A 57,671-nucleotide genomic window follows, 5' to 3' on the forward strand; every position below is an offset into this window, starting at 1 on the left:
GCAGATTTTCTGGGAGTTACCTTTGCTATGGCTAAACAAACTAAAGGTAATCAATTTATTACTTTGCCTCCACCTAAATCGAATTTAGCCCGGATCAAGGGGGTTGATTTTGCTAATGTTAAAAATTTAGATGAGCAGCAACTTCGATATATTTGTACCTATGGTGGACTTCATCCTAGATGTTTGTGACACTATTTTAGAGTAGGGAGTAGGGAATAGGGAGTAGGGAGTAGGGAGTCGGGAGTAGGGAGTAGGGAGTAGGGAGTAGGGAATAGGGAATAGGGAACAGGGAATAGGGAATAGGGAGTAGGGAGTAGGGAGTAGGGAGTAGGAATAAAATCATGTTTACCTGATAACTATGAGAAACGCTATAAAGTTTTAATCATATAAATTGACCACGAAAAAAATCAGCCTACTTGATTTTTTTCTATTGTCAAAAAATTAGCGATGCTCTGAAAGAGCCGCTACGCGAACGCATAAATTCAAAAGCTACTGAGTCGATTCAGTATATTCGAGTTGACTTGAGTTGAAAACCCCCTTAACCAGAATAGATTGCTTAATGGATTGCGTTGATTTAAAGTTAACTATCAACAGTTAACAAAACATCAACCTGTATATAGCGGTTTCTATTATAATCAAATAATTTTTACTTTCTTGCCTGTTCCCTGTTCCCTATTCCCTGTTCCCTATTCCCTGTTCCCTATTCCCTGTTCCCTGTTCCCTTTGCTATATTAGTTTCACCGCAGCAATTAAGCTAATATGAGCGAGAAAGCAGCCATCATTAGAATTAGGATTGAGGAGTTGAGGAAATGGGTAATGCTATTGGTTTATTGTCCACACTAGGAACGCTGGTGCTGGGGAGTCTGGCTAGTTTAATGATTAAGTCGCAACCAGCATTTGCTCAAGCTGCCTACGGAAGTTATGTGGGAATCGGTCCTACCTTTGGTATTACAAAGGATGATGATGGAGAAGGTCAGCAAATTGGTGGATTAATTGCGTTTCGCTACAAATTCCTAGAAATCCCGATTTCCTTCCGGACACAAGCCCTGATTGGTGCTGGCACTGCTATTGTGCCAACAATTAGTTACGATTTCCCCCTTAATTGGCAAACCGATGCTTACGTGGGAGCAGGGGCTGTATTTGCTAGCGGTCACTCTCCCTCACCAGTAGGAGATAAAACGAGTTTTGCTATACAACCTGGTATTGATTTTATGATCCCTAATAGCCAAACGGTTTTGTTTGGTAATGCGATTATTGCTTTTGATGCCTATCGGGAGGGTGGCGGCGTGGCTGCTTCTGTTCAAGGTGGATTTGGTTTAAGATTTTAGTTTGAATCGTCGGGAGTCGGGAGTCGGGAGTCGGGAGTCGGGAATAGGGAGTAGGGAGTAGGGAGTAGGGAATATGGCATCAAAAATTCTCACAATTCCGACACGGATTGCTATATTACTTTATAATCACCTGGCGTTAGCGATGGTGTAGTCTTGACCATGCCAGGCTTTTGCCTTGATCAAGGATAGTTTGGATTGGGAAAATGCGTTCGCGTAGCGGCTCTTTCAGAGCATCGCTCTTTTCGTTTTGCTCTTTTCGTTTTGCTCAGAAGTCCTGAATCGAGTAATATAGCAACTCTCATAGTCATAAAGTACACAGGATTTTTTCCGTTCTCCCTGCTCCGAAGTCCCTGCTCCGAAGTCCCTCCCCTCTCCCCAAACTCTTCGCCCTGTTTGCTTCAATTCAAAATAGCCCCGTCCGGTATAGTTTCCTGTTTCATTGCCCAAAACTTGCTCAGTACATGAATTTGCTTTAATCCCACTATTAAATTTAAGCCAGGTATAAAAATCCACCACACTACCAGAGGTTCTGTCATTCCTTCTCGTCGATACAGTTCGTTTACTGTGCGATAAAGCCTAAACTGCACAATGTAAATCCAAACTATACCGACCAGGGAAAACCAACCAAACCAGCCAGGAACATCGGGATCTAATATCCATAAGGCTTGTGGAACGGCGACACCTAAAACGAAAGGTAGTAAGCACAGGGTACCGGACCAACCATAACTGTTATAGTGTCGCAACTCTTCCTGAATGATCCACTTGTACCAACCGTAGTACAACATTAATGTGGCTACCGATAGCAGCATCACTTTTACCAGAGGACGGGGTTTACCAAGAGGTTGGTCAGACATAAGCCAAAACTATTGCATCGGAACATCAGTCTGTATTGTAAAATCCCTTAACAAAAATTAATACAATTGGTAAAATAACAAAGCGTTGGACTGAGGCACAGCAAGCACAAACACCATGGTAAAAGCACAAATTGGGATTATTGGCGGTAGCGGACTTTACAAAATGGCTGCTCTCAAGGATGTGCAGGAGGTACCGATTGACACCCCCTTTGGTCCTCCGTCCGATGCGTTGATGGTGGGAACCTTAGAAGGAACTACTGTAGCTTTCCTAGCTCGTCATGGTCGCAATCATCATTTGATGCCTTCGGAGTTACCCTTCCGAGCCAATATCTATGCCATGAAGCAGTTAGGCGTGGAGTATATCATTTCTGCCTCAGCAGTAGGTTCTCTCCAGGAAGAGGTCAAACCCTTAGATATGCTGGTACCGGATCAGTTTATTGACCGCACGAAGAATCGGGTTTCGACCTTTTTCGGGGAAGGGATTGTGGCTCATATTGGGTTTGGACACCCGGTGTGCAACCAACTGGCGGGAATTTTAGTGGATGCGATCGCAAGTTTGGAGTTACCAGAGGTGACCGTACATAACGGTGGGACTTATCTGTGCATGGAAGGGCCAGCATTTTCCACGATGGCGGAATCTAATCTCTACCGGAGTTGGGGCGCAAAAGTAATTGGCATGACCAATTTGCCAGAGGCCAAGTTAGCACGGGAGGCGGAAATTGCCTATGCTACCCTCGCCCTAGTCACGGATTATGATTGCTGGCATGAGGATCATGACCATGTCACCGTGAATATGATACTTGATAATCTACAGCGCAATGCGATTAATGCTCAGAAGGTGATTCAAGAGACAGTGCGCCGGTTAGTTGAAAATCCACCCGTTTCTAAAGCCCATTCCGCCTTGAAGCATGCTATTTTCACTCCCTTAGATCAGGCTCCAGAAGCAACTAAGGAGAAGTTGGAGTTGATATTGCGGAAGTATTTGTAAAATCGCAAATATCGAAAGGTGGCGCAGGATATATATAGCAATTTTCTTTCCCATGAGGTACAAAGGGATCCCCCTAAATCCCCCTTAAAAAGGGGGACTTTGAGGTTGATAATTGTACCTCATACATGCAATAAACGCTATATATAGCGTTTTTATCAAGGGAGCAGGGAGCAGGGACTTCTGAGAAAAATAGGTACAAGGGAATAGGGAACAGGGAAAAGTAGGAAAGAGCTTGGATAATTTTTTCCCACTCCCCACCCTCCCCAAACTTCCCACCCTCCCCGCGCCCCCGCCCCACACTCTCCCTACTCCCTACTCCCTACTCCCTACTCCCTAAAACCCAAAAATTAATACCTCACCCCAATAATAATTGCTATTAAAAATGAGAAATGATCTACAGCAATCCCTAAATCGAAGTTATATAGACCCCTCGAATCTGAGTATTTTCCAAAGAATTCTCTTAACGACAGATGGCACAGTAACCGATATGTTGGAAGCCTATCTGTTTGAACAGATTCGTCTAGTTAAGTTGTCGGAAGAATTGGTAACGACAACTGATGATATAGATCCAATGCAATTAAATAAAGGAAGCTCAGTACTTGATAGGAAAATACTATTACAGGGTAAAATAAGTCGCAAGAATTATATCTATGCTGAGTCAATTATTGTTATTGATCGTCTAGATGAGTACTTTCAAAAAGATTTACTTAAAACTAAAACCCCCATTGGCAAAATCTGGCGAGAGCAGAGATTCGAGACCTTTAAAGAAATTGTGGATACTGGAAAAAAGCCAGCTAAGGAATTAGCTGATTATTTCGATATTGAACCGGAAGCAAATTTACTGTTTCGTACCTATTGCGTCTTTTCTAATCGCCAATCGGTGATGATGATTAGTGAATATTTTCCTGAAAGCTATTTTTTGAATAGAGTATAGGGAGTAGGGAGTAGGGAGTAGGGAGTAGGGAGTCGGGAGTAGGGAGCATGTCAACTTTGTAATTAGGTACATAGATCCCCCCTAACCCCCCTTAAAAAAGGGGGGAATTAGATTGAAAAGTCCCCCTTATTAAGGGGGATAATGGGGGATCTGAATCAGGGATTAACAAAACTGACATGCACCCGTAGGGAGTCGGGAGTCGGGAGTCGGGAATCGGGAGTAGGGAGTCGGGAGTCGGGAGTAGGCAGTCGGTATAATCAAAGTTATAATTTTAATTTATGATTGCTGAATAATTAAACTGAACTATGAAACTAACCGGACAGCAATATAAACAATTAACCAATGCTTTAGTTGATGCTTTCCGTTCAAAACAAGAACTTGCTCAATTAGTTACATTTGAGTTCAGCAAAAAGCTAAATGAAATAGCAATGGGTGATAATTTAAGAGCAATAGTTTTTAATTTAATTCAAACCGCAGAAGCAGAAGGATGGGTTGATGAATTAATTGAAGGTGCCCGTAAATCAAATCCAGGTAACCCAGCTTTATTGGCCTTTGCCGAAGAGTTTAATCTTGCTACTCCTATGCCGCAACCGGATTCGGGCGCTGGGACGGGCAGGAGCACCCATATCCTCCACCTCTCGGACCTCCATATCACCACCCCTGAGCAAGCTACCCTATGGTCAAACCAACTCGCCGACGACCTCAGCTACGAACTTAAAATCCCTCACCTTGATGCTTTGATCCTATCCGGTGATATCGCTAATTATTCCACCGCCGAAGAATACGACGCTGCACAACAGTTTCTCGACAACCTCCGCCAAGACTTCCCCCTAGACCCAGAGAAAATTGTTCTAGTTCCGGGTAACCATGACCTAAACTGGACACTAGCAGAAGAGGCTTATGATTTACACGATCGCGAAAAATACCAAGGTAAACTCAAACAGGGTCACCAGATCAAACGTGAAGAGCTGATCCCACTCAGAGACAAAGCCAAATGCCAACAACGCTTTGCCCACTTCAGCCAATTCTATGAAACTATCAAAGATCAACCCTATCCCCTGGAGTATGACCAGCAAGCCATTATCGACCATCTCCCAAAGCAAAACTTGCTGATCCTAGGACTAAACTCAGCTTGGGAACTGGATAAGTACTTGAGAGCTCCTGCTAGCATCCACCGAATTGCTCTGACCAATGCCCTAAACCAGATTCGCCGTAACCCAGACTACCTAAACTGCCCATTGAAAATAGCGGTTTGGCACCATCCCCTCAATAGTGACGGAAGCGATCGCATTACTGACCAAGGATTCATCCAACGATTGGCCGTTGCTGGATTCCGCTTCTTCCTCCACGGGCACATCCATAAAGCCGAAACCAACCTTTTCCGTTACGACCTCAGTCCAGGTGGACGCAAACTCGACGGAATTTGTGCTGGCACCTTTGGGGCACGGACCGTTGAACTACGATCCGCTTATCCCTGGCAATATAATCTACTGAAAATTAACGATAAACAGCTCACTGTCCACACTCGCCGTCGCGAAGAACCCAATGGTGCTTGGAAACCTGATTCACGCTGGAGTCAGGGTCCGGGACAAGGTAATTTGGATTATTATTCTATTGAGTTCTAATCAGTTTTGGCACATCTATCCCTTAAACTATTGAAGTAATCGTAAATGAATGGTGGAAATCCCCCTGGTCAGATCCTCAAGCAGATACGGTTAGCACTGTGTCGTGCTTTCCCTAATAAACCTAAATTAGCAATGATGCTACGAGATCAATTTAATATAAATCTGGAAGACATAGCTCTTGGTGACAATTTGAATGAAATTGTTGACAAAGTAGTACAAGATTTTAAGATTAGGAATAGGCTAGGAAACTTACTTGATGGAGCACTTAACGAAAATCCAGGTAATTCTGAATTAAAAAAACTATATTCTCAAGAATTTAAAATTCCGCCTAGTTTACTAACCATCTTATTTCCTTTACCAAACAATATTATCGAACCAATCCAACAGGCTTATAAAGCTTGTTGTCCTAATCATTTCGATGATTGGGAATATGAACCCCTGGAAAGTTTAGCTAAAATTCTAGAAAATTTGCATGAGATAGCTCAAGGAACTGATAATGAAAAACCTATTGTACAATTTGTTGCTCGTTTATTAGAAACTGGAGATATTCCCGAGCCAACTGCTGAGAAACTCAAGCAATGGATAAGAGAAAATGCTAATAACCCTTCTGATTTATTACCTGAGAGTAGGAGTGACTCTCAAAATCATCAGCAACAAAATTTAGATGCACAACCTTATCTGCTTGTAAAGCTAGAATCCAGTAACCAATATCACCAACAACGTCAACCTAATTATTTAGTCTCAGCTTGGTTTATTTCTGACACAAGTAATTATGATTATTTACGAAATCATCAACACTGTAAATTTTTAGAGACTCCACCAGATGATGGAGAATCTGAACAAGATGTCTTCTCTCTTGAATACTTGCCCAAGTTAATAGAATTTTTTATAAATCAGTTAATTCACTATTCTAGGGAATATTACCGTCAACCAATTCTTGTATTTTTCTTACCTTATCAACTTCTGAACCATGAACTTGAAAGAATTGAAATTCAAGATGATGATGATTTGCCAATTCCAATTGGTAGTGAGTATTGCGTGATTTTTCGATCTGTAAAACGTTTACAAAAGTATCGTCATCAAGGCAAATGGTTAAATAAATGGACACAAATCCAAGATAATTGTGAAACATGCTTAACTAAATTTGCTTTTAGTAATTTTGATTATTGGAAGGAATTGTATGCTTATGTAGAACAAAAAGAGGCGATAGGTTTAAGATTACATCAACCTCCATGTGAGCAGATATTTAAAGTTATTGACCGGACGGCAATACCAGTTGTTTTATGGCTGAGGAAGAATGATTTTAAAACTATTAATTGTCAACAGGCTCTCGATCAATTACTCAATTGTCAAATAAATCAGCTTCGTGAAAAGGTAAAAGAACAACGGTTACAAGCTTTTCCCAAAGGCAATAAACAAGAACATATCGGACACCATCTTGCTCTTTTGTGGGAAGACCCCGATCTACTACCACCCCAGATTGACTATACAACCTTATGACTAATAACTCTTGGAAAATCTTTCGCGGAACTCCCGAACAACCCCACAAGGGCATTGAACGCCTTCCTGAGCCTCCTAGTTGGCGGAAATTTGACAAAAAAGGACGGGGTACAACCTATCAGACCAGGCCAGAGGAAATAGAGTTAGTCAATGCAGCGTTGTATCTGCGTCGTCCTTTATTAGTAACCGGAAAGCCAGGCACAGGAAAAACATCTTTGGCCTATGCAGTTGCTCAAGAGTTAGAATTAGGAAAGGTCTTACGCTGGAATATTACCACTCGCTCCCATTTACAGCAAGGACTTTATAGTTATGATGCCATTGGTAGATTACAAGATGCTCAAGGCAGCGGCAAGGATAATTTAAGGGAAATTGGTAAGTATATTCAATTGGGTCCCTTGGGAACAGCGTTACTATCCTCAACTAAGCCCAGGGTATTATTAATTGATGAAATGGATAAAAGCGATATTGATTTACCCAATGATTTATTGACTATTTTTGAAGAAGGAGAATTTGAAATCCAGGAATTAACACGAATCAGTGACCAGTTTCCAGACATTGTTGTCAAAACCTGGGATAATCAAACCACAACCATCCCCAGGGGAAAGGTAACCTGTGATGCCTTTCCCTTTGTAGTTCTGACCAGTAACGGAGAGAGGGAATTTCCCCCAGCTTTTTTACGACGCTGTTTACGATTAGATTTACGGGAACCAACTCCCAAGGAATTAGAAGCAATTGTCAAAGCTCACTTAGGGGATAGTCTTGAAGAAGCTGAACCGATTATTGAAACCTTTCTCAAGCGACGGCAGAAAGGAGACTTGGCTACAGACCAATTGCTCAACGCCATTTATATATTAACTAACACAGTTAATACAGAGGATGCTCCCATGGGTGACTCTCAAGACGAAGACGAAGACCAGAAAAAAGAAACGTTAATTGACCGATTGCTCCAGTACCTCAGTAGTACCTAAGGGATATGCTTCAAGAAGCGATCGCTATTCTACAACAAGCAGGATTTGATTTAACTGCTCGGGAAATAGCAGAAATTTTCTGGTTGGCTGTTCATCTAGACCAGCCCATAGACGAGTCAGAGGAACCACAGCCGCAATTACAAGCATCAACGGTATCCCAAGAGGAATTACAGCAACCCCCAAACCCAACTCCAGATATCTCAGAAGAATCGTCACCTGAAGACACAGAACCTCCTGCTGAGGTTGATCTTGCCTCTTCCAAACCTAAAAAGACTAAAGAAAGTGGAGAAGCAATTCCGATTAAAGTTCCAGCAGCCGTAGCATTGAGAAATACTCTGGCGTTGGGACGGGCACTTCGTCCGTTAATGCGGAAAGTCCCATCTGCTATAGAAACGATATTGGATGAAGAAGCTACTGTTTATCAAATTGCCGAATCAAACATTTGGCTACCAGTTCTGAAACCTGCTTCCGAACGATGGTTAGAGTTAGCGTTGGTGGTTGAAAAAACTAGTTCAACGGCGGTTTGGAAACAGACAATCATTGAACTGCAACATTTAGTAAAGCATCATGGTGCGTTTCGGGATGTACGCACGTGGGAATTAACAATTACTGAAACGGAAGAAATCAATAAACCCAAAGTAGACTTATTTCCTCAAACTAGCACGGGGGGGTATGATTCCACTCCCTATCCTCCCCAGGTATTAATTGATCCGAAGAAACAACGTTTAATTTTATTGATAAGTGATTGTATTTCTGTGGCTTGGCGCAGACAATTAATTCATCCAGTGCTAGAGTTGTGGGGACGCAATGGTTTACTTACTATCCTTCAGCTACTCCCTGAACGGCTTTGGGAACGCACGGCTTTAGGTTCAGAAACACCAGTGCAACTGCATTCTCTTAGTCCTGGAGTTGTCAATTCTCAGTTGATTGTTAAATCTTGGGATGAAGATGACATTGAACTTTTTTCAGAAGTCGAGAACAGGGAAGAAGAAACAGGGAACAGTAGTCAGAATAAATCCTCTATAAATGTTCCCGTGGTTACCTTAGAACCCTACCCGCTACTGGCCTGGTCACAGGTAATAGCTGGTCAGGGGAATGTTACCACAGTGGGGTTTAAATTTTATGTATCCGAAAACTCCCAAGCAGAGAGAAGAGAGCTAGATGGTAAACCCAGTCAACCCCAACTCACAGCAGAAGCATTAGTTAGTCGATTTCGTGCTACGGCTTCTCCTATGGCGCGTCGGTTAGCTGGATTAATGGCAGCTGCTCCCGTTAGTTTACCTGTAGTGCAACTAATTCAGCAAACCCTGCTACCAAAATCCGCACAAATTCATGTAGCGGAAGTGTTTATGAGTGGACTCCTCCAATCTATAACCCCTGTAGACCAAGATTCAAATCCCGATTATATTGAGTACGAATTTAAGCCAGGGCTAAAGGAGTTATTAGTAGATTCTGTACCCATTAGTAAAACCCTTTCAGTTCTTGATACAGTATCTGAGTTTGTTGCTGATCACTTAGGGTTATCAGTAAAGGACTTTGAAGCCCGTTTACTGACACCGGCAACTGCAAGTAATGATGGGTTAGAAGAAAAAATTCGTCCCTTTGCACACCTCAAGGCTCAAGTCTTAGGGCGATTAGGAGGGGAGTATGCTCGTTTGGCTGAACAACTGCTCAAAAATGAAGAGTTAGTAGAAGATACCAATAGTACAGAAGATGCCAATAGTGAGGATAATCGAACGGCTCCTAGCATATCAGAAATCCCTACTCCAGATCATCCTTCATCCCAAGACTATCTGCAATTCTTAGAGCAAGTATTGCAAGCAACCGTAGACAGCAAAGGGAACCCCAAAGTCGTCTACCCACTCCTGGAAGCAAACCTCAACAAACTCGATGATAACTTTCTCGATATCCTGCAAACCTGGGCAAGTGATAGATTCTCAGAATTGGAACCAGAAACAACAGAAGCTATTGCTAGAGTTATTGGGGAATTCAGCAGCCTGATCAGGGATTTTCCACTCGGTAATAAAGCCAGTAACATGGAAATCGCCATTGCTGGTTACCAAACAATTATAACAGTTTTTACCCGTGAGAGTAAATCGGAAACTTGGGCAACGATTCAAAACAACCTGGGCAATGCCTACCGTGACAGAATCCGTGGTGAGAGGGCATTGAATCTCGAAAAAGCGATTGCCCAATACCAACTAGCATTGTCAGTTTACACCAAACAAAACTTCCCGATCCAGTGGGCAGGGACTCAAAACAACCTGGGCAATGCCTACCGTGACAGAATCCGTGGTGAGAGGGCATTGAATCTCGAACGTGCTATTGAAGCATACCAACTAGCCTTGTCAGTTCGCACCAAATCAGACTTCCCCTATCATTGGGCACAAACTCAAAACAACCTGGGCTTAGCCTACAGAAACAGAATCCGCGACGACAGGGCATTGAATCTCGAACTAGCGATTGAAGCATACCAACGAGCCTTGTCAGTTTACACCAAATCAAACTTCCCTTACGATTGGGCACAGACTCAAAACAACCTGGGCATAGCCTACAGAAACAGAATTCGCAGCGACAGGGCATTGAATCTCGAACGTGCTATTGAAGCATACCAACTAGCCTTGTCAGTTTACACCAAATCAGACTTCCCCATCGATTGGGCAAGGACTCAAAACAACCTGGGCATAGCCTACAGAAACAGAATCCGCGACAACAGGGCATTGAATCTAGAACTAGCGATTGAAGCATACCAACTAGCCTTGTCAGTTTACACCAAATCAGACTTCCCCATCGATTGGGCAAGGACTCAAAACAACCTGGGCAATGCTTACCTTTACAGAATCTATCAGGATAGGGCTGATAATCTCGAAAATGCCATTGCCGCATACCAACAAGCTTTGACAGTTCGCACCAAATCAGACTTCCCCATCAATTGGGCAGTAACTCAAAACAACCTAGGCATAGCCTATCGTTACAGAATCCGTGGTGATAGGCAAGAGAATCTGAAACAAGCGATTGTTGCATACCAACTAGCATTGGAAGTTCACACCAAAGAAGCAAATCCCATTGAATGTCTCCGAACTTCCCGCAACTTACGCCACCTTCACTTTAAGCAAGGTAACTGGCAAACCGCTATTGATGCCTACCAACAAGCCATTGCTGCATTGCAACTCAGTCGCAGTTGGGCAATGAATGATCAACGCCGTCAAGAGATTATGGCAGAGGCAATAGCAGTTTATCAAAAACTGGTGCAAGCCTATATCAATATAGAACAATCGGATAAAGCGATAGAAACAGTCGAACGCAGCAAAGACCGCAACCTAGTGGAACTCCTCACCAACCGCGACCTTTATCCTAAAGGCAACGTTCCCCAAGAGATAATTACCGAGTTAGATCGACTGCGTCGAGAGATTCCATGGTAGTGATCAACATGTAGTGATGGCATAATCTAACCCAACAAACATTTATTGTAGTTATGAGCAAAATCCCAAATAGCTCTTAGGTGATTTTCCCGGTTTTTTGGCAATGCTTAGGTTTTTATAACTATATAATTTATCAAATAGGTGAGGTAGAGAACTTTGGTATTTTAGGGAATAGGAAATCTCTATTTTATGCACGCAGCGCTCTGCATACTTGCTCACTAGTAACCGCTAACTGATTTCCTAACCCTGGATTCTAAGTTGCTTTAGTCTAAAAAGCTAAAGGCATTGGCTAACCACTAAACCAGGTAGTGACAATGAGTATAACGATATGATTGTACAAGTTAATTTTACCATTTTCTAAAATCGCTCCATCCCGACTCCCTACTCCCTCAAATCCAAGACTTCATACCTCACCAAATTAGAACTCCTCTAACTATACCAATAAAAAAAAATCGGTCAAGTTGTGGTTAACCCCAATCCTTGACCGATTTCTATTGTGTAAGCCACCACAAATACAGCGGAGCTCAAATCTAGATACTGTTGATCAACGAATAAATTCCTCAGTGGTCAGTGGTCAGCTTTGTGGCACAGGCTTCCAGCCTGTGACCTAACCCATAAGCTGATAGCTGATAACTGATAACTGATCGCTTCAAAATAACCTCCACAATTCCTAGTCGCCAGGGCGTCAAAACCCTGGCAAAACCCTATCCTAGTCTACATAAAAATATCGAATCAAAAAGGTCATAACCTCACCAGGCTTTTCAGTAGGTTCTGGAGTGCTCCACTCGTCGGGATAGGCGTATTTAAGGGCATAGATGGCATTAATCGTATTCCGAACTTGTTCAGGAGAACCGATCAAAACGTACTTGACTTTCTTAGGTTTACGACCAGGGTTTTCAGGAGTTTGATTGTCATCGGAGTTAGGCGGAATGTTTTTTGTCATGATCAACAGTATCCTTAAATGGTGTACATTATTAATATATAAATAAATTAATCCAATGTCAAGGGGTTTAGGAATTTTTTTTATTACGAAATTTAAAATTGCTATAATAGTAAATAGGACATAAATAAGAGATTTATGTGGTTAGTATGGGGAGGGTATTTAGTGTGGTAATTTTGGTAAAAATATTAGAATTTTAGCCCAATTACAAACGCAATTGCTCCTACTCCCTACTCCCTGCTCCCTTCTCCCTGCTCCCTGCTCCCTACTCCCTATTCCCTACTCCCGACTCCCTACTCCCTATCCCCTAAACTAAAACTGTAGATGGAGGATTTTAAGCATGGCTAATTTAACGGTCAAAGATTTAGAAACGCTGCAAGCACAGCATCCTGATTATCAGATAGAATTAATAGGGGGAGAAATTATTTTTATGAGTCCTTCAGGGTTAGAATCCGATGAAGTAGCCATAGAAATCGCTGCTCAACTTCGTAACTGGGTAAGACCCCGCAAATTAGGAAGAGTTTCTGGTTCTAGTGGTGGTTTTCGCTTACCGAATAAAGATGGGGATGTTCGTGCCCCGGATGCGTCTTTTATCTTAGCTGAACGTCTACCTCGCACTACGGAAGATTACGCCGAATTAGTCCCTGATTTGACATTTGAGGTAAAATCTAAAAGCGATAGCCTACCAAAATTGCGCCAGAAGATACAGCAATTTCTGGAATTGGGAACTACAGTTGGGGTGTTAGTAGATCCGAGAACTCGCACGATGGAAGTTTATCGCCTCAATCAGGATAAAGTTGTGCTGGGGGATGGGGATGTGCTGCAAGTACCAGAATTGCTTCCTGGTTGGGAATTACCTATTGTTGAAGTGTGGGCACCGGAGTTTGATTGAGTATAGACAAGGGAACAGGGAATAGGGAATAGGGAAGAGGCAATAGGCAATAGGCAATAGGCAATAGGCAATAGGCAAGAGTGAGATTATAAAGTAGGGTGGGCAAAGTAATATAATCATTAATACTCAACAAAACCAAACTGTTTTTGCCCACCCTACTACTCTCCCCGATTCCCTGTTCCCTATTCCCTGTTCCCTATATAAACCTGTAAAACCATGAGATTCATCAGCCCGAAAACTGACTTTGCTTTCAAGAAAATCTTTGGCTCAGATCAGAGTAAGGATATTCTGATTTCCTTCCTCAATGCCATGATATACTCTGGTAATTCCGTCATCCAGGATTTAGAAATTATTGATTCCTATAGTGACGAGTATTTGGTAAATTTCAAAGATACTTATCTGGATGTTAAGGCAGTATTAGAGGATGAAACGACTGTCCTGATTGAAGTGCAAATCTGGAATGTAAAGGATTTCGAGAAGCGAGTGGTTTATAACTTGTGCCAAACCTATGGAAATCAACTTAAATCGGGAAAGATATATTTCGATATCAATCCAGTCATTGCTTTAACCATAACCGATTTTAAGTTATTCCCCTCAACCGAAAAAGTCATTAGCTGTTTTTACTTTCAAGAAGAAGAAGACCACTTGCCTTATCAGGAAAATGAATTAAAGTTGGTGTTTGTGGAACTCCCTAAATTTACTAAGCAACTGGAAGACTTGGAAAGTGTGATCGATAAGTGGATCTTTTTTATCAAAGAAGCACCCAACTTAGAAATCATTCCTGACCAGCTCAAAGAAATCCCACAGCTAGAACAAGCTTTAACAATAGCGAATCAAGCGGGGTTTAGTGAGTCAGAATTGGAAAAGATTTGGAAACAGGAAATGGCCTTGTGGGACTGGCGAGGTGCATTGAATTTTGCGAAAAGGGAAGGACGAGAAGAAGGACGAGAAGAAATAAGGCTAGAAGGACGAGAACAAGGTAGACTTGAAGGAAAATACCAGATTGCTAAACAGATGAAGGCCGCTGGGTTACCCCTGAGTGATATTGCTCAATATACGGGGTTGACTATCGATGAAATTAATCAGTTGTCCTAAGAGAGAAAGAAAAAGTTCAAAAAAATACCAATTAACGTAGGGTGGGCAAAATAGCAGGGCTATTTCATTCTAAATATAAACAAGATATGGTATAATTGAGCGCAAATTTAGTCTAATCCATCTACTCTTGTGTCTCAAATCGCAATTATAGAAGCCTTTGCAGAGCTCGAAGACCCTCGTCCATGCCGCCAGATTGTTCCGACCCCGTTGGCATGCTCCTTTAACCAACCAAAAATGAGAAATATTGTGGAAAACAAGTCCAATCACTTTAGCTTCGTTGGTTTTCCTGATTTAGATGCGATTGCCCTGGGGTAAGAAGGCATTTGCTGTCACTTCATTGAATAAGATTGTATTAGTTTCAGTAGCAGCAATTAAATAGTAATTCAAAGCCTAATAGAGATGGTTTAGAGCTTTTTGTTGTGAGGGTGAAGCCGCTTCATAGAGGGGGGTACCGTACAGCAGTGAAAGCTCAGGTTCACCCCAGTAATAATCGCTATTGCTGCTATAGTCGAAGTTTTTATACAACTGCTCTATTTTTTCGGTGTAATCCGACTCAGTGTTACGCCGATAATTAACATCCATCAGCTTAAGATTCTTGCGACCATGGACAACTTTTTCTGATGGAGTTGAAAATTGACTTCCTTTTTCTGGTGCTTTATGGGTTTTTAGCATACTATTATCCTTAGGACAAAATTTACGTAATCTACGTAATCTATAAGTTAGATGGTCTCCAGTACCCTGCAGTAGTGTTCATAGTAAACGTGGCAATTGGTAATGGGTAATGGATCAATAGTAATTACAATTACCAATTACTAATTACCAATTACTAAGCTTGACAATATCAATAATTAAAAATTACCAATTTAGGAAAGAGGAACTGGGCGATACTGACTGTAGTAATCTGGCATTTGGAGTCCTTGAATTTTCAAACTTTGTATTCGGTGTAAAAATGCAGCCCCATTCATGATGTGGTGAGCCACATCAACCACACTGCGATTATTTGGAGCAGCGAGGTAAGACCCTTGCACCCAGTTATTAAAGCTGCCCATTGCAGGTCCGCACCAAATCTGATAATCGATTTCTCTGCCTTTCTCCCCTGACTTCGACCAACGCGATGACAATCCTAGGTACCAGCGAAAAATCAGAGCCATTTTTACCTTAGGATTATTGGCAGCTTGTTTTATTTTATCAGGATTTCGTTGGGATATATAAGCTATTGTATCCTCCCAGATAGCTTCGATTTTTCTCTTGAAAATTTGTTTTTCCAGTTTTTCTCTTTCCTGGATAGGAATCGCTTCAATCGAGTCATAGCTTCTATATAACTCAAAGAGTTTCTGCGCCCGTAGGGGGAAGAGGGTACCTTTTTTGAGGACTTGAAGTTTTACCCCCATTTCAAACATATCTGCTGCTGGAGCCATGGTGACATCAGTCATATCAGCTTTAGCCAACACTTCCTTAGTATGTTGAGAGGTTCCAGCTTCAAGGCAAGACTGATTAATAGAGCCAGTCACAACATAAGCCGCACCCATCATAAAAGCAGCTAAGGCTGATTGTGGCGTACCAATCCCACCAGCAGCTCCAACTCTAATGGGGTTTTCATAACCATATTTTTCCTGAATTTCATCCCTCAAGTCCAAGATAGAAGGTAACAGACAAACCAAAGATCGATTATCTGTATGACCACCTGAATCAGCTTCTACGGTGATATCGTCTGCCATGGGAACTTTTTCTGCCAAAGTTGCCTGTAACTCACTGATTAATCCCTGTTCAACGAGTTTTTTAAGAATTTGTCTTGGAGCAGGTTGGAGAAATTTGGCAGCAACTTCTCTTCTGGAGATTTTAGCAATAACTTTATTTTTGATTTCGATTTGATTAGCTGTATTGAGTCCCAATCCAGCAGCTCGATAATAAACAATGTTGGGAGTTAAATCTAGAAATGCAGAGGCTTCTACAGTTTTAACACCATAATTGAGGAATAGATCAACAGCATGGCGTTCAATCGCAGGTTCACTGGGACTATGAATTAAATTAAAGGCGTAGGGACCTTGGGGTAAGGCCTGTTGAATACGCTTAATAGCTGCTTCCAGGCGGGAAGGACTTAATCCGCCAGCACCAAATGAACTCAAAATTTTCTCTTTGCCGAGAGCAATGACCATCTCCTCAGATGCAATTCCACCAGCCATCGCTCCAGTAACATAGGCAGATTTCACCCCATGAAAGGATAAAAAACTGGGATCGCCTAACTGTTGAATTTGTATTGGTGGAACTGCCATCAGCAGTTCTACTTGAGAGCTCTTGCCATTTTCCGAAGGATACCAGTAGCCTTCTTGGGTTATGCCAATCTGTCCTTGGGATCTAACGATATAACAGGACTTCTCTAAATCTAGCAGTTTAGCCTTAATTCCTCGATCATCAAATGCTATCTCATCCAAAGACCCTTTCCAACCTTGATTTTGACCATAAAAACAATTAAAAAATCCGATTTTATGATCCTTTTGATTATTATTTTTGCTTAGAGGTTTATCTAAACAAATGAATGCTTTAGAGCTAGTTTTAGTCATTATAATACAGCTTTTTTCAATTAATTATTAGAAGTCCATTACAGTTACCTGTCAAAACTTTGGTAATATCAAGTCCGATAGCTTATTTTAATTGGGTTTTAACGCTACCAGACTTGATATCAAATCAGGCTAGTTCAGGACTTACGTAAAGACACCAGATATGGAGTATAGTATGATCAGGCTAAATTCATAACTAAAGAAGGTTTTTGAAGTTCTTTAGTTAAATATGAAGATAAACTTTGGTGCTTAATTTTATAAACTGTACATTGATTCAAGTAAGCTAGTTTTTTCATAAAATTCCACACCAAAATGGCACAAGCAATATGGTTTCTTTGGATTCGAGATTTACGACACTGACAAGATTGTATGCCAGTCAATTGTTTAAGTTCCCGGTGAAACTCCTCTATTTTCCAACGATAAGAACAAGTTTATTTTACCTGTTCAATATCTGAGGCAGTTAATTCATTTGTGGCAATGTATTCCGTTCTATTGGTAGAAATAGTAACCCGAAATAACTTCACCTTTTTCTGGGAAGGAAACTTTTTTATTTTGAGCAATTTTCCTTGTTTAACATCTAAATCACTCCACTCCAATGAGTCAATTCTTTTGTATTTTTCTTTACCTCCTGTTTCATCCACCAATCGATTCTTTTTTAAAGGACAGTAGTAGATTTTTTTCCAGTTATCAATTAACGCCATTAGTCTTTGAGTGGCATACCAACTATCCATTAATACCCTTTTAAAGGGGAGTTTCTTATGAAACACAACATTTCTGAGTATATCTTCTACATGGTCTAGTTTAGTTTTTCCATCCTCTTCTGGAGCATATATACGGTAATCTATTACCCAAAATTTCCCAGTTTTAATATTAACATATATACAAGTTACTACTCCTATTCCTCGAACCACACTATGAGTATTACCACTGTATTGTTTTCGCACCAATTCTATTTTATTTGAAGGGTTTTTATCCAACACTGTATCGTCAAATACTAGATAGCCGTCGTCATCTAATTCAATAGATTCTTTGACATTTAACCACAAGGTTTTGGGAGTAATTTTTTCGGTTTTTAAATATCGGTTAATTTGAGCATGACTTAGTTTGGGAAGATGCTCTGCCAAATTAGTTATGGTGTAATTGTTTTGGCTACTCAACAAATATTGACAGTAATCTAGCTTGTCCAATCTTTATTACCATTATTTTTTTAGTTGGTTTCTCCCTTGATCTTATCATTTACTTTATCTGTTTTTACCGTTTAGGGATTGATTTTCTTTTTTATCGGCTTTACACGCTATATATAGCGTGCTTGCGTAAGTCCTGTAGTTAAAAGAGCCCACTGGTCCATGGTATTTAACTCAGGGACGCCCCTTGGACAGGAGTCGGAACTGTCCGTATTATGATTCAGAATCAAGCAACTGCTTTGAAAACGTTACTTGGTGCTGAATAATGTCGCCAATTTGCTTCAATGATTCTTGTTGATTCCTTAAAAAAGCAGCATGGTTTTTGGTGATGTGAGATGTATTATAACTCAGTTTTTTATACTGATTTTTGTATAATTCGCTGAAGTTTACTCCCAGCATCAAATTGTTACTGTTTTGGGCTAACTCTAGACTGTGATTATTCTCCAGCGGTATTTTAAGAGGCGGCTGACCAGAGTTAATTTCTTCGGAGGTTATAACGCTGTAATTTAAAGAAATATTAGCACTATTTTCAGGGTTGATGAGAGTCTTTTTAAGAGTTGGTGAAGTTACAGGTTTAGATGGTTTAAAATTGAGCAAAGTTTGTGGATGTTCCGAAGTCTGATGAATCAGGACTTTTGATGATAGAGCTTCGGCTATTTCCTGGTTAGTATTGGTCAAAATGGTGGACTTAATCGGGCTCCCACCCAAGGTTATAGTTTTAACCATTGAGCGCTGTTTCCCGGAATTTTCTGGTTCCTGAGTATACAGTGGCGACAAATCCAGAGAGACGTGATGACTAACTAGTTTTGCCAAGGCTTTGACAATAGAGGTATGGTCGTTTGAACCTCTTTTATTGAGGGAAACTGTGACATGTTCCTGATCCTTGAGGTTTTCACCAATCCATCTAGAACAAGTACTGCCAGCGCCTACCTCCACAAAGATCTTGGCTCCATTCTCGTAGACTTGGTTAATTAGCCGACGAAAATCGAGGGGCTGACAAAGACCCTTGGCGATCGCGTGACCAATAGCATGACTCTCAAGGGTAATGGGTTTGTAGTCGGCTGCGGAATAAAAAATAGTATCTGGTTGACTGGAGATAGGTAAACTTGTGAGTCTAGCAAGTTCATGGTATTCAGAAGCCATGGCGTCACAATGAAGTACATCATCGGCAGGAGCACGGAAGGCATCGCATTTGAGAGTGTCAATCATCCTCCGACAAGCTTGAGGATCACCAGCAATTACCACTTCTTTTGGCGTATTGATATGAGTAAGATAGACGCGATTCTCATGTTTGAGATATTCCACAACTTGGGATACCGGAGTCATCAGAACATAGGTACTCCAAATTTGTTCGTGCTGATCATCGTTGCCTTGGGGTAATCCCCAATACTCACGAACTGCGTTTTTAGGACCAGACAGTCTTCTGCGAAATATCTCAGAGGAGCTTAAGCCATCGATAGCTTGATCATAGTTACTCCAGACCGACTGACCAATCATCATACTAAGTTCCCCTAGGCTGTACCCAAAGGTAGATTGAGCCTGAACTTGGAAATAATCCCTCATGATTATGGTCAAGAGTCTAACAAAGCCCATTCCAGAGATGAGCATGCTATGGGAATCATCTAACAGTTGCTTTTCAAGGACTTCGACTTGCTTTCTGGATAGGGAATTTAAGCTCCTTGGATAAAAAAGTCTTTCCCTGAGCATCGAAGCCATACTGGCGATATGTTTATCTACCTCCTCGTAGACTTTGGGAAACAGTCGAAAAATATTCTGACCTAGTCCGATATAGGAATTAAAAGCACCAGGATAAACAAATGCAACGGTACCCCGTTTAGCCAGTGGTTTAGCTGTAAAATAGCTTCCCATAGGGGTTTGCCAGTCTTTACCTGTATCAAAAGCTTTGGGAATCCCTTTAATTGCACGCTGGATCTCTCGTTTTAATTCATCGTTGTTGTGTCCAAGAATTGCCAGGGTATAAGCGGCCTGAGAACGTTTTTTAAATGTGGCAAAGGTTTGGCGAGCAGCAGTAGATAGAGAAACACTATTTTCGATAGTTTGTTCTAAATTATGGAGCTGCTCGAGTAACTCCGATTGACCATCAGCAGCAATGGGAAACAGATAAAACGGTGTTTGCTCCAAATAGTTGCTGTTGCGATCGCACTGACTCTGTTCCTCTGACAAAATTATATGGGCATAAGTCCCATCCATTCCCATACCGTTAATTGCTGCTACTCGTTTGGTGCTCTCTGGTTCTAAAAACCAAGCTCTTGATGCACTTGCCACATAAAATGGACTACCTTGCCAAACCTCAGGCATTTTAGGACCAGTCCATTGAGGTGTTGCTGGAATATATCGGTGATAGAGACAGAGTGCCGTTTTGATTAAGCTAGCAATTCCTGAAGCAGCATAGGTATGACCAATATTTGCCTTGACACTACCTATGGCACAACTTAAATCAGCCTTAACAGTTTGATAGGCTTGGGTTAATCCGCAAATCTCTGCCTCATCCTCCTGAGCTACTCCACTACCAAACACCTCTAAATAGCCAATATCCCCAGGTGTGATGTCTGCTTGAGTATGAGCCTGTTGACACGCTTGTATGACAGCTTCAGCCAGAGGCGGTTGCGGGAAGGGATTGACCTGGTCTGATGCGTCACGGGCTTGTACCAAACTCATAGCATCAATCACTGCATAAATACGGTCTTGCTCCTGCTTGACTGTATCAAGACGCTTTAAAACCACAGCGCCAGCCCCTTCACCAACCATCCAGCCATTAGTGTTTTGGTCGTAACTGAGGGTATTGACTCCTGTGTTGACCTTTGCCAATTGGTTTCGCAACAAAACATTTTCCACACTGCCAGCTAGGTCAACAGCACCCACAACCACCGCATCTACCTCCCCAGCAGCGAGTAATAGTTGTGCCGTTTCTAGAGCTTTGAAGGTGGAATTTTCCCCAGCACCGAGGGTGAAGGAAAGCCCGTTGAAATCCCACAGAGCAGAAATACGACTGGCTGTGATCACACCGAGGTAACCGAGATAGTCACTGGTTTTTGCCTGGTGGTGGATGCTATCTTTAACAATGCTTTCTAAGGTATCGATAGCTTCGGAGGTTGAGGATTGATTCGTATCAACAAAACCTTCTTTGAGTTGCCAAGACAGATGCCATCGCTGCTGAAGCTGATGACCAGAAAGTTCGGTTTCTGCAGCGATAATCACTGCCACATTTCCCCCCTCACTTAGTCCTGCATCTTTGATAGCACGCTCGGTTACCTTAAGCATTAGCAGTTGTTGAGGGTTGAGTGTCTCTGCTTCATTGGGCGGTATCTTAAACCGTAATGTATCAATGTCAAAATCTTGGATGTAAGCGCCTAAGGGTGCTTTACCATCTGTCAAGCCATAGTGCTTGAGCAATTGCTTTTGGTCGTCGATTCCCTTCCAGCGTTGCTTAGGAAGGGGCATAAAATGCTGGGTTCCATCATAAATACTACGCTCAAACCCATCCAAGCCATCACAAGAGCCAAAAAAGCTGTCCATGCCCACAATCGCCATCTTAGTAGCCGGCACCGGTGTAGAGGCTTCCGGTTCAAAATCAGGAATTTCTTCGACCTGAGTGGATTGCTCAAGAATCAAATGAGCATTATTTCCGCCAAAACCGAAGGCATTGATGGCTGCGCGTTTAAGCGGTTTATTGTTCGGCCAGGGAGTTGCAGCTCGAACCACTTGCTCCGCTGCAATCACATTATTAGGAGAGCTGAGGGGAGTCGTTATATTAATGGTCGGGGGTATTACACCCTTAGACATACTCAAAATGACTTTAATCATGCTAGCCATACCAGCAGCAGTTAGCAGGTGACCCAAATTAGATTTGACAGAACCCACCAGCATAGATGCTTGATGCTGACCAAAGAAGGTATCTACAGAGCCTAATTCAGTGGTATCACCAAGGAAAGTACCAGTAGCATGGCATTCTAAGTAATCGATGCTCTTTGGACTAATGTTTGCCTCAGCATAAGCTCGTTTATAAGCTAAAATTTGGCCTCGGGGGTTCGGACTCAGCAGGTGCTTTCCCCGACCATCATTGGATAATCCGTTACCACAGATTGTGGCATAAATTTGATCACCATCTCGAATCGCGTCACTGTAGCGCTTGAGCACCACCATACCAATCCCATCGGCTGGGGTTAGACCTTTGGAAGATTGATCTAAGGGTCGGCTGATATCATGTTCAGGGTAACCCTGAACACCAGAAAATAGCATGCGAACATAAATTGGATCGGCATGACTAATGGCTCCCGCTAACATCAAATCAGCTTTGTGGGATAGTAGGTAATGACTTGCCAATTTCACAGCATACAGTGATGAGGAACAGGCCGAGTCTAGGGTATAGTTAATATCGGATAGAGAAAAAGCTTGGGCGACTAACGCTGAGAGCACCCCAGAGTTCATCCCATTATACAGAGATAATTTGGCAGATTTCGGTAATTTTGCCAACTGAAAGTTTTGATTCTGCAAAAGCTCCCTAAGTGCAGCTTCGATAGTGTGCTGATAAATCGATCCAAAGAGTTCATTCGAGAGTGGAGTAAGGCTTGAGAGATTACCCAAAATTACACCACACTTTGAGAGCACACTGTCATTGCTCAAATAATTACTGTCTTGTAGTGCTTGTTTGGCAACATACAGGCACCTTTGGAAGAGAGGATCTAACCCTTCCAGAAGTTCTGACGGCAAGTTGTATCCAGTGACATCGAACGTAAAATCTCGGATATATCCTCCCATTAAGGAGTAGGTTTTATCCGGTTTATTTTTTAATGGATTAAAAAATTTTTCCGGATCAATTCCCATATCCTCTTCAGTTAATAAGGAAGTGGAATCTTTTTGGGTAATCAGATTCTGCCAGAATTCTTCTGGAGTTTTGGCATCAGGGAAAAGGCAAGATAATCCAATTATTGCTATTTTATCCATAGATAATTTGTAAGAAAGAAAATAATCAGTTTAAAAAAATGATAGTTACGGTATTCAATTAATTTCTATTAGAAAATTAGATGCCCTTTGATCCTATAGGATAAATAGTTCCTTTCCAGCCAAGCCAACGGGAGTAGATTTGTCCTTCACGATTATGAGTTATAATATCAACAATGACATTTTTATTGACTTTAGATTTGAGTTCCGTAGATACATAAAATGTTTCTCCCGCTGGAATCATGGCAAATTGTTCAAATTTTTCCGATTGGGCAGGTAACAATTCCTCTTGATGAAAATAATAAATCAAAATTCCAGTCGCGTGTGTCTTAAGATCAGCGATGTAGGGATTGAAATTTTGAATGGGAAACTGCCCTTGTTGTCGGTCACTAATAGATGACCAAGCACAGGCTGCCGTAATTTTTGTAGGAGTTAGATTCAAGACCCGTTTCACCCCCCAAAAGGAAGGGCCATGAAATAAGGAAGATTCTTCACTTTGATATAATGATGATGGAATCTTTTCAGTAATTTTAGAATCTTCCTCAACGTTAGCATTCTCATAAGTGGGAGCACTAGGAATTTCTCTGACTAGCTTAATATGAACCCGATAATGCTCATGATAAGGAATTTTACTTTCTTGTTTTTTCGTCCGAATTTTTGCTTCAAATTCTATTGAACCGTCATTGGTCTTAGCAATTTCTTTCAAATCCAGAATATATTCCCTTGCCAGAGTATGATTGAAAATAATCCCTTTAAAGAACTTGAAATTTGTGTAACTGAAGAATTTGTAACCGGGATAGAGTTGTTCACAGGCATTAATAATCCATCCTACGGCACAAGTAGCTGGCAATACTGGATAACCGCCAATGACGTGATCTTGTAAAAAGGGATTAGCGTCCACTGTCAACTTGCGGCGAATACGATAGCTTCGTAACTCAGGGTTTAACTCCCCTAACACCGGTTCCAGTGGAGTGCCAATCACCACTTGCGCCGTGTCCTGATTGGCACTATCCAGTTCTTTAACTAGCATGTTTGTCCCCACTGGGATCGGAATAATTTCAATGTTGCGCTTAGCAAACGCCTTCTTGAGTCCGGAAGTCACCATACCACTGTCCCAAGGTCCCCAATTGATGGCAACTACATGGCAGGAGGGATGATGTTGCTTGACCAGATGAGCTGATTTGTTGAGAATTTCATTTGCGATCGCATAATCCGACTGACCGATATTTCCGTAAAAACCAGCTACAGAGGAAAATAGAACTAAATAATCCAGTTGACCTGGGCTGACACAACTCAGCAGATTTTGGAAACCCTTTACTTTGGTAGCATAAACCCTTTCAAAATCTTGTTCCGATTTCTTTTCAATTAATTTATCCGCTAAAACCCCTGCTCCGTGGATAATACCGGTAATTGGACCCATGCGCTCAACCACAGTCGCGAGCTTTTGCTGTAAGGCTAAAGCATCGGTTACATCAACATCAATATAGTCTGCCTGACCGCCTGCTTCTTCAATTGCCAAGAGAGTTTTGTGAATTTCTCGACTCGAAACAATTGTCTTAAATACCCGTTGTACTTCCATGGGGGTAGGCTTCTGTCCTTGGCCAAGGATATTGTTCATAATCCGTTTTTTCAATTCAGATTCATCAAAACAATCCTTTGCCCAATCTGGTTCATCTGTCATGATTGATGAACGACCCAGTAGGATAAATTTGCATGGTTGGTGCTGTGCTATCCGAATCACGCACTCAGCGGTAATGCCTTTTGCTCCCCCACTGACAAGAAACACTGATGATTGACTGATTTGAATTGTTTGGATCATAAAGTCTGCCAAGAATTTTAGAATTAATTAATTGATAAATAGTTATGATTATTTAACTCTCATTGTCAGGGGTGTCCAACTAGCCTTTGTGGCACTCCGTCAGGGGTCAAGCTACATTGGCTGAGCAAGCCTCAATAAGACACAAAAGGAAATTGTTAGTAAATATTTCTATCGTCTCCTTACTGATTGATGGCTCAGAAAAAATAAAATTTAAAATCATTTTTTCGTTAAAGGTTGTAACATCAAGCAATACACTTCCCCCACGGGCTCTGTTCGCTGCTGCAAAGCTTATTTCTTCTAGTGTAAATGAACCATATTTATTAGGTATATGAACTTTACCAATATTGCTTATAGATACGGTTTATGAGCCTCGATTAGCGTTACTAAATAACTTCTTAGTCAAGGCTGTAATTATCAAAATAACTCTAAATATATTCACTCCCTTCAAACGATATTCGATCTGTTTTTTAACATTCCGAGCTAAATCCCAAAATGATAAATTGCTTTGTAAGGTGTGATATGAGGTAACACCTGAAACTACCATCCCCATGACCTCATCACTGACCACTGGTTCCAAGCGTCTGCGCAAATCAACATAGGATAGGCAACTGACAGACAACCTTTTTTTATTATTTGCTGTGATGCTTTTCGCAGCACTCAACAGCATCGCCCCACACAGGGCACCGTGTACTGTTGTCTTTTCCTTTTTGCAATGATTGATTAACTGTTGGGTTAAGCCTTTGTCTAAGGATTTTTGCACCATACCACAACGGCGTAAATTAATGGGTACGGACTTTTCAAAGCTGAGAGTTTTTGGTCGATGCCAAACCTGATTAAAAATTATTCGTAATAATATAAATGATCTATGCCAAATCCCTTGGAATCCCCTCGTTGATATAGGAATTAACCTATCTATGGGTGGGAGTATCGGCAAGGGAAGTACTGAATTTATTGGTTCCGCACAGTGAATTTTCTGGCAGTAGGTCAAAATTGCTGAGTGCAATTGGACACAAGATAAGGCGTCTGATATGGCGTGGTGGGTTGATGTAATCAGATAGCTCGCACTATTTTCACTCTCAGCACGAACTAGTACTGCCCGCATCAAACCTTTATCACTCTCAATTCCCTGATTCAGCTCTTCGAGAACAACCTCTTGCCAGTGTTCGTTGTAGAGATTTTCAACCACACGCAAAGGAATCTTGGACACCCCTCCAGTTTTAAACCAGAGATTATCTAACGAGCCAACAATACGACAGTTAAGACAAGGGTAACGGTCTTGAATCAGGTCAAGAGCTTGTCTAAGAATTTCTTCACTCAGAGGTCCTTTGACGCGACTCATCGTTACTACATAACTCGATGTAGCAAGGCGATTTAAGATTTCCGTCCCTTCCTCGACAGGAAGTAGCTTTCTGTTTAGGGTTTCTTCTGGGGAAATTTGCGACATTGTTAACATATTCAAGGTTTTGCTTGATTGTTCCAGTTTGTTAAAGTAGACCCTAATTTTTGCTACTCGTTACACTCAGCACTCAGCACTCATTACTCAAGCACTATATAGTAAACTACACCCTGCTTTTTGCCACTAGTTACACTCAGCACTCAAGCACTATATTTAGATGGATGGCTCAGTGCTCAGGGTTACTCGTCCGAGTGAACTATATCCAACTTCAGTAATATAATGGTTAGGATCGTGAAGTTCAGCCATGATGTACTGAGCCGAGCCCTCAGCATTCAGCTCAGGACTCAGATCAATGCCCCGACAAAATACCGATTTCCATTCAATGTTTAGGGTTTTAGTCAATCCAAATAGACCCGCACCAATTGCACCAAAGTTCACGTTTTTTGCTAATCCAAACGCTCCATCAAGACGAGTAACAGTCATGAAACAACTGCGTCCTTGACGCGCTGCTTGATTCAGTGATGGTTTGAGATGTTTGGCAATCAAAAAGACCTGCTTAAGAAGAGCTTTTTCTAGGTCAAGAAAGGTAATCCCATGATTGGGCCCGGTCTCAAGGGCAGGATTGAGATGAATGAATGCAGCAACCGAACCATAGTTAGCAGTAATTGCTGCCAATTGTTGTTTCAAATGCTCCTCACTCAAATCGTTCAACACAATACGACTAACTCCTTTCGGTAAAGGTAGTTGTTCTGCAATCAGGGATTGGGGAAAACTTAAGACCACCACTTTCCAGTCACGGTCTGTTAGGGATTGAGCCAGTTTGGATGTAGTTAGTGAACCATCATCGGTTAACAAAACAATATGCTTGTCAGGTAACGCGAAATCCAAACTATCTGGCTCAGGTAGAGTTTTAAGTTTTACCAAACAGCGTGGAATATTATGATCTAGCTCAAGTTGCTCACTAGAAGGCTGCTGCTGGAACTTTTTTTTTTCAGTCGTCGCTGTCTGCTGTTGAAGATACTCAACAATTTGACCAAGAGTGCGAAGTTCTCCGAGTTGCTCTGGATTCGCTTGAGGCAAATCAGGATACATCTCTTGCAAAGCACCTAGAATTTCGACCCGTTTGATGGAGTCAATGCCTAAATCCGCTTCCATGTCCATATCCAGCTCTAACATTTCCGCTGGATAGCCGGTTTTTTCGCTAACCACATCGAGCAGAGTTTGACCGATGGCGTTAACATCTATAGCTGGTAGTGGTGTGGGATTTTCTAGCGCTATATTGTCACCAACTGGTTTAACCTCATTACTTTCCACTGGCTCAGATTCGATTATTTGCATCTGAGCTAAGTCAGTATCAGTTGTTGCTTCAGGTTGGACAGGGAGAAACTTAGAACCATAGGACTGTAGGTATTCCACGATTTGACCAAGGGTACGCAGTTCTCCAAGTTGCTCTGGATTGGCTTGAGGCAAATCAGGATACATCTCTTGCAAAGCACCTAGAATTTCGACCCGTTTGATGGAGTCAATGCCTAAATCCGCTTCCATGTCCATATCCAGCTCTAACATTTCTGCTGGATAACCGGTTTTCTCGCTAACCACATCGAGCAAATTTTGACTGATGGCGTTAACATCTATAGCTGGTAGTGGTGTGGGATTTTCTAGCGCTATATTGTCACCAACTGGTTTAACCTCATTGCTTTCCACTGGCTCAGATTCGATTGTTTGCATCTGAGCTAAGTCAGTATCAGTTGTTGCTTTAGGTTCGACAGGGAGAACCTTGGAACCATAGGACTGTAGGTACTCCACGATTTGACCAAGGGTACGCAGTTCTCCAAGTTGCTCTGGATTAGCTTGAGGCAAATCAGGATACATCTCTTGCAAAGCACCTAGAATTTCCACCCGTTTAATCGAGTCAATGCCTAAATCCGCTTCCATGTCCATATCCAGCTCTAACATTTCCGCTGGATAGCCGGTTTTCTCGCTAACCACATCGAGCAGAGTTTGACGAATGGCATTAATAGCCGTAGCTGCTGATGCTGAAGATACTACTTTTGCTGTTGGCTCAACCTTGACTTCAGTTACTAAACTTTCCTCAACGGATGTTGAGACATTGCTTAAAGCTGGCTGTGTTTCTGGCTCCTTAACCAGGGTAGTCCTAGGAACAGTTATAAATGCTCTCGAGCTACTTGAGCTATCAGAAAGATTCTGTTTAACTGTTTCTTCTTGCTTTACAACCTCCCCATTGTCAGAGGTTTGGCTATCCTGCTGGTCTACTAACTTATGTTTTGGCTTAGTCGCTGTAGTGAGTTTGGTAGTGCCTGGCAAATTATTGAGACTATCCTGAGCGCTAGTAACTGATGTTGTCACCGTTGTAGGAGTAGGTTGTTTGGTTAACTCCTGATTCCCCACCAATTGATTCCCTACAGCAGTTTCTAGCACTGGTTGATCAACAACCTCACCTGTGAGAAGCTGTTGATACTGCTGTTTTACCAGTTGGAAAAAGTTTTTAGTATAGTCTACCTGATGGTTTAAATATTGTTCATGGACGTTGAGAGTTTGAGCTTGCTGCTGGTGAAACTGCATCATACTGCGCTCTAAGCTCTGTAGGACAACTTGCTTGGTTTGCGCTTGTTGATCAGTTCCGTTGCTGTTGCCAAACAAGGAATGCTGCTGCTGCATCAGTTGAAAAAAGGTTTTGGCATATTCCAGCTGATTGTTCAGATATTGTCCGTGAACCTGTAACGTTTCACCTTGATGCTGACTAAATAACTTCAAGCTGTACTCTAAGCTCTCTAAAAGACGTTGAGAATTTACAGATAGGGTTGGTGTTGAGGGCATGTTCGATTCAAGAGCGGGTTGAGTAAGAGCTAGTGCTGGTTTGGCATCAGACCTGTCATTGGTGCTACTCCCAGAGGAGGTCACAAGATGCCCATTTGGCTTTTGAGTAGGTTGAGTGGGAATTGATGTGGGTTTGCTCTGAGAAGTCTCCATGGGACGTAACCGAGATGTGGGCTGGATGAATGGCGAGAGTGCAATCCTGTTTCTTGGGTTCTGGGCCATAGCCCCCTTGCCATTGCTCTGGCTAGAGCGATGTCCATTACTCAGGGATGGTGTCGATGGAGTAACAACCTTAGTTGAAGAACTCTGCTGATGATTGGCCTTAGCTGTCTTACCATTGCTCTGGCTAGAGCGATGTTCATTACTCAGGGATGGTGTCGGTGGAGTGACAACCTTAGTTGAAGAACTCCGCTGATGATTGGCCTTAGCTGTGTAACTATTGCTCTGGCTAGAGCGATGTCCATTACTCTGGGATGGTGTCGGTGGAGTGACAACCTTAGTTGAAGAACTCCGCTGATGATTGGCCTTTGCTGTGTAACTATTGCTCTGGCTAGACCGATGTCCATTACTCAGGGATGGTGTCGATGGCTTGACAACCTTAGTTGAAGAACTCTGCTGATGATTGGCCTTTGCTGTGTAACTATTGCTCTGGCTAGACCGATGTCCATTACTCAGGGATGGTGTCGATGGCTTGACAACCTTAGTTGAAGAACTCTGCTGATGATTGGCCTTTGCTGTGTGACCATTGCTCTGGCTAGACCCATCTCCATTGGTGAGCATTTGTGTCAGTGAAGTTTCCACTGTAGACCCATGAGTTGCCCCATTATCCTGAGCAAGAGATGTCACTTGATGTCCATCCTGCAAAGCCTTTTCAAAAGCCTTTTTCGTCTTTTCTGACACATAATTAGCGCAATTTAACCGGACATTGAGCCGTTTTTTGTCAGTCTTGGGTGCTGGAGGCTCAATTTGGTAGGGGTCGAGGTTTTTCAAGGGCAAACCAGCAACGCGCAACTGGATAACCGCTTGACGCAATTGGCGATCGCTATCCTGTTGACGACTCGCATTTAAGGCTACGGCGACATGGGGTTTATCACCAAGAATATCCTTTACTAAGTGGGTCAGGATGCTCCGAGGTCCAAACTCAACAAAGCAATACCCCCCTGCATTGTAGATAGTTTCGATTTCCTGCTTGAACAGTACTGACTTGCTTGAATGTACTCCCAAAATGTTTTTAATGTCTTGGGGTTCAGTGGGATAACGCTCCCCAGTCACATTGGTATAAACCGGAATTTTTGCTTTTTTGAACCTAACTGCTTCACTCGCTTGAGCAAAAACTTTTTGGGCATGCCCAATCAGAGGAGTATGGAAGGCAGCGGAAACTGGCAGCAAAGTAGCAGAATACCCTTTTTCAGTCAACAGTTCCTTTACCTTCGCAATTTCTGCTGTTGAACCGGCTAAGACCACTTGGTGATTGGAATTGAAATTGGCAATGGTAACTTGAGGAAAACTATCAATAACCGCTTTGACTCGATTAACTTCTCCGTTCACCGCCAGCATTGCTCCCGGATCAAAATTTGGATCATCTGGGGTTGCCATTGCCTGGCCTCTAGCTTTAACTAGGAAAAAGTAATCCTCATCACTCAAAACTTCAGCAGCCCAGAGAGCAGTGAGTTCTCCAAAGCTGTGTCCAGCAATAAAATCAGGCTTAAATCCTGCCTGTTGTAGAATCTTATAAAGACCAACACTGAAGGCTCCAATGGCTGGCTGAGCATAATCTGTACGTTGCAGTGCTTCAGCCTGGATATGCCGTTGAGCTGTATCAAACACAGGCGCAGGAAAAACCTTTTCTGAAACGGGCTTCAAACTATCCTTGAGGAACAGACTATCCATATAACCATAGGTCTGGCGCAAACAAGGGAAATTCATCACCAGTTCCCGCCCCATTTCTAGATACTGGGAACCTTGACCTGAAAACAGGGCAACGACTTTTCCTTCCAGCTTGATACCACTGTCACGATAGTAGATCCCTTGGGGATGATTCCACGATTGTGCTTGTGGTTTCTTTTTCAGGTAGTTAATAGTTTTTTGTAAGCATCTGCAAGCTTGTATTAGAGAATCCGCCACAAACCCCACTCTGGCTTCAGTGACCGGAATTTCTTCAGCTTTACAGCTATCAATCAGTTCCTGGTAGTGCTCCTCTCCAGTCTTAAATTGTAATTTTTGTAAGGTATCTTCACAACGAGCTAACAATTGCTCTGGTGTTGGCGCAGACAGGAGAATGGACTCGGAAGTGTGGTGTAAACGATAGGCATGATTGTTTTCCTGTTCATATTCTTCTAGAACAACATGATAATTCGTGCCACCAAAGCCAAAAGAACTCACACCAGCACGCCTTGGCCCATCTCCTTGAGCCCGAATCCAGGGTCGGCTTTCAGTATTCAAATAAAATGGTGAATTATCAATATCCAGTGTTGGGTTGGGGTTGGTGATGTTGATAGTAGGTGGCAAGATTTTGTGGTGTAGAGCCAAGGCAGTTTTGATTAGACTAGCTGCACCAGCCGCAGCTTTGGTATGCCCAATCTGGGATTTAACAGTACCGAGAGCAACATACTGTTTTTTGGGGTTGTTTTCACTAAAAACGTCCTTTAGAGCCTTGAATTCACTGGGATCCCCAGCTCTAGTCCCCGTGCCGTGTGCTTCAATCAGGCTGACACTGGTAGGAGAGAAACCTGCATCTTCGTAAGCCCGCTTCAAGGCTTTCGCTTGTCCTTCTGGGCGAGGAGCGTAAATGCTTTTATATCGACCATCACTGGACGTACCAATGCCTTTGATCACAGCATAGATTGTGTCATTATCTCGCTTAGCGTCCTCCAGACGTTTGAGTACCAGCATCCCGATGCCTTCACCCAGCATCATTCCATCCGACTCAGCATCGAAAGGCTTAATAGTCTGGCTTGGCGAGATGGCAGGGGTTTTGCTGAAACAAATATAGGCAAACAGAGAGTTATCCGTATCAACCCCTCCAGTCAGCATCATGTCAGCGCGATGCTCACTCAGCTCACTCATTGCCATTTTTAAAGCACCTAATGAGCTGGCACAGGCGGCATCCACTACACAGTTTGTTCCCCCCAAATCTAGACGGTTGGCAATGCGTCCAGCAATAACATTAGCTAGCATCCCGGGAAAGGCATTTTCGTTCCACTGCACATAGGCTAGCTTGATTTTTTCTACAATTTTTTTAGTATCCTGATCCGATAACCCACTACTTTTTAGGACTTTCTCCCAAATCGGATACTGCAATCTCACTGAAAGTGGTGTACCTAGTTGTTTTCCCAGTGCCGACCCTAGGATCACCCCAGTACGCTCTCGATTAAACTCCCGGGATTTGCCATAGCCCGCATCTTCCATCGCCTCCTTTGCCACTACTAGACTTAACAACTGGGAAACATCTGTTACTTCGAGGATATTCGGAGGGAGCCCAAACTCCATGGGGTTAAAATCGATATGTGGGATAAATCCCCCTTTTTTACAGTAGGTTTTGTCCGGTGCCCTGGGGTCTGGATCGTAGTAGTCGTCTACATTCCAGTGGGACGCAGGAACATCAGTAATGCAGTCGATTTTTGCAATAATATTCGTCCAGTATTCTTGCAAATTTCTGGCTTTCGGTAAAAGCGATGCCATCCCAACAATGGCGATAGGAGTTTGTGGCAGTTTTTGGTTAATATTGCTTGATTCTGTTAATTTATCCGACATCGTGTCTTTCCCTTGGATACGTTGGATCAGATTCTTTTCAAAGCTATCCAAGTCCTCTTGGAGCTGGGCCAATGCCATGTCAAGTTTAGAATTAGACATAGACTGAGTCTTAACCACGGTAAACTAGTTAACTTAATTTATAGTTTCATTTTTTTGTGATAATCAAACTAGTGTTATAAACTGAATTGCCAAGTTTATTTATTTAGTTTTACGGCTTTTAAATAAAAATTAATAGTATTAAAAAATATATTGTTTACCAATTATCACTGCTATTTAAGCTATTGTAAATAGTATGGATTGCCCTAGGGGATGACTTGGATAATATTTTTACAAATTTCATGTGCTGAATGTTTATTCTTGACTGTTTGTAAAGAGACATAAAAAACTACCAAGAGAGGGACGTGTGGGAATAGAGGGAAGTAGGAGAAGAGCAGGGGTGATTGTGTTTTAACCCTCACCACTATTGGCGCTTATTAGACAGGTTTATTTAGCATAAATTAGCCCCTGAATTTCCAGCAAACTACTCTATAGCAGTCCTAAATGATTCGTGAAATATATTGGCCAAAGCAAACGCTGTAACCCTTGCCCAGCAAAGATTCCAGATTTTGCTAATTTTACAAATGATTTAGGATTGCTATATCTGGTTCAGTTATGATTAACAGGTTTTAATTACGGCTTAATTTGACCCTATACCCTTTCAAGTTGTCATCCCCTGAAGTATTCAGCCATCAGCTAAGGCGCTACATGCTTACTGTACTTGCGAGCTATCAGCTATTGATGATTCCTGCAACAGAACTGAGTCAGAAGCAACCCATCACGAAGCGCGTCGCTCACGAAAACAAGCTTATGGGGGAACTCTCTTTATTGATCAGACGTTGGATTAGATTAGCTGTTTGCACAGCATGCCTGTAGCGCCTTAGCTCAGGATTTGATAGGTGAATGCTTACCCTAAAATACCAAACTTTTTTCTCCAGACAAAGTTTATCTATCTAGACCGATAGCAGCAATATACTTGGTATAAATGATAACATTGACCACATTAATCGTAGAAAAATTATCTGAATTTAACCTAGTCAATCTCTACGGGTTGACACCTTGAATCAGATAAACATTCAAGAAATAAAATAATTTTTCCTCAACTAGTAGCACAGGAGTGTCGCCTGTTACCGTTTTTTTCTGTTGAGCTAAACTAGGGTTAGCATCGTCAAATTAGTTTCAATAAGTCATGTAGTTTGACAAATAAATCCAGAGTTACAGGTTGAACTATCACTTAAATACAATAATCATCCCATTTATCAAATATCAGATATCTATTTGATAAATTTTGTATAAATTATTGATTAAGATAATGGCGATTATAGCGTTAGGTAGAGCTTTGAGTCGTCAAACACTAGGACTCTGTCAATTTAGTTTTTAGGCTTAGGGCAAGGTGTTAGATGTTAGCTGTTAGCTGTTAAGTGTTAGGCTTTTACATCCCTCACGGGAAGAAAAATTAGCTCCTAGCCACGGCATCAAATCCCCTGTACCCACTTCACGCCAAATCACCTCCCCTTTTACGGACAATGACTTCTTCGAGATCAGATAGAATTAATCGGCTGCCAGCCTTTAATAACTGTTGGGTTAACTCCTGTCCAAAACCACCCGCTGCACCGGTAATGAGTACAACTGCCTCTCGTAGATGAGTCATATTCCTGATTCGTAATTGATTTATACAGAACTTCTATTAAATCATTCAAAAACTGTGAATGAAATTCCGAAAAATCAAGATCAAGTAATGGTAAAAAATTGGTAAAGACCTAAAATTTACCCGCACAGGCCGATATCGTGCCTATAACGTTAAAAAGTACCTAAAAATAAAAAAGTCTCTTTTCCTCAAGCTTATTAATAAATTGAATCCGTATTTGAATAGACGAAAAATATATATTTTATACAGAGTGATTTTATCCAAATACAATTTTTTATTTTAATTTATCTAGAGTTAATCCCAGAGCCAATTCATTGACAGTTTCAGGTAATAATTAGTATGATTGAGCATTCACTATGTTGTTTCAATAAAGATCTCCAAAATCTGTGGTTGGATAGGCTCGGGGTATGCAACAATTAGTTGAGAAGCTAGCGGCTGCTTAGGTAACTTGAGTTAATTATCTCAGGATAAATATTTGTCTTGGTTGTAACTAATGCCTTGACCACTACCTTACCGTTACCTCTAATAGGGATGACAGACTGTAGCCTCAATCACCCTATATGACTTCAGAAACGGTCATTGTTTTGACCAAAGCCGCCTGGGAGCATAATTTTTCTACCAAGTACAAGGAAGAATAGGGAGTTTTAATTTTCGTGAAAGCCTCCATTTTTGCTACCGCTAATATTTTATTAGCTACTTTGGTAATTTTGGGAGTTGAGGTCAAACCTGCTACATCTCAGTCCTTAAATTTGGCTGATCAGGAACAATCTGATATCAGGAATTTTTTGAGCAGCCTATCGTCAAATAATCCAACTATTTCCAATAATAATTCCTTCTTGAACAGACTATTGCCTTTGCCCATAGTCAACAGCAGAACATCAGGTAGTAGTCAAAGCTCAGATAATATACTAGCGGAATTTATTACTGTCCTGAAAGTAGGCACCCCAGGTCCCGATCCTTTTGTAGGGGATTCAGGGACTAATATCATTTTCACTCGTACTGGCAATGATATTTTACTGGGTGTCGATCCTGGTGCTCCTATACCTGGTCAAGGAGAAATTGATATCTTAATTGGTGGTCCTGATAGTACTAGTGACGGATCGAGCGCCAATGCCCCTACCAGAGACCGATTTTTGTTGGGGGATGAAAATAATCCCTACTACGCTGGCGGTACCGGATTCCGAGGGAAGAAGGACTATGCTTTAATTGGAGACTTCGATCCCAACCAAGATACTATTCGGCTTCACGGCGACTCAAGTAATTATACTCTGAAACCGATCGGACCGAAAAAAAATGGCACAGCCATATATCTGAATAATCCTAGACCTGATCTGATCGCCGTTTTGCCAGGAGCTTCTGGTCTGAGTGTAGATGGTGACTACTTTGAATACGATAATACTCCCCCATCCCAACAACCAGCTTTCGATAATGCTCAGCAGTTGGGAAGTGCCAGTGTTGATATCGCGTTTAACGTTGGTACTGATAGCGTTGGTAATGTATACGTTACAGGATGGACTCAAGGGGATTTGGGCCAATCCAATGCTGGATCTCAAGATGCCTATGTAGCTAAATACAATAGCCAGGGTCAACAACAGTGGGTTAAACAGTTGGGGACTTCTGGTGAGGACCGCTCCTTTGATATTAGCTTTGACAGCAATGACAATGTTTACATTGCAGGCACCACCACGGGTAACTTAGGGGGGTCTGTGGTTGGAGGAGATGATGCCTATTTTATTAAGTTAGACAGTAATGGCAACACGCTGTTGAGTCAACAGTATGGAACTTCCCAATTCGACACTGCCTTTGCCATTGATGTTGATAATAACGGTAATATCTACACTGGGGGATATACTACAGGTGACTTAGGGGGAGTAAATGCTGGATCAGATCAGCCCATTCCCCTGTTTGATGATCCCTATGTGGCCAAGTTTGATAGCAATGGTAACCAGTTGTGGGCTAAACAGTTTGGTACTGTTGAGTTTGACGAACTTTACGGTGTCGCCGCCGACAACAATGGTAATGTCTTTGCTACAGGATTCACTACTGGTAAATTAGGCGAAGAGCATGCTGGCTTGTATGATGGCTGGTTGACGAAGTTTGATAGTAACGGTGAGCAGTTGTGGATTGAGCAGTTTGGTACTTCTAATTATGATTTTGCCTGGGATCTTGCTCTTGATAGCTCTGGTAATGTCTACAGCACAGGATTTACCTTGGGCTCTTTAGGGGGACCGAATGCTGGGTATTATGATGCCTTTTTGGTTAAATATGACACCGATGGCAACCAGCTATGGACTCAACAGATTGGGACTTCTGGTTCTGATAGCGCCTTTGCTATTGACATCGACAGTGACGGCTTTATTTATATTTCAGGAATCACTGATGGTGATTTAGGAGGAACCAATGCCGGACTCAATGATGTCTTTATTGCCAAGTTCGACAGTGACGGTAACCTGTTGATGACTGAGCAGTTTGGAACCCCCGAAGATGACTTTGCCTTATTTGGTATTGATGCCCAGCAGGCTGCTCAGGTTTACTTAGCCGGATTTACTGATGGGTCTTTGGGAGGAGCTAATGCCGGATCCTTTGATGCCTGGGTAGCTAGTTCCAGCCTTTCTGCTGGATCTGTGCCTTCAGCTCCTGAACCCACCACCATTTTGGGTTCCTTAGCCACACTGATTTTTGGTGCTGGGTTCAAGAAAAGACTTGGTAAGAAGTTCCACACCACTGTCTCCAAAAAAAGTACTTAACACGTTTAATCTAAAACCATTAAGCTAACACCAGCAAAACCTTATCATGTAAGTATTCAGCGTGTCGCGTATCAGCGTGTCGCGTATCAGCTTATGGGCAAGCTACTTGGGGTGCCAAAGGCCAACAACTGAACACTGACCACGGGTGCATCTCAATGCATGCAAAAATACGACCATTGAAAGCTAAAAAACTTCTACAGTTCCCTGAGTGATAGATTTACAACTTTGAGATGCACCCCTGACCACTGACGACTGACCGCTGACGCCTGAATGCTTACCTTATGATTTCCTAACTTAGTGATCTACTGAGAGTAGCTAAAACCCAATAGCTAAAACCTGAGCGGTCTTGCTTGAGGGTGTCTTCTACCACTTGATCAGACTTAGTACTTAGGCTCGAAGCTTATTGATTTAGACTGGTAGTGGGCTATAGGATGTGGAGTGTAGTGAGCAAAATTGGAACATTGATTGTTGGGTTTACTGCTTAACTGCTAAGACTTTTCTTAAAGCGATGGAGCAAGGGAACAGGGGAGCCAGTGCGTTCAAAGGAGGCCACCCCACTCGCTATTGCATCAAGACAGTTACAAATTTTTTATATAAAAGTTTTAACTATTACGTTGAACAAAAATTATTCAAAAAAATAATTATCAACTTATCATTCACTTCAATTAAGGGTCCTGGATATGCTGTTTTTTAAAAAATTAAAAAATATTCCCAAAATTCCCTTGCCATAACTTGGAGATCATGACAGAATATTTCAAGGTATAGAAATAGGTTACTTTTCAAATCAATCAAGTTTAATTTAGGGTAATAACCGTTTTTTTTTAAATAGGTTCAGTGCTGTACGGGCAACATTCATAAATAATTTTATTTTTACCAACTTGCCAAACTTTGTAAACACTAGTGCCATCTAGTGATGGTCAAGATCCTATAGGGTTTATCGTACTTATGAGGTAAAGTCAATTTTATTCTCGCTACTCCCTACTCCCTTCCTCCCTTACTCAGGGTGGTTAGGGGGGATTCCTGCTCCCATTAACCCAGGACGAAAGTACCTCACCAAATTCATAAATGCTATATATGTATGATTTGGTTTTATTGCTGAATCAATAGCAAATTTAGCCACTTAAAACCATCCATGTTTCCTGCCTCATGTTCTTAGATGAGGTTAATGTACAACAGAATTTATTATACAGTGAACCCAGTGGCATTGCGATGCACTTCTCCACTACTATTGCCAACTAAGGATTATCGTGCATAAAGAAAGTCAATCATTTACAAACCCTGTAAGTCAATGGTATCTGATTTTCTCAGCAGCTATGACTTTAGCTACTGGGGGGATTTATCTATATGGCTTGCCCCAATTTGAATCGAAACGTCAAGGTTCTATATCAAATTCCCCAGAAAATACCATGGTCATGGTTGGGGTCACTGCCCTTGGACGTCTAGAGCCTCAAGGAGGAGTGACTCGTTTGTCTGCCCCTAATTCTGTAGGAGGTACCCGAGTTGACCAACTTTTAGTGAAGGAAGGAGACAAGATTAAGGCAGGGCAAATCATCGCTCTGCTAGACAGTTATGCTCTTCGTTTTGCTACTTTAGAACAAGCTAAGCAAAAGGTTAAAATTTCCCAAGCTCGTCTGAAGAAAGTCAAAGCTGGGGCTCAGGCAGGAGAAATTTCGGCACAAGAGGCAACGATTGCTCGCTTACAAGCTCAGTTACGAGGGGAAGTGGCGGCACAGGAAGCAACCCTGGCTCGCTTACAAGCTCAGTTACGAGGGGAAGTGGCGACACAGAAAGCAAACCTGGCTCGCTTACAAGCCCAATTGCGTAATGCTCAAGCCGAGTATCGACGTAATCAACAACTCTATCAAGAAGGGGTAATTTCTGCCTCTCTTTTTGACAGTAAACGTCTGCAAGTGGAAACGATTCAAGAGCAAATTAATGAAGCAAATGCTGCTCTGAAACGAACTGTGGAAACGATTCAAGAGCAAATTAATGAAGCAAAAGCGACTCGGCGACGGACTATGGACACCGGTCAAGAACAGATCACTCAAGCAAAAGCGACTCTAGACCGTATTACTGAGGTTCGTCCAGTAGATGTACAAATATCTCAGGGAGAGATTGAGAGTGCGATCGCTGCTGTCAAGCTTGCTCAAGCTGAACTAGATTTAACCTACATCCGTTCTCCTATCGATGGACAAGTCCTGAAAGTTCACACCAAATCTGGAGAAATTATTGGCAGTAATGGGATTGTTGAGCTAGGTCAAACCGACCAGATGTATGTAATCGCAGAAGTCCATGAAACGGATATTAGCAAAGTCCATCTGGGTCAAAAAGCTACTATTAGTAGCGCTGCTTTTGAGGGGAAAATACAGGGAACAGTCGCTGAGATTGGTTTACAAATTGACAGACAACAGGTTTTTGATGTTAATCCTGGATCAGATACAGATCGTAAAGTGGTGGACGTTAAAATCCGCCTTGATGATTCCGTAGACAGTCAACGAGTTGCAGCATTTACGAACTTACAAGTAGAGGTGAGGATTCACCTGTAACTCGGTTAACCAGATTCAGAAGTGTTGAATCGGCAATAAACGTTTATCAAAATGGCTGATGTCTGTCTATCGTTGTTGTCAAGCGATGCAGCGCCGCATCGCTACTCCCTACTCCCATTAACCCAGGACGAAAGTCCCTCACCCCATTTAAAACTACTATATTAAATTCCCCAGACATCTCATTTAGCAAAATGCTTGAATAATGATTCTCCAACTTCCTATTGCCTGGTTACAACTAGCGAGACAAAGAGTTCGTTTTCTGGTTGCTCTAGCTGGTATTGCGTTTATCGTTGTTCTTATTTTTATGCAAATTGGGTTTAATGATTCTCTCTATACTAGTGCTACCAAGGTGCATCAGATTATCAAAGGTGATTTGTTTTTAATCAGTTCCCAATATAAATCATTGACAGCTAAGCAGAGCTTTCCTAGAGAGCGTTTATATCAGGCTCTAGGATTTAATGGAGTAGAATCAGTTAGTCCCTTATATCTAAGATTTGCGAAATTTAAAAATCCCATTACTGATCAAAAGTTCTCAATCTATGTTATTGGCTTTGATCCGGGAAAGCCTGTACTTAATTCCCCGGAAGTTAATCAAAATATGGATATGCTTAAACTTCCTAATGTAGTTTTATTTGACCGGAAGTCTAGATCTGATTTTGGTCCAATTGCTGAGAACTTTGAGCAGGGAAACACGGAACAAACTATCGAAATATTTGGTTTTGCAGCAAGAAAAGGTTATCGAGTTAAGGTTGGAGGCTTGTTTAGTCTAGGACCTTCCTTTGGGGTGGACGGTAATTTAGTAGTTGGCGACTCAACATTGTTCCGGATATTCGATCTCAATTCAGGGATGGTTGATGTAGGAGTCATTACCCTCAAACCTGATGCAGATCCTGCAATGGTTTTAAAAAATTTGAGAAACCACTTATCTAAAGATGTTCTAGTTTTTTCTTATCAAGAATTTATTGACTTTGAAAAAAAGTATTGGCAGACAAGAACTCCCGTTGGATTTATCCTTGGTATGATGCTATTTATGGCCGCAGTTGTTGGTATAGTTATTGTCTATCAAATTCTTCATAGTAATATTTCTACTAACTTAGTTGCCTATGCGACTCTAAAAGCAATTGGCTATCCAAACCAATACTTATTATCTGTAGTATTTCAACAGTCTGTTATATTAGCTGTTTTAGGGTATATCCCAGGATTGACAATCTCTATAGGTCTGTATAATGTTGTCAGGGATGCTACTGGGTTACCAATGGAGATAAGACTTAATCAAGCCTCTATAGTTTTAATAGTAACCATTTTAATGTGTTTTGCTTCTGGTGTCTTGGCTGTTAACAAAATGCGGTCTGCTGATCCAGCTGATATTTTCTAGTTTTCTTATCAAAAGTTTGATAGTTACTAGACAGAAACTTGATAATTACTAGATTATAATCCAAGAAGCCGATGTCCCAAGAAATTTTGATTGATCTAAAAAAACTGAATCATTACTTGGGTCAACGGTCATTAAGGAGCCAAATTTTATTTGACATTAATCTGGAAATAAAATCTGGAGAAATTGTCATTCTAACGGGGCCATCGGGGTCAGGGAAAACAACGTTGTTGACGTTAATTGGAGGATTGCGTTCTGTACAAGAGGGAAGTCTAAAAATTCTAGACCGAGAATTGTATGGCGCTAGTCCTGAACAATTAGTGTCAGTGCGTAGCCACATTGGTTATATTTTTCAAGCTCACAACTTACTAGAGTTCTTGACAGCCCGAGAAAATGTTCAAATGGCGATTGAACTGCATCGAGGCATCTCTCACCGGGAAGCTCGCACTAGAGCTGAAGCTATGCTCCAACTGGTTAAGCTGGGGGATCGAGTTAATCACTACCCTCAAAACCTTTCTGGGGGGCAAAAACAACGGGTAGCCATTGCCCGTGCTTTAGTCAATAATCCCAAATTGGTCTTAGCAGATGAACCAACTGCTGCCTTAGATAGTAAGACAGGTCGAGATGTGGTTGATCTTATGCAACGACTAGCTCATGAGCAAGGATGCGCTATTTTGATGGTGACTCACGATAACAGAATTTTGGATGTTGCTGATCGCATCCTTCGTATGGAAGACGGGTATCTACTCACACCACAGTCACCAGCTAATGACGAAGTAGAAAATGCAAAAGTCGAAAGACAAATTGAAAATTGAAAATTGACAATTGCCATTAACATCAATTAACTGCAATTACCAATTAGTAATTGGCAATTTACTTTTGACTAATTACAAATTATAAATCACTAAAAAAGTAAACAAAATGCTTGAAACTATCCCTGATAAAATCGATCAAGAATGTCATACTGAAGAAGCTATTCAAGCCTGGTTAGTTTCTCAACTCGCCGAAGGACTGGAGGTTGATCCTGAAGAGATAGATATCCAGGAACCATTTGAAAGCTACAACCTAGAATCAGCGGATGCTTTGATTCTTTTAAGTAGATTAGAAAACTATCTTGGCCGTGAGGTATCTCCCACCCTGTTGTGGAACTATCCCAACATCGAAGCCCTAGCAGAACGTTTAGCTGAAGATCCCAATAGTTAAACATCAAGCAGCCAGTAGTGGTAATCATGACCAAAGTTCAGATGAAGGTTAAGAAATGGATGCGATCGCAATTATTGGTCTAGGTTGTCGTTTTCCTGGTGCCAGAAACCCGGAGGAGTATTGGCGGCTCCTATGTAACGGGGTAGATGCCATTACAGAAGTACCAGCCGATCGGTGGGATATCGATGCGTTCTACGATCCTAAACCTGGTACTCCAGGAAAAATGAGTACTCGGTGGGGTGGCTTTTTAGAACAAGTAGATCAATTTGACCCCCAATTTTTTGGAATTACTCCGAGAGAGACAGTTTATATCGACCCGCAGCAGCGACTTTTGCTAGAGGTAGCTTGGGAAGCTCTGGAAAATTCTGGGCAGGTATTAGAAAAACTAGCCCACAGTAACACAGGTGTTTTTGTTGGTATTTCTGCCGGTGATTACCACCAGCGCTTTCAGGAAGGAGGGTATAATGCCATCAATGCCTACATGGGGACTGGCAATGCTTTAAGTATTGCTGCTAACCGCCTCTCCTACTTATTTGATTTTCGAGGACCGAGTATGGCGATTGACACAGCCTGTTCCTCTTCATTGGTGGCTGTACATCTTGCCTGTCAAAGTCTGCAGAGTGGAGAGTCTAATTTAGCCTTGGCGGGTGGAGTTAATCTGCTGCTGTCTCCACAGTTGACCATCATTTTCTCTCAGGCACAAATGATGGCTACAGATGGGCGTTGTAAAACTTTTGATGCTAGAGCCAACGGTTATGTCCGGGGAGAAGGCTGTGGTGTTGTAGTACTCAAACGTCTGGAGGATGCGATTAGAGACAATGACAATATCATTGCTCTGATCAAGGGTTCAGCCCTTAACCAAGATGGCCGTAGCAACGGACTTACCGCTCCCAATGGTCCGTCTCAAGAAGCAGTTATCCGCCAAGCCTTGGCAAATGCTGGAGTGGCACCAGCTCAAATTGACTATGTCGAAGCTCACGGTACAGGCACTCCCCTAGGAGACCCAATTGAGGCGGAAGCACTAGGGGCTGTGTTGAGTCAAGACCGTTCTCCGGACAACCCCTGTATTATCGGTTCCGCTAAAACCAATATCGGTCATCTAGAATCTGCCGCTGGCATTGCTGGTCTAATTAAGGTAGCGCTATCGTTACATCATGGCAAGATACCACCGAGCCTGCATTTCCAAACAGCGAATCCCTATATTGCCTTCGACAAACTTCTGCTTCAGGTACAGCAAAGCCTGACCCCTTGGCCGGAAACCGATGGTCTAGCTTTGGCTGGCTTGAGTTCCTTTGGTTTTGGCGGAACTAACGCCCATATCATTCTAGAGCAAGCTGCCCAAGGGGATGAGGAGTTGGAGAAAAACACAGTTGTTTCTCCTGAGATCTCCTCGTCACCTTATCTGCTTCCCTTATCTGCTCGCAGTCCAGAAGCTCTCATAGCTTTAGCTCAGCAGTATCAGAAACTCGTAACACCAGCAGCGTCTGGTAGCACTGCCTCATTATCAGACATTTGTTATACAGCTAGTGTACGACGTTCTAATCATGACCACCGTTTGTCCCTGGTATTTCAAAACTGTGAGGAACTGACTGAGGGCCTTAAAGCATTTTGCTCTGGAGAAACTTACTCTGGTCTGTCTTGGGGTCGTAAGCAACGGAACCGGCGTCCTAAGCTAGTTTTTGTCTTTTCTGGTCAAGGACCCCAATGGTGGGGGATGGGGCGTGAATTATTATCTACTGAACCGGTCTTTTCGTCCACTATAGAGAAGTGCGATCAGCTGCTACGTTCTTATGCCAACTGGTCACTGCTGGAAGAACTGACTGCTAATGAGTCAACATCCCGCTTGGCAGAAACTGAGATTGCCCAGCCAGCTATTTTTGCCTTGCAAGTCGCTTTAGCTACTTTGTGGCGGTCTTGGGGAATAGAACCCAATGCCATTATCGGGCATAGCGTGGGAGAAGTAGCAGCAGCTCATGTTGCGGGAGCTCTTAGCTTGGAGGATGCAGTAGAAGTTGTTTTCCACCGTGCTCGCTTAATGCAGCAGGGAACAGGTTTTGGGAAAATGGCAGCTGTGGAGTTGTCCGTAGCTGAGGCAGAAGAACTCTTAGCTAAGTATGCCGGTCGTCTGTCTATTGCTGCCATCAATAGTCCTACCTCACTGGTTCTATCAGGTGAAGCAGCAGCCCTGGAAGAAGTGCTTGAGTCCCTTGAGCAGCGACAGATTTTCTGTAAGATGATGCGGGTGAATTATGCTTTCCACAGTCCCCAGATGGAGCCGTATCAAGATCAATTAGTGCGATCGCTTCAAGGAATTACACCTCAAACTGCATCTATTCCAATCATCTCAACCGTTACAGGTCTAGCTCATGAGGGTGAAAATTTTGATGCTGCCTACTGGGGACGCAATATCAGAGAGCCCGTGCATTTTGCCGCTGCCATTGATAAACTGATCAAGACTAAGCATAATCTATTTGTAGAGATTAGCCCCCACCCAGTCCTAGGGATAAATATCTCCCAGTGTCTGAAAAACTCAGACAAAAACGGAACAGTATTGCCTTCTCTACGGCGACAGCAACCGGAAACAGCAGTTATGTTGGGTTCTTTGGGTACTCTCTACACCCAGGGCTACTCAGTAGACTGGAGCCGACGCTATCCATCTGGGGGTCAGTGTGTTTCCTTGCCCTCTTATCCTTGGCAGCGATCGCGTTACTGGTTGGATGTAGTTCCTAACTCAACTGAACAGGAGAGTTCAGGGGTAACCCTAACCGTGAGCATGCCATCAGAACTTAATGGGAAATCGACCCCTAATGATGGTGTCGCACCAGAAGCTAAGCCAAGTCTAACCCGCGCTAAATTGCTGGCAGCAGAACCAGAAGAACGCCACGGACTGTTGGGGTCTTACTTGACAGAATTATTAGCCAGGGTTATGGGAATTGGTGTCAGCCAACTGGACTTACAGCAGCCCCTTCATAGCATAGGACTTGACTCCATAGTGGGTGTTGAGCTCAGGAATCAAATTGAGACTGATCTAGAGGTGCTTGTCCCTCTAGAATACTTCATTGGTTTGAGCATTGAAGATTTTATCACCCAAGTTCTTCTGCTGGTTGTTAAAGAAGCCAACTCATCACCTAATGAAGGAACTGAAGGCAAACCAAGCAGTACGGACTCAATGGATTCAACTAATGAGTCTTCAGGGACAATCACCTCTTCCGAGAAGGTAGTAGCTCAAGCCAATCTTTGGGTCACCCGTCCAAAGCTGAATCCTCACGCAAAACTACGTCTATTTTGCTTTCCCTATGCCGGAGCTGGTGCTTCTATTTTCCGCTCTTGGTTAGAATTTCTACCACCAGACATTGAGGTTTGTTCAATTCAACTGCCTGGGCGAGAGAACCGACTCGAAGAAGAGCCATTTACTCGCCTCTCAGCTTTGATTAAGGCGCTCACACCTGTTTTGCGTTCTTACTTAGACATTCCTTTTGCCTTTTTCGGTCACAGTTTAGGAGGGTTAATCAGCTTTGAGCTTGCCCGTGAGTTACGCAAACAGAATTTACCGAGCCCAGTTCACCTATTTGTTTCTGCAAGCCCTGCTCCTCAGGTACCGGATCTGAATCTACCCATCCATCGACTGCCTGATGATGAGTTTATCGACTCACTAGGTCGTTTAAATGGAACACCAGAGGAAACATTACAAAACCCTGAGCTGATGGACCTATTCCTCCCGGTGTTGCGAGCAGACTTTGCGATTTTGGAAACTTACTTCTACTCCAGTGCAGATCCCCTCGATTGCCCAATCACGGTGTTTGGTGGCAAATCCGACCCCAAAGTCAGTGATTCGCAACTTGAGGCTTGGCGCAAGCAGACCCAGAGAGACTTCACCATGCAAATGTTTCCCGGCGACCACTTCTTCCTGAAGAGCCATGACCAGCTTTTATTGGAAGCGATCGCTACCCAACTTAGCCAACTTGTCAAGGTGATGGAGTGATGGGGTGATGGGCTGATGGGCTGATGGGCTGATGGGCTGATGGGATAGTGTCAAATCCTACTCCCTGATCCAGAGTAGGCTACCACCGAGATACTATTCCTCAGAACAAAGAATAACAATCTTCCTAATCTAAGTGCTAACTACTAACTACTCACTACTAATTACTAACCACTAACCACTATTTTGACAAAGCAGCAAAATCTTTCAACCTTGGCAAAAAGGCCACGCTACGCGAAAAACCGACTAACTTGCAACCTTAAAACAACTAACTTTAAACCCACTAACTTTTAAGCTATTTAAGACTAAAATTATCATGCCTGTTATTGCTGGTACTGCCTTCACCTTTCCCGAGCACTACTATCCTCAAGAAGTGCTAGCCACAGCGGTCAAAAAGTTTTGCATCGCGATGAATCTAGATTTTGATCTAGATACCATCGACCGCTTTTTCACCAATGTCAATATCAAAGGCCGTTATTTCACCCACTCCCTAGATTTCTTCTTTGACCCATCGACTCCCGGAGTCACTGCTGAGCGGTCTATAAACCTTGCTCTCGATAACTTTGAAAAAACTGTGGGGTCATTGTTATCTTCAACCGGCATCGACCCCGAGGAGATCGGATTAATCGCTTCCTCTACACTAACCATTTCGGTTCCCTCCCTGGAAGCTCGGTTAATGAATCGCATTCCTTTCTCACGGTACATTAAACGACTACCAATGTTTGGCTATGGCTGTATGGGTGGAGCAGCAGGTATAGCGCGAGTGACAGAGTACCTAGAGGGACACCCCAAGGATGCTGCAATTTTCTTTGCTGGTGAACTCTCCTCTACTCTGTGGCAGGGTTCGTTGCAAATGGAATTGCAAACAATGATTTCTAAACTACCAGACGACCCCTCTCTGTACAGCGAAATCATTTGCTCTATCGTTACTGCTGCACTGTTTGCTGATGGGATGGGAGCAGTCTTAATGGTAGGTCGCGATCATCCCTTAGCCAAGCCAGGTCAACCTCGGGTAATTGATATTGCCTCAATGTTGCTTCCCAATACCACTCACTTGATGGGAATGGATATTGCCGATACCGGGTTCAAGAATATTCTCAGACCTGAAGTGTCTGACCATCTCAAAGGAGGACTGCGAGAGGTGATTGACCCACTGCTGAACAAGCATAACTTATCAACAGATGATATATCCACCTGGATTGTGCATCCAGGTGGACCGAAGGTAATTAAAACTATACAAGAGGAATTTGGACTGACTCAGGAAGCAGTACAGCTTAGCTGGGACACCCTAGAAAAAATTGGCAATATGTCTTCATCCACTGTGCTCTATATGCTTAATGAAGTCTTATCTCAAGAGCAGCCGAGTCCAGGTAGTTATGGCTTGATGGTCGCAATGGGACCAGGTTTCTCCCAAGAAATTCTGCTATTGCAATGGTAGGAAGCGCTCCATGATTACTAAGGTTCTCTTCACGCTTATTGTAGTTGCGGTGATTTTACAGCGACTGATTGAACTTCGTATCAGCAAACAGAATGCAACATACTTGCTTACTAACGGAGGACGAGAATATGGCTCAAATTCTCTTTGGATAGTAAAAGTATTGCAGGTGAGCTGGTTTGCAGCAATGATTAACGAGGTTTGGTGGTTCAACCGCCCTTTTATGCCAGGATTGGCAGCGATCGCACTGATGCTTACTGTAGCTGGTCAAGGCTTGCGGTATTTATCAATGCGATCGCTAAAAAAGCGTTGGACTCTTGCGATCATCACCTTCCCAGACAACCCTGTAGTTAACTCAGGAATTTACCTTTACCTAAAGCATCCCAATTGGCTAGGAGTAATTCTGGAAATCGCCGCTTTACCCCTGATCCATACTGCTTATTTCACCACTATCGTTTTCAGCATCGCTAATGCTCTATTAATGAGTCGGCGTATTCACACTGAAGAACAAGCCTTAAGCGAAGACACCAACTATGCTGATGTCTTTGCCAATCGACCCCGTTTTATTCCAGTCATTGGATTTATTAAAGGAGCTAATAGTTCTAGATGAGAGTTGGTATTAATCCTGAAAACTTGCTCGAAAAGAGTGCCCTTGCCTTGGGGCAAGTACCCCAACCTGCGATTGAAACTCAAGCTTGCCTGATTCTAGCTCGATCTATCATAGCAGCAACAGAGCTAGGTGTATTTGAAGCCATAGGCTCAAGTTCACTTTCCGCCCAAGAGATTGCTGAGCGGTGTAATCTCAACAAGCATGCCTTAAGCCAGCTTTTAGATGCTCTTGTTGCTACAAATTACCTTGCCAAAGAGGGGGAGTCCTATAGCTTGGCTGTAGTTGCCCGTAAATGGCTACTAAGTGAGAATGAGTCGTCACTTTACGATTTCACCATTAGCCGGGTTTTGGCCTGGGAATGGCTGACCCACTTAGAAGAGTTCATCCGCACTGGAGAGCCTCTGGAATCTCAGGATAAAATGACCCCCCATCACTGCCAACTTTATCATCGGGGTCTGCGCTCAATCGCTAGCCTAGCTGCTCCTGAGGTAGTTCAATACACACCTGTACCAACTCGTGCTCAGAATATGCTAGATGTTGGTGGCTCTCACGGCTATTTTTCAGTAACCCTCTGCCGCCGCTACCCTGACCTTGAAGCGGTCATCCTCGATTTACCTGAGCAGATTGAATATGCACGACCGCTTCTTGCCGAGGAAGGCATGGGCGATCGCGTGGTGTACAAAGCTGGCAATGTTCTTACAGACGATCTAGGCACCAATGTCTATGACTTAGTCTTTATGGCTAACCTAGTACACCAGTTTGATGAACAAACCAATATTGAGCTATTTCAGCGTTTGGCTCAAGCTCTGCGACCTGGAGGCCATCTCGTCGTTCAGAAAACTATACTTCCTTCCAAACAAGATGGACAACTGGGTGGATTGGGGAATTTGTTTTTATCCTTGACCACTGCTGGTAGTAACTGGTCGTTCTCTGAGATCGCTCAATGGCAACAAAAGGCAGGTTTAGTTCCCCGCAAACCGATTCAGTTCCGGCGAACACCAGCCAGTGGTCAACAGGTGGCAGTAAAGCCCTAAGCCTGTTCCACAGACACACTAATTAGTTATTATAGCAGTTCTCAAATATTGAGAACTGCTATATATGTCTATTTTTAATAAAAATTATTTACCATAATTGGGACATAAAACATGTTAAAAGTTTATTACAGAATTATTATTTCCTGTTGGAAAACCTTTGGGATCAGCCACTGGTTTTTTTTATGGGTATTTTTGCCACCCTTAGCTTTTATTTTGGTTAGACTAACCCTGGCTTTAGATGAAATTTTATTTTCTAAGTATCGTGACATTAAAGTGGTGAAACCGATATTTATCATTGGACACCCTCGGAGTGGAACTACTTTCCTCCATCATGTATTAACCCAGACAGAAGAATTTAGCACATTCAAAGCTTGGCATATTTTTGTGCCATCACTTACAGCTCGTATTTTAGTTAAACCTCTGGTTGACTATTTAGTTAAACACAATCTAAACTCCCTGATACCTGATGATATTGGACATGGAATTTATCTTGACAAAGTAGAAGAAGAAGAACTATTATTTCTTCACGAAGCCGATACTCAATTTGTGCTTTTAACAACACCCCTAGCCTTTGATGATCAGGAGCATCCCGAGCTTCGCTTCCATGATCAGCAACCAGCATCTCGTCGTCGAAGTTCAGTAAAATTTTTTGAAAGTTGTTTAAAGCGGCATATCTATTACACAGGGAAAAAACAAGTAATTGCCCAAATTCATTTTTCTACTCACCGTATTAAAACATTGCTAGAAATATTTCCAGATGCCAAATTTATCTATTTAGTTCGTTCACCTCACGAAACAATTCCTTCTCATCTTTCCCTGGATAGAAATTTTATCGATAACCAATGGGGGATAAAAAATATACCACTAGATAAAATAAAACGATATGAACAAAGGCGATATCGCTATAATGTAGACCTTTATCGCTATTTTTATAAGCTTAAAAAAAATCAAGAAATACCAGAAGCTAACGTCAGAATTCTGCATTATTATTTATTAATATCTGATTTAGATAAAGCCTTAGAAGAAATAGTTGATTTTACGGGAATTAATCCCAGCGAGCAATTAAAATACTCTATCAAAGAACAAGCGCAACAACAGAAAAACTATAAACGCAAACATCGTGTCAGAAATCTTGAAGAATTTAACTTAACAAGAGAGCAGATTATGAAAGACCTTTCATTTGTTTATCAGGAGTACAAATTTGACCAGATCACCAATAAACTATAAATAACAATAAACTATAAATAACAATAAACGGGAGCCACAAACCCTTAAAGACATTTGTGGTATCTACAGGTAACCCAGTTTTTGATCAAACATAGAAATAAGGCTGATAGAGAATATGCAATCTAAAACTAATAATACTGTTTCTGACAAACCTTACCTAAATTTACTGCAAAAAGTAGATTTTAATCCGATTTTTATTATGGGAGATCATCGGTCTGGTACAACTTTATTATACAAACTATTGGTGGCGACGGAGTGTTTTAACTTTGTCAAAGCTTATCATATCATGAAATATGATGAGCTTTTGTTTAATCATATGAATCAAACTGAGGAACAGGCTATTCAAGAATTAGCGGAACTTTTTAAATCATTGGGGATAATCAATCGCACTATTGATAAAGTAATTGTAACTCCAAATTTACCAGAAGAGTATGGTTTTATTATTAATAATAAAACCGGAAAAAGAGCACGTCTTACCCCTAATAATTTACCTATTTTAAAAGAGTTATGCCGCAAAATTCAATTGGTATCCGATCCAGATAAACCTCTGTTGCTGAAGAATCCATGGGATTTTCCAAATTATATGTATGTGAAGAGTGTTTTTCCGGCAGCTAAGTTTATTTTCATTCACCGTAATCCGATTCATATAATCAATTCTAAACTAAAAGCAATACGTCTGATGTTATCTACTAGGTGCGAATACACTGCTCTAATTTCCAGAGATTACAGAAATATATTAAACCAACCTGTTCGACGTTTAATCTCTCGAATTTTATATTCACCTTACTTTAACCTCGCATTAAGCCAAGTTACTCAAAAGACTGTTCAATTCCATGATTACTACTTCAATAATATTATTTCATTACCAAAAACAGACTATATTTATATCACATACGAAGAACTATGTCATGCCCCTGAAACTCCTCTTTTAAAGAGTCTGGATTTTCTAAACTTAAAATCAAAATCAAATTTTGATTATAAAAGCGTCATCGAACCACGTCCCATAAACTTATTGCCAGAAGTTACCAAAAAATATGATAAACTTTTCCATAAGTTAGAACCTTACATGAGGGAAATTTCGGGTTCATATGCGGAAGGTTATAAAGAGGCAAAAAAACAGGCTTAAATATTGGGTATGTAAAGCTAATAGCATTGTGTATTAGAAAAAAATAGGTCTCTAATGTGCAACAATATCTACCTATTGAAAATCTTACCATAACTCTGCCAAAATCAGGTCATGGGACTAAGCGTGGGGTGCATATCACTTTTAAAATTAGGCAAAAATTTTAATAAAACTCTCGCGAACACAACCCACACTTCCTTTATTTTTTACAAAAATGAGATGCACCCTATCGATGGGGAGCATCTCATTTTTGCAAATATATCTTTTTATGTGGGCGTTATAATCACGATCAGTTATTTGCGGTATTTTTATTTCAAAGTGGGATGCAACCGCTGTATTTGACTTGATTTTTTTGATTGTTTTACCCTTACCATCTTAATACTCTCTTTTTCTTGTGCTTACTATGTAAGCATAAGGCCAACTTAATATAGACAATAGAGTTTTAACTACACCAATTATACTTTCGATTTGGTAACCAAGATAAACTCGGATTGCCCATGCTCTGATCAAGCTTTTAGGTAAGTAGATAAATATAGACTTAAGCATCACCCAAATGCCTTGGTTAGAGTACGTAACGTATAAAATTTAAGCGAAATTTTTGTACATTTTTGGTTGTTTATCTCCTATCCATAAAATTGGGTCACTATCCCAAGGATCGAATGCTTTAAATTTCGTGGAGAAATCCCAATGTGGACGGACAAACATTTTGGCACGATCGTTAAGCATACAAGCAGAAAAGCTAAAAGTGCTATTACTAGTACAAACTACATCACATTTACTTAACATAAAGAAATCGATATAGAAGTCTAAGTCTAAGTCTTTCATTCTTTCTGGCAACCGAATATTTAAGTCCCGTGTAGTTACAGGAGAAAATTTTTCAAAACCGGAAATTATACTATCAATATCGTCACTGCATACCAAAAGAACCGGATCTTCCAATTGTTCCCATATCCCTTCGAGCCATTCACAATACCATTTTGTGGGAAACACGAATGTGGAACCTAACCGTGTTTCTGTTATGTAATCTCCTCGTCGAATGTGAATACCAACGATTGTTTTGCCTTTGGAACGAAGACTATTTAAACCATCCTCTAAAGTAAATTTAAGATCGCTTACGGGTTCAAACAAGGAGCGAAAATATTGCCGATAAGGTTTTAGGCATCGAGTGTGGAAGTGGAAAACGCCCCAAATATCTAAATTACTTAGACCTATTTCTAATACTTCTGAACCAAATAAATAACTCTTAGCCTCTCCTATCTTTTCCAGGTAATGAATTAATTCTGGAACTGCATCACATAGACTTTTTGCCATATATTCATACTCAATGGCAGGAGGTAATTGCTTAGAAATTGGTGGATCGTTATGTCCAAAAATAGTCTGACCAATCCAAGCAGGGCATTCTACTTTTGATCCACTCTTTTCTGCACAAATTTTTAAAAAAGCATATTGAAAAAATTGATTACCAAAACGTCCAAATTTTCCAAGAGATGACATACTTAACACTGGCTTATTAGCATCAGATAAATCTTCGTTAGCCAAAGAGGATTGAGTGTCATCATAATCTGTTTTTAAACTATCTAAAACACCAAATACTCTGTCTGTCTCACTTTTGGAATTGTAATTAGGATTTATTATTACTTCTGATGGGTTATCCTGATTAGACATAAAATTATTCCGTTTAATAATTGTATTATTGTTTTGTTGAAACAAAAACTGGTTTACCTGTAGCAGCAACCTGCTCGATAATATCAGCAGCTCGACTCACTCCCCCTGCTCGTCTAATTCCCTCTTGTAGCCTCAAAGCATTCTTTTTATAGGAATCTTCGGTTAAGACTCGTTTGATAGCCTTTTGTAACTTCTCCACCCTGACTTTTCCCAAAGGTATTACCTCCCCTGTTCCTGTCCAAGCGATCCGCGCCGCCACTCCAGGTTGATCGTTGGTAATGGGAATAGCTACCATTGGTACTCCATTACTCAAGGATTCTAGGGTAGTATTCATTCCTGCGTGAGTGATGGTAAGACTGGCTTTTTGTAAAAGTTCTAATTGAGGTGCATAGCCAACAACTATGGGATTTCCGGGCAATTCTGGCAAAGATTCTGGACTAGCACCCCCACCTAAAGCAATCACTAATTGAGCATCTAATCCCACACAAGCTTCTGCAATCATTTTAAAAACCCAAAGGAGCCGATTTTGTAAAGTTCCCATAGAAGCATAAATTAATGGTTTTCCAGTCAACTTTTCATAAGGAAAAGAGGCAGGTTCTCGACTCGCTGGATTACTATAAGGCCCTGTGAAATGAAAACAAGACGGTAGTTCTTTTCTAGGAAATTCAAATTCAGCAGGCTGTTGACTTAGTTGAGCTAACTGGGAATAGTTTTGATTGGGCTTATTATAGGGAGATAAATTCCACTGCTTACGATACTGATTAAGAACTTTTTGCATAGATTTTATAACCATAATAGAAAGCAGTGCGTAACCCAATCGGTTACGTAGAATTCCCCGCCATAAAGGGTCATAATGCCAGTAGGTTATACAGGGAGGAACACTTATTTCCCGATTCAGCATTAAGGCACTGCATACACTAATAAAAGGAATGTCTAGATACTCAGCGATAGTTCCTCCTTCTGGAGAAACTTGATCGACTAACAATAGCTCTATACCTTCTGCTTTAATTACTTCTGGAGCATCTCGAAGAAATATTTTGGCTACATTGACAATCCTATTAATTGTATACTGGAATGCCTTAAATCCACTCAGATTAGCTAGTTTAATAAATAAGTCTTTTGTTGTTCCTTTGGGAAAATCAGACTTGCCAATCACTTGAAATTCTAATCCTGCGGCTAGAACTTTTGCTTGAACGTCTTCAATTCCTAATACGGTGACGCGATGACCACGCTGTTTCAGTTCGTAACCTAAAGTAGTCATAGGATTAAGATGACCAGAAGCAGCAGGACAAATTATGCCAAAATGAGTCATGATATTTGATCAGCAAAAGACGTTTTGAATGGAGTTTATAGCTATAGCGCGATTTAATGGGACTTGATAAAAAATTGAACCCAAATGTAACCTTAACTGGCTTTGTAAGGGATGAATAGCTTCCGATACTTGTCTAACCAATCGATAAAACGACAAAATATGGCTGTACGAACTGCTTTCGCAGCATTACTAGCGCTGATTGTTAATTGTTAATGGTAGCTAGCATCCAGATGAGTTTATTCCTAACGTTATTCCTAGAGTAGGGGACAATTTCTCCCAGGGTAGATTGCCGAAGTAACGTCTTATCTAAGCTAACTATTTTTTGGCGTCTCCCTGTAGAGCGGGAAACGTTTTGAGCAAATCACCCTGGTGATGGAAAGCACTTCTTTGCTAGCAATCACACAAAGTAATTATTATAGTAGTATACTAATATACCTCATATCTTGCACTAGCCCCCCAAACCTGTGCATAGTAGGGTTATATAGGGGCTATATAAACGTAGACGCTTTCTTCGACTTGCCGTAGGCTAGTCTGACTTCAGTGCGCAAGTTAAGTGTGTAACACCTTATTCGAGCTCCATCGATTATAACTTTCAAATAAGGATATTGACAAGTGCAATTTTGGTTATATTAACTAACTTGTCGTTAATGTCATTAGCCAAATCTTAAAGTAATTTTAGCTAAGCTTCTTATTTATTAGGCCAGTACTGCCGACTATCAGGATAAATTACGAAATTTTTCCCATGACCCATTGTTTGGTAATATTCTCTCCCAGCCACTAAATAGTCACTAAGTAATTACACTAACTTCATCCATTGTGAAAACTAATTTATGTAAGCTTTACACATAATGATAGACAAGCTTGTTAAGATAATGGGCAACGAGTGAATTTTTGGTTAATCTAGTATTGGGAAAGTTTTTCTGTCCCTAGAGGGTGTATGCAAGCTGACTATAGTTACCCTTCACTCTTGGATGTCATGGTGCAATGCAAATGAGAATCCACCCCTCATTTTTTTTCAAATAACTTAAAACCGTTTAATTTTTGAATCTCAGCTCCCATTCATTTCTGAGATATCAAATTCAGGGAAGCAGCTACTACCTAAGTTGATTAGGTAATCTTTACTAGTCACATAACCTATTGTACAGTTTTAGTTAGGGTATGGCTGTTATTTGTTTGGAAAATCGATTTTTAGTTAAAAAAATAATTTCACTTCAATAAAACTTTACGGAATCTACCCTAGCTAGGATGTAGCTAACTATTACGCCAAGGAAATCAATCATTAGTATTGATTTTTTTCATCAATTGATTTACAGCGGATTAGAGAAAAATGAACTCCACCTACATCAATAGCTACAGGCATGATAAAAAACTAAACCCCCTTTCCTTATTGGCTCAATTATCCAGTCGTCATGCCAATGGATGTTTACAAGTATCTAGTGGTTCAGTTTCTTGGTCAATCTATCTAGAAAATGGTAAATTAATCTATGCCTCAAACTCCATCAACCCCTTTGATCGCCTAGACCATTACTTATCTCGTCTAAGTCGTAGAATTACTACCCTTGTTAGTGCCGTTCGGGTTCAGGTTCGTCTGCTCTTTGAAGCCAACTTAAACAGTACTTCAAGTTATCCTTCAGATTACCAAGCAATTTGTTGGTTGGTCAATCAACATTATCTGAATTCCGTTCAGGCAGCAAGTCTAATCGAAGAATTGGCTGAAGAGGTAATAGGTTCTCTGCTGTCAGAGAAAGAAGGAACTTACCAATTACTTGAGACTAACCCATCTGAGGATTTGCCTAAATTTTGTAGGCTTGACCTTCGCACAATTGTTGAACACTGTTACGAACAGTTACAAAATCAGGCCTCTTCTCAATCAAAGCCAGTGAATAATCCCTATAGCTCTCATTCTGTAGTCCCAATCGGAAATTCTACACCATTGAACTCAATTCACGAATCCTCTCTAAATAACTCGGCTCCATTAGAGCAGAGATTTCAGCATCATACCTCGGTTAATCAACAACCAACGTCTACCAGTAAAACTTACAAGATTGCTTGCATTGATGATAGTACAAGTGTTTTAAATGCCATTAACTCCTTCTTGGAAGATAAAAGTTTCTCTGTTGTCATGATTAATGACCCAGTTAGGGCATTAATGCAAGTTATCCGCATTAAGCCTGACCTAATTTTACTCGATGTTGCCATGCCAAACTTAGATGGTTATGAGCTATGTTCTCTGTTACGAAAGCATTCACTTTTTAAACATACCCCAATTATTATGGTAACTGGCAATACTGGTTTCCTAGACCGAGCTAAGGCTAAACTTGTTGGAGCATCTGGTTACTTGACTAAACCGTTTAACCAATCCGATCTCCTCAAGATAGTGTTTAAACATCTCAACTAATCATTGGGTATCTATCTACTTTATATCTATGAAGGATAAAAAGCTGAATTCGGTGTTGATTTATTCAGACATTTAGGGTGGTTTTATAAAAACATATCCCTCTGTTATAGGTTACTATTATAGGTTAGTCTATTGGTTAGACTTTACTTAACCAATATCTTGGCAAACTCAGCAATTATATATCAACTCACCAATGATCGGTCTCCTAACATAGGTTTACTTGTGAATTAATGAATACGTCAGCACTAGCCCATACCCCCCAAACCTGGTCTCAGTTAGC

The 57,671-nt window shown here is 41.6% G+C and carries 37 protein-coding genes and 1 pseudogene (2 of these 38 only partly in view); 24 read left to right on the forward strand and 14 right to left on the reverse strand.

Translation table 11 applies throughout. From position 1 onward, the window contains the following. Positions 1 to 189: the end of a pentapeptide repeat-containing protein gene (locus F6K53_RS07910; RefSeq protein ID WP_293066156.1), read on the forward strand. Its footprint begins 2,031 nt before the window's first position; 189 of the gene's 2,220 nt are visible here — the last part of the coding sequence; its start codon lies beyond the left edge, outside the window; its stop codon occupies positions 187 to 189. A 7-nt stretch (positions 190 to 196) separates the two neighbouring features. Here F6K53_RS07910 and F6K53_RS07915 read toward each other — a convergent pair whose 3' ends face one another. Continuing rightward, positions 197 to 343 (reverse strand): hypothetical protein, encoded by a 147-nt coding sequence (locus F6K53_RS07915; protein WP_293066159.1) that lies wholly within the window; start codon positions 341 to 343, stop codon positions 197 to 199. A gap of 466 nt (positions 344 to 809) precedes the next feature. Between F6K53_RS07915 and F6K53_RS07920 the strand changes: the two genes are divergently transcribed. Beyond that, positions 810 to 1,328, forward strand: a complete 519-nt coding sequence (locus F6K53_RS07920) for a hypothetical protein (RefSeq protein WP_075897241.1) — start codon at positions 810 to 812, stop codon at positions 1,326 to 1,328. A gap of 398 nt (positions 1,329 to 1,726) precedes the next feature. On the opposite strand, the gene F6K53_RS07925 is transcribed toward F6K53_RS07920, so the two are convergent. Next, positions 1,727 to 2,182, reverse strand: coding sequence for a hypothetical protein (locus F6K53_RS07925; RefSeq protein WP_293019732.1), 456 nt, complete (start codon positions 2,180 to 2,182; stop codon positions 1,727 to 1,729). A gap of 115 nt (positions 2,183 to 2,297) precedes the next feature. Here F6K53_RS07925 and F6K53_RS07930 point away from each other — a divergent pair, with 115 nt between their 5' ends. From F6K53_RS07930 to F6K53_RS07955, 6 genes are all read left to right on the forward strand, one after another. Next, positions 2,298 to 3,170: an S-methyl-5'-thioadenosine phosphorylase gene (locus tag F6K53_RS07930; RefSeq protein ID WP_293066163.1), complete on the forward strand. Its 873-nt coding sequence runs from the start codon at positions 2,298 to 2,300 to the stop codon at positions 3,168 to 3,170. A gap of 382 nt (positions 3,171 to 3,552) precedes the next feature. Beyond that, on the forward strand, positions 3,553 to 4,104 hold the full coding sequence (locus F6K53_RS07935; RefSeq protein ID WP_293080320.1) for a chorismate pyruvate-lyase family protein: 552 nt from the start codon (positions 3,553 to 3,555) through the stop codon (positions 4,102 to 4,104). Positions 4,105 to 4,409: 305 nt separating this feature from the next. Beyond that, positions 4,410 to 5,729 (forward strand): effector-associated domain EAD1-containing protein, encoded by a 1,320-nt coding sequence (locus F6K53_RS07940; protein WP_293066169.1) that lies wholly within the window; start codon positions 4,410 to 4,412, stop codon positions 5,727 to 5,729. Positions 5,730 to 5,774: 45 nt separating this feature from the next. Further along, positions 5,775 to 7,229, forward strand: coding sequence for an effector-associated domain EAD1-containing protein (locus tag F6K53_RS07945; protein WP_293066172.1), 1,455 nt, complete (start codon positions 5,775 to 5,777; stop codon positions 7,227 to 7,229). Further along, positions 7,226 to 8,197 carry a MoxR family ATPase gene (locus F6K53_RS07950; protein ID WP_293066175.1) on the forward strand — a complete coding sequence of 324 codons (972 nt, stop codon included), beginning with the start codon at positions 7,226 to 7,228 and terminating at the stop codon, positions 8,195 to 8,197. Before F6K53_RS07945 ends, F6K53_RS07950 begins: the two co-directional genes overlap by 4 nt. Before the next feature lie 5 nt (positions 8,198 to 8,202). Continuing rightward, positions 8,203 to 11,619 carry a tetratricopeptide repeat-containing protein gene (locus F6K53_RS07955; RefSeq protein ID WP_293066178.1) on the forward strand — a complete coding sequence of 1,139 codons (3,417 nt, stop codon included), beginning with the start codon at positions 8,203 to 8,205 and terminating at the stop codon, positions 11,617 to 11,619. 709 nt (positions 11,620 to 12,328) lie between these two features. Here F6K53_RS07955 and F6K53_RS07960 read toward each other — a convergent pair. Continuing rightward, the gene (locus tag F6K53_RS07960) at positions 12,329 to 12,562 is read right to left on the reverse strand and encodes a hypothetical protein (protein WP_293038082.1); all 234 of its coding nucleotides are present in this window, start codon (positions 12,560 to 12,562) and stop codon (positions 12,329 to 12,331) included. A gap of 337 nt (positions 12,563 to 12,899) precedes the next feature. On the opposite strand from F6K53_RS07960, the gene F6K53_RS07965 reads away from it, so the two are divergent. Next, positions 12,900 to 13,451 carry a Uma2 family endonuclease gene (locus tag F6K53_RS07965; protein ID WP_293066181.1) on the forward strand — a complete coding sequence of 184 codons (552 nt, stop codon included), beginning with the start codon at positions 12,900 to 12,902 and terminating at the stop codon, positions 13,449 to 13,451. On the opposite strand, the gene F6K53_RS07970 is transcribed toward F6K53_RS07965, so the two are convergent. Next, positions 13,417 to 13,605: a hypothetical protein gene (locus F6K53_RS07970; RefSeq protein WP_158069450.1), complete on the reverse strand. Its 189-nt coding sequence runs from the start codon at positions 13,603 to 13,605 to the stop codon at positions 13,417 to 13,419. The genes F6K53_RS07965 and F6K53_RS07970 overlap by 35 nt on opposite strands. 62 nt (positions 13,606 to 13,667) lie before the next feature. Here F6K53_RS07970 and F6K53_RS07975 point away from each other — a divergent pair, with 62 nt between their 5' ends. Together F6K53_RS07975 and F6K53_RS07980 are read left to right on the forward strand one after the other, a co-directional pair. Continuing rightward, positions 13,668 to 14,546, forward strand: coding sequence for an Rpn family recombination-promoting nuclease/putative transposase (locus tag F6K53_RS07975; protein ID WP_293066184.1), 879 nt, complete (start codon positions 13,668 to 13,670; stop codon positions 14,544 to 14,546). A gap of 129 nt (positions 14,547 to 14,675) precedes the next feature. Further along, positions 14,676 to 14,861: a hypothetical protein gene (locus tag F6K53_RS07980; protein ID WP_293080323.1), complete on the forward strand. Its 186-nt coding sequence runs from the start codon at positions 14,676 to 14,678 to the stop codon at positions 14,859 to 14,861. 75 nt (positions 14,862 to 14,936) lie between these two features. On the opposite strand, the gene F6K53_RS07985 is transcribed toward F6K53_RS07980, so the two are convergent. The 8 genes and pseudogenes from F6K53_RS07985 to F6K53_RS08020 form a co-directional block, all read right to left on the reverse strand. Continuing rightward, positions 14,937 to 15,218, reverse strand: a complete 282-nt coding sequence (locus F6K53_RS07985; protein ID WP_293064425.1) for a hypothetical protein — start codon at positions 15,216 to 15,218, stop codon at positions 14,937 to 14,939. Positions 15,219 to 15,409: 191 nt separating this feature from the next. After that, on the reverse strand, positions 15,410 to 17,107 hold the full coding sequence (locus tag F6K53_RS07990; protein WP_293064422.1) for a PfaD family polyunsaturated fatty acid/polyketide biosynthesis protein: 1,698 nt from the start codon (positions 17,105 to 17,107) through the stop codon (positions 15,410 to 15,412). A gap of 176 nt (positions 17,108 to 17,283) precedes the next feature. After that, positions 17,284 to 18,291: pseudogene (locus F6K53_RS07995) on the reverse strand (transposase). Between the two features lie 210 nt (positions 18,292 to 18,501). Next, positions 18,502 to 23,253: a PfaB family protein gene (locus tag F6K53_RS08000; protein ID WP_293064419.1), complete on the reverse strand. Its 4,752-nt coding sequence runs from the start codon at positions 23,251 to 23,253 to the stop codon at positions 18,502 to 18,504. Between the two features lie 76 nt (positions 23,254 to 23,329). Next, positions 23,330 to 25,069: an SDR family NAD(P)-dependent oxidoreductase gene (locus F6K53_RS08005; protein WP_293064416.1), complete on the reverse strand. Its 1,740-nt coding sequence runs from the start codon at positions 25,067 to 25,069 to the stop codon at positions 23,330 to 23,332. Between the two features lie 361 nt (positions 25,070 to 25,430). Continuing rightward, the gene (locus tag F6K53_RS08010) at positions 25,431 to 26,522 is read right to left on the reverse strand and encodes a condensation domain-containing protein (RefSeq protein WP_293080336.1); all 1,092 of its coding nucleotides are present in this window, start codon (positions 26,520 to 26,522) and stop codon (positions 25,431 to 25,433) included. Between the two features lie 156 nt (positions 26,523 to 26,678). Then, positions 26,679 to 33,155: a type I polyketide synthase gene (locus F6K53_RS08015; protein ID WP_293064412.1), complete on the reverse strand. Its 6,477-nt coding sequence runs from the start codon at positions 33,153 to 33,155 to the stop codon at positions 26,679 to 26,681. Positions 33,156 to 34,587: 1,432 nt separating this feature from the next. Next, positions 34,588 to 34,743, reverse strand: a complete 156-nt coding sequence (locus tag F6K53_RS08020) for a hypothetical protein (RefSeq protein WP_293064409.1) — start codon at positions 34,741 to 34,743, stop codon at positions 34,588 to 34,590. Between the two features lie 650 nt (positions 34,744 to 35,393). On the opposite strand from F6K53_RS08020, the gene F6K53_RS08025 reads away from it, so the two are divergent. The 11 genes from F6K53_RS08025 (at position 35,394) to F6K53_RS08080 (ending at position 52,019) form a co-directional block, all read left to right on the forward strand. Beyond that, on the forward strand, positions 35,394 to 37,487 hold the full coding sequence (locus tag F6K53_RS08025; protein ID WP_293064406.1) for a PEP-CTERM sorting domain-containing protein: 2,094 nt from the start codon (positions 35,394 to 35,396) through the stop codon (positions 37,485 to 37,487). Positions 37,488 to 38,800: 1,313 nt separating this feature from the next. Further along, on the forward strand, positions 38,801 to 40,033 hold the full coding sequence (locus F6K53_RS08030; RefSeq protein ID WP_293064403.1) for an ABC exporter membrane fusion protein: 1,233 nt from the start codon (positions 38,801 to 38,803) through the stop codon (positions 40,031 to 40,033). A 202-nt stretch (positions 40,034 to 40,235) separates the two neighbouring features. Then, positions 40,236 to 41,408, forward strand: coding sequence for an ABC transporter permease DevC (gene devC, locus F6K53_RS08035; RefSeq protein ID WP_293064400.1), 1,173 nt, complete (start codon positions 40,236 to 40,238; stop codon positions 41,406 to 41,408). 71 nt (positions 41,409 to 41,479) lie between these two features. Next, complete coding sequence (locus F6K53_RS08040; protein WP_293064397.1) at positions 41,480 to 42,220, forward strand: DevA family ABC transporter ATP-binding protein; 741 nt, start codon at positions 41,480 to 41,482, stop codon at positions 42,218 to 42,220. 106 nt (positions 42,221 to 42,326) lie between these two features. Then, positions 42,327 to 42,608 carry an acyl carrier protein gene (locus tag F6K53_RS08045; protein WP_293064394.1) on the forward strand — a complete coding sequence of 94 codons (282 nt, stop codon included), beginning with the start codon at positions 42,327 to 42,329 and terminating at the stop codon, positions 42,606 to 42,608. 55 nt (positions 42,609 to 42,663) lie between these two features. Next, positions 42,664 to 46,590 carry an alpha/beta fold hydrolase gene (locus F6K53_RS08050; RefSeq protein WP_364300855.1) on the forward strand — a complete coding sequence of 1,309 codons (3,927 nt, stop codon included), beginning with the start codon at positions 42,664 to 42,666 and terminating at the stop codon, positions 46,588 to 46,590. 313 nt (positions 46,591 to 46,903) lie between these two features. Next, positions 46,904 to 48,025 (forward strand): 3-oxoacyl-[acyl-carrier-protein] synthase III C-terminal domain-containing protein, encoded by a 1,122-nt coding sequence (locus F6K53_RS08060; RefSeq protein WP_293064391.1) that lies wholly within the window; start codon positions 46,904 to 46,906, stop codon positions 48,023 to 48,025. 10 nt (positions 48,026 to 48,035) lie between these two features. Next, entirely contained in the window at positions 48,036 to 48,632 is a 597-nt protein-coding gene (locus tag F6K53_RS08065; RefSeq protein WP_293064388.1) for an isoprenylcysteine carboxylmethyltransferase family protein, read from the forward strand. Then, positions 48,629 to 49,666 (forward strand): class I SAM-dependent methyltransferase, encoded by a 1,038-nt coding sequence (locus tag F6K53_RS08070; RefSeq protein ID WP_293064386.1) that lies wholly within the window; start codon positions 48,629 to 48,631, stop codon positions 49,664 to 49,666. The genes F6K53_RS08065 and F6K53_RS08070 overlap by 4 nt, the downstream gene beginning before the upstream one ends. A gap of 111 nt (positions 49,667 to 49,777) precedes the next feature. After that, complete coding sequence (locus tag F6K53_RS08075) at positions 49,778 to 50,893, forward strand: sulfotransferase (protein ID WP_293064383.1); 1,116 nt, start codon at positions 49,778 to 49,780, stop codon at positions 50,891 to 50,893. A gap of 115 nt (positions 50,894 to 51,008) precedes the next feature. Beyond that, on the forward strand, positions 51,009 to 52,019 hold the full coding sequence (locus F6K53_RS08080) for a sulfotransferase (protein ID WP_293064382.1): 1,011 nt from the start codon (positions 51,009 to 51,011) through the stop codon (positions 52,017 to 52,019). A 582-nt stretch (positions 52,020 to 52,601) separates the two neighbouring features. On the opposite strand, the gene F6K53_RS08085 is transcribed toward F6K53_RS08080, so the two are convergent. Together F6K53_RS08085 and F6K53_RS08090 are read right to left on the reverse strand one after the other, a co-directional pair. Next, positions 52,602 to 53,681, reverse strand: coding sequence for an alpha-1,2-fucosyltransferase (locus F6K53_RS08085; protein ID WP_293064379.1), 1,080 nt, complete (start codon positions 53,679 to 53,681; stop codon positions 52,602 to 52,604). 25 nt (positions 53,682 to 53,706) lie between these two features. Further along, the gene (locus tag F6K53_RS08090) at positions 53,707 to 54,993 is read right to left on the reverse strand and encodes a glycosyltransferase (protein ID WP_293064377.1); all 1,287 of its coding nucleotides are present in this window, start codon (positions 54,991 to 54,993) and stop codon (positions 53,707 to 53,709) included. 1,327 nt (positions 54,994 to 56,320) lie between these two features. Between F6K53_RS08090 and F6K53_RS08095 the strand changes: the two genes are divergently transcribed. Then, positions 56,321 to 57,391 (forward strand): response regulator, encoded by a 1,071-nt coding sequence (locus F6K53_RS08095; protein WP_293047221.1) that lies wholly within the window; start codon positions 56,321 to 56,323, stop codon positions 57,389 to 57,391. Between the two features lie 230 nt (positions 57,392 to 57,621). Continuing rightward, on the forward strand, positions 57,622 to 57,671 hold the beginning of the coding sequence (locus F6K53_RS08100; RefSeq protein ID WP_293064374.1) for a chemotaxis protein CheW. 484 nt of this gene lie beyond the right edge of the window; only the first 50 of its 534 coding nucleotides appear in the window; it begins with the start codon at positions 57,622 to 57,624; the stop codon falls past the right edge of the window.

Source organism: Moorena sp. SIO4A1 (assembly GCF_010672065.1).
Classification (GTDB): Bacteria; Cyanobacteriota; Cyanobacteriia; order Cyanobacteriales; family Coleofasciculaceae; genus Moorena.

Bases quoted from the DNA above. Each gene is read 5' to 3' on its own strand.
- F6K53_RS07915 (WP_293066159.1), bottom strand. From the start codon at position 343: ATGATTTTATTCCTACTCCCTACTCCCTACTCCCTACTCCCTATTCCC.
- F6K53_RS07920 (WP_075897241.1), top strand. From the start codon at position 810: ATGGGTAATGCTATTGGTTTATTGTCCACACTAGGAACGCTGGTGCTG.
- F6K53_RS07925 (WP_293019732.1), bottom strand. From the start codon at position 2,182: ATGTCTGACCAACCTCTTGGTAAACCCCGTCCTCTGGTAAAAGTGATG.
- F6K53_RS07930 (WP_293066163.1), top strand. From the start codon at position 2,298: ATGGTAAAAGCACAAATTGGGATTATTGGCGGTAGCGGACTTTACAAA.
- F6K53_RS07935 (WP_293080320.1), top strand. From the start codon at position 3,553: ATGAGAAATGATCTACAGCAATCCCTAAATCGAAGTTATATAGACCCC.
- F6K53_RS07940 (WP_293066169.1), top strand. From the start codon at position 4,410: ATGAAACTAACCGGACAGCAATATAAACAATTAACCAATGCTTTAGTT.
- F6K53_RS07945 (WP_293066172.1), top strand. From the start codon at position 5,775: ATGAATGGTGGAAATCCCCCTGGTCAGATCCTCAAGCAGATACGGTTA.
- F6K53_RS07950 (WP_293066175.1), top strand. From the start codon at position 7,226: ATGACTAATAACTCTTGGAAAATCTTTCGCGGAACTCCCGAACAACCC.
- F6K53_RS07955 (WP_293066178.1), top strand. From the start codon at position 8,203: ATGCTTCAAGAAGCGATCGCTATTCTACAACAAGCAGGATTTGATTTA.
- F6K53_RS07960 (WP_293038082.1), bottom strand. From the start codon at position 12,562: ATGACAAAAAACATTCCGCCTAACTCCGATGACAATCAAACTCCTGAA.
- F6K53_RS07965 (WP_293066181.1), top strand. From the start codon at position 12,900: ATGGCTAATTTAACGGTCAAAGATTTAGAAACGCTGCAAGCACAGCAT.
- F6K53_RS07975 (WP_293066184.1), top strand. From the start codon at position 13,668: ATGAGATTCATCAGCCCGAAAACTGACTTTGCTTTCAAGAAAATCTTT.
- F6K53_RS07985 (WP_293064425.1), bottom strand. From the start codon at position 15,218: ATGCTAAAAACCCATAAAGCACCAGAAAAAGGAAGTCAATTTTCAACT.
- F6K53_RS07990 (WP_293064422.1), bottom strand. From the start codon at position 17,107: ATGACTAAAACTAGCTCTAAAGCATTCATTTGTTTAGATAAACCTCTA.
- F6K53_RS08000 (WP_293064419.1), bottom strand. From the start codon at position 23,253: ATGGATAAAATAGCAATAATTGGATTATCTTGCCTTTTCCCTGATGCC.
- F6K53_RS08005 (WP_293064416.1), bottom strand. From the start codon at position 25,069: ATGATCCAAACAATTCAAATCAGTCAATCATCAGTGTTTCTTGTCAGT.
- F6K53_RS08010 (WP_293080336.1), bottom strand. From the start codon at position 26,522: ATGTTAACAATGTCGCAAATTTCCCCAGAAGAAACCCTAAACAGAAAG.
- F6K53_RS08015 (WP_293064412.1), bottom strand. From the start codon at position 33,155: ATGTCTAATTCTAAACTTGACATGGCATTGGCCCAGCTCCAAGAGGAC.
- F6K53_RS08020 (WP_293064409.1), bottom strand. From the start codon at position 34,743: ATGACTCATCTACGAGAGGCAGTTGTACTCATTACCGGTGCAGCGGGT.
- F6K53_RS08030 (WP_293064403.1), top strand. From the start codon at position 38,801: ATGACTTTAGCTACTGGGGGGATTTATCTATATGGCTTGCCCCAATTT.
- devC (WP_293064400.1), top strand. From the start codon at position 40,236: ATGATTCTCCAACTTCCTATTGCCTGGTTACAACTAGCGAGACAAAGA.
- F6K53_RS08040 (WP_293064397.1), top strand. From the start codon at position 41,480: ATGTCCCAAGAAATTTTGATTGATCTAAAAAAACTGAATCATTACTTG.
- F6K53_RS08045 (WP_293064394.1), top strand. From the start codon at position 42,327: ATGCTTGAAACTATCCCTGATAAAATCGATCAAGAATGTCATACTGAA.
- F6K53_RS08050 (WP_364300855.1), top strand. From the start codon at position 42,664: ATGGATGCGATCGCAATTATTGGTCTAGGTTGTCGTTTTCCTGGTGCC.
- F6K53_RS08060 (WP_293064391.1), top strand. From the start codon at position 46,904: ATGCCTGTTATTGCTGGTACTGCCTTCACCTTTCCCGAGCACTACTAT.
- F6K53_RS08065 (WP_293064388.1), top strand. From the start codon at position 48,036: ATGATTACTAAGGTTCTCTTCACGCTTATTGTAGTTGCGGTGATTTTA.
- F6K53_RS08070 (WP_293064386.1), top strand. From the start codon at position 48,629: ATGAGAGTTGGTATTAATCCTGAAAACTTGCTCGAAAAGAGTGCCCTT.
- F6K53_RS08075 (WP_293064383.1), top strand. From the start codon at position 49,778: ATGTTAAAAGTTTATTACAGAATTATTATTTCCTGTTGGAAAACCTTT.
- F6K53_RS08080 (WP_293064382.1), top strand. From the start codon at position 51,009: ATGCAATCTAAAACTAATAATACTGTTTCTGACAAACCTTACCTAAAT.
- F6K53_RS08085 (WP_293064379.1), bottom strand. From the start codon at position 53,681: ATGTCTAATCAGGATAACCCATCAGAAGTAATAATAAATCCTAATTAC.
- F6K53_RS08090 (WP_293064377.1), bottom strand. From the start codon at position 54,993: ATGACTCATTTTGGCATAATTTGTCCTGCTGCTTCTGGTCATCTTAAT.
- F6K53_RS08095 (WP_293047221.1), top strand. From the start codon at position 56,321: ATGAACTCCACCTACATCAATAGCTACAGGCATGATAAAAAACTAAAC.